Origin of the sequence: Mesorhizobium sp. IMUNJ 23033 (assembly GCF_044778005.1) — a bacterium.
GTDB lineage: Bacteria > Pseudomonadota > Alphaproteobacteria > Rhizobiales > Rhizobiaceae > Mesorhizobium > Mesorhizobium amorphae_A.
This window is the reverse complement of record NZ_JBJACT010000042.1, coordinates 1-43,793: the sequence shown is the minus strand read 5'-3', so window position 1 is coordinate 43,793 and position 43,793 is coordinate 1. Positions and strand designations below refer to the sequence as shown.

Here is a 43,793-nt window from a genome sequence, read left to right as displayed (position 1 = left end):
GTCCGCCACGCAGATCCGAACTCACCGCCTCAATGCCATGGCAGAATGGAAGGCCGCGGCGTTGCAGATTGCCTGAAAACAGCTGTGGGCTTCCGCGCGTCCACGCTTCAAACAATGTGACAGCGCCTGATGCGGGGTCTGGAACCGCATACGCAGCAGGACTACGTTCGTCATTGCCTTGTGTGTCCATATTGCGGCCGCGGAGCCGCGCGGGATCAATAGCAGCCTGGAGCGATACACAGTTACGCATGGACCGAAGTCTCTGCAGCAGGTCTCTCGACGAAAGTAGCCTTAACTCGTTGCCCAAAACTGCTCCGGACGCCGAGCTCAACCTGTAGCGGGTCTCGAGCAGCGTCATCCGACACTTTCTGTCGCCTTTGTCGCGTCCGCTACACGGGCTTGTTCCGACAATCACTTGTTTGTCATCAAGCTAAATAGCTGAAAAGCAATAACAAAATCTTTCTTCTGTCCCGATCAAGCCAATTGGCACGAGTCTTGAAACCCTTTGGTGCGAGGCGGCGAGAGCTGCCGACCGGCATTCATGTCGCGGGCAGCCGCGATGGATTGAACGAAGGAAGGAAAGCTACATGTCAGGTCTGCGTCAGATCGCCTTTTACGGCAAGGGCGGCATCGGCAAGTCCACCACCTCCCAAAATACGCTCGCCGCCCTTGTCGACCTCGGGCAGAGGATCCTCATCGTCGGCTGCGATCCCAAAGCCGACTCCACCCGCCTGATCCTGAACTCGAAAGCGCAGGATACGGTCCTGCACCTCGCGGCACAGGAAGGTTCGGTCGAAGACCTCGAACTCCAGGACGTGCTCAAGGTCGGCTATAAAGGCATCAAGTGCGTGGAATCCGGCGGCCCCGAGCCGGGTGTCGGCTGCGCCGGCCGCGGCGTCATCACCTCGATCAACTTCCTCGAGGAGAACGGCGCCTATGACGATGTCGACTATGTCTCCTACGATGTCCTCGGGGACGTGGTGTGCGGCGGCTTCGCGATGCCGATCCGCGAGGGCAAGGCCCAGGAAATCTACATTGTCATGTCCGGCGAGATGATGGCGCTCTATGCCGCCAACAACATCGCCAAGGGCATCCTGAAATATGCCCATTCGGGCGGCGTGCGGCTCGGCGGCCTGATTTGCAACGAGCGTCAAACCGACCGCGAGCTCGACCTCGCCGAAGCACTGGCTTCCAGGCTCAATTCCAAGCTCATCCATTTCGTGCCTCGCGACAACATCGTCCAGCACGCCGAACTCAGGAAGATGTCTGTGATCCAGTATGCGCCGGACTCCAAGCAGGCGGGGGAATACCGGGCGCTGGCCGAGAAGATCCATGCCAATTCGGGCCAGGGCACCATCCCGACCCCGATCACCATGGAGGAGCTTGAGGACATGCTGCTCGACTTCGGCATCATGAAGACCGACGAGCAGATGCTTGCCGAGCTTCAGGCCAAGGAAGCGGCGAAGGCGGCCGCACAGTAACGAGCGCTGCCGACATGAGGCGCGGCCTTGACCTGGCCCGCCTTTCAAAAAACGGCGCCTCGTCGGTGAGGCGTCACCCGAACCTTGAAAGGGGTCCCATGAGCCTGGATTACGAGAATGACGGTGCTCTCCATGCGAAGCTTATCGAGGAGGTGCTGTCGCAATATCCCGACAAAGCGGCGAAGCGCCGCAAAAAGCACCTCAGCGTCGCAAAGAGCGAGGACGAGGCTGGCGAGGAAGGCGAGGTCCTTTCCGAATGCGACGTCAAATCGAACATCAAGTCCATTCCGGGCGTGATGACGATTCGCGGCTGCGCCTATGCCGGCTCAAAGGGCGTGGTGTGGGGTCCGGTCAAGGATATGGTCCATATCTCGCACGGCCCGGTCGGCTGCGGACAATATTCCTGGTCGCAACGCCGCAACTACTACGTCGGCACGACGGGCATCGACACGTTCGGGACAATGCAGTTCACCTCCGATTTCCAGGAGAAGGACATTGTTTTCGGCGGCGACAAGAAGCTGGAACAGATCATCGACGAGATTGAGGGACTGTTTCCCCTCAACAATGGCATCACCGTGCAATCCGAATGCCCGATCGGCCTGATTGGCGACGACACCGAAGCCGTATCCCGTAACAAGGCCAAGGAGCACGGAAAGACGATCGTGCCGGTGCGCTGCGAGGGCTTCCGCGGCGTCTCGCAATCGCTCGGCCATCACATCGCCAACGACTCGATCCGCGACTGGGTCTTCGAGAAGAAGGACGTCGAGTTCGAGGCCGGCCCGTACGACGTCAACGTGATCGGTGACTACAATATCGGCGGCGACGCCTGGGCCTCGCGCATCCTGCTCGAGGAGATAGGGCTGCGCGTGGTCGGCAACTGGTCGGGCGACGCGACACTCGCCGAGATAGAGCGCGCGCCGAAGGCCAAGCTCAATCTCATCCATTGCTATAGGTCGATGAACTACATCTGCCGGCACATGGAGGAAAAGTATGGCGTCGCCTGGATGGAGTACAATTTCTTCGGCCCCTCCCAGATCGAAGCCTCTCTGCGCAAGATAGCCAAGCATTTTGGGCCCGAAATCGAGGAGAAGACTGAGAAGGTCATCGCCAAGTACAGACCGCTCGTTGATGCGGTCATTGCCAAATACCGGCCGCGCCTCGAAGGCAATACCGTGATGCTCTATGTCGGCGGCCTACGCCCCCGTCACGTCATCACCGCCTACGAGGACCTCGGTATGGTGATCGTCGGCACCGGCTATGAGTTCGCCCACAACGACGACTATCAGAGAACCGGCCACTACGTGAAGAACGGCACGCTGATCTATGATGACGTGACCGGTTACGAGTTGGAGAAGTTCATCGAGGGGGTTCGCCCTAATCTCGTCGGCTCGGGCATCAAGGAAAAATACCCGGTGCAGAAGATGGGCATACCGTTCCGTCAGATGCACTCCTGGGATTATTCAGGACCGTATCACGGCTATGACGGCTTTGCCATTTTCGCCCGCGACGTGGACCTTGCCATCAACAACCCGGTCTGGGGCCTATACCAGGCCCCCTGGAAAACAAGCCCGAGCCGTGGGCGAGCGATGGCTGCCGAGTAAACACCTGACCTTAGCCTAGTCTCCCCAGGGAGACGACGAACGCCCGCGGCCGCGTGATCCGCGGGAGACCTGAAACGTCTCGACGTCCCTGAGCTGCCGTATGGCGCGCCCAGATGAAAGAGGTAACCACCCATGCCGCAGTCGGCTGACAAAGTTCTCGACCACGCCCCCCTGTTCCGTGAGCCGGAATACAGGCAGATGCTTTCCGAGAAGAAGCTGAATTTCGAATGTCCGCACCCGGATCAGATCGTTACCGATCAACGCGAATTCACCAAGACGTGGCAATACCGCGAAAAGAACCTCGCCCGCGAAGCGCTTGTCGTGAACCCCGCCAAGGCCTGCCAGCCGCTCGGCGCGGTATTCGCGGCCGCGGGCTTCGAGCGAACCATGTCCTTCGTCCACGGCAGCCAGGGCTGCGTGGCCTATTACCGCTCGCACCTGTCGCGCCATTTCAAGGAGCCTGCTTCGGCGGTTTCCTCCTCGATGACCGAGGATGCGGCGGTATTTGGTGGCCTGAAGAACATGGTCGATGGGCTCGCCAACACCTACCAACTCTACGACCCGAAGATGATCGCTGTGTCGACCACTTGTATGGCGGAGGTCATTGGCGACGACCTGCACAGCTTCATCGAGAACGCCAAGGACGAAAATTCCGTCCCGCGCGACTTCGACGTGCCCTTTGCTCACACGCCGGCCTTCGTCGGCAGCCATGTCGATGGCTATGACGGCATGGTCAAAGGCATTTTGGAGCACTTCTGGAAAGGCCAGGAGCGCACGGAGGCCGAGGGAACCATCAACATAATTCCGGGCTTCGACGGCTTCTGCGTTGGCAACAACCGGGAACTCAAACGCCTGCTCGATCTGATGGGCGTATCCTACACCTTCATCCAGGACGCCTCTGACCAGTTCGACACGCCGTCGGACGGGGAATACCGCATGTACGATGGCGGCACGAAGATCGAAGACGTGAAGGAGGCGCTCAACGCCGAGGCGACACTTTCGCTGCAGTATTACAACACCCGAAAAACGCTGGAATATTGCGAGCAAGTCGGTCAGGCGACCGCCTCGTTCCATTACCCGCTGGGCGTCCGGGCGACCGACGAGTTCCTGATGGAGCTCTCGGCAATCTCCGGCAAGGAAATCCCCGAGACAATCCGCCTGGAGCGCGGCCGACTGATTGACGCCATGGCCGACAGCCAGTCCTGGCTGCATGGCAAGAAATACGCGATCTACGGCGATCCGGACTTCGTCTACGCCATGGCCCGCTTCGTCTTGGAGACCGGCGGCGAGCCGACCCATTGCCTCGCAACCAACGGCACCTCGGCGTGGGAAGCCGAGTTGAAGGAACTGCTTGCATCCTCGCCCTTCGGCAAGGACGCTCAAGTCTGGGCGGGCAAGGACCTCTGGGCGATGCGCTCGCTGCTCTTCACCGAGCCGGTGGACCTGCTGATCGGCAATTCCTATGGCAAGTATCTGGAGCGCGACACCGGCACGCCGCTGATCCGGCTGATGTTTCCGATCTTCGACCGGCACCATCACCATCGCTTTGCGCTCATGGGCTACCAAGGCGGGCTGCGCGTGCTGACGACGATCCTCGACAAGATCTTCGACAAGCTCGATCGCGAGACAAGCGAGACGGGCGTGACGGACTATTCTTATGACCTCACCCGCTAACAGCGGCGGCCGGCTTTTCGCCGACGCCATCCGTCCCCCAATGGTCTTTGGAGACCGACGTAATGTCCTCGCTCAGTGCCAAAATCCAGGATGTCTTCAACGAGCCCGCCTGCGATAAGAACCGCGGCAAGGATGCCAAGGCGCGCAAAGAGGGCTGTTCGAAGCCGCTGACGCCGGGGGCGGCGGCCGGCGGCTGCGCCTTTGATGGCGCCAAGATCGTGCTGCAGCCGATCACCGACGTCGCGCACCTGGTCCATGCGCCGCTCGCCTGCGAGGGCAATTCCTGGGACAACCGGGGCGCCGCTTCGTCCGGGGCAACGCTGTGGCGCACAAGCTTCACGACCGATCTCACCGAACTCGACGTGGTGATGGGGCAGGGCGAGCGGAAGCTTTTCAAGGCGATCCGCGAGATCAAGGAAGCATATGCGCCGCCAGCGATCTTCGTCTATTCGACCTGCGTGACGGCGCTGATCGGCGACGACATCGAAGCCGTCTGCAAGCGCGCGGGGGAAAAATTCGGCTTGGCCGTGGTGCCGGTCAATGCGCCGGGCTTGGCCGGCTCCAAGAACCTCGGCAACAAGCTCGCCGGCGAGGCGTTGCTCGATCATGTCATCGGCACGGTGGAACCCGACGACGCCGGGCCGTACGACATCAACATCCTTGGCGAATTCAATCTTTCCGGCGAGTTCTGGCTGGTGAAGCCGCTCCTTGATCGGCTCGGGATCCGGGTGCGCGCCTGCATTCCGGGCGATGCGCGCTACCTCGACGTTGCCTCTGCGCACCGCGCCCGGGCGGCTATGATGGTGTGCTCGACCGCGCTCATCAATCTGGCTCGCAAGATGGAGGAGCGCTGGGACATCCCGTTCTTCGAAGGCTCCTTCTACGGCATCACCGACACCTCGGAAGCACTGCGCAACATTGCAGAGCTGCTCGTGAGGAAGGGCGCCGATCCGGAGATCCTCGCCCGCACACAGACGCTGATCATAGAGGAAGAGGCGATTGCGTGGAGGAAGCTCGAGTCCTACCGGCGGCGGCTTGAAGGCAAGCGCGTGCTTCTCAATACAGGCGGTGTGAAGTCCTGGTCGGTCCTCCATGCGCTGATGGAGATCGGCATGGAGATCGTCGGCACCTCGGTCAAGAAATCCACAGTCGAAGACAAGGAGCGCATCAAGCAGCTCCTCAAGGACGACAACCACATGTTCGAGCAGATGGGAGCGCGCGACCTTTACGCCATGCTCTCAGAACACAAGGCCGACATCATGCTGTCGGGCGGGCGCACGCAATTCATCGCGCTGAAGGCCAAGACACCCTGGCTCGACATCAACCAGGAGCGCCAGCACCCCTATGCCGGCTATGACGGCATGGTGGAACTCGTACGCCAAATCGACCTTGCCATTCACAACCCGATCTGGCGCCAGGTGCGGGAGCCCGCACCGTGGGATTGCCAGCCTGACATGAAGGACGAACTGCCGAGCACAATGAGCGAGACGGCGACCGTGCACGCTTTGAAGAAATTCGCCGGAACGACGGCCGACGAATTCGGCGAGTGTTGAGAAAAGCCGATGGTCCGCATCCTTTCCCAGACCAAATCAGCGGCGGTCAATCCGCTGAAATCCTCGCAGCCGCTGGGTGCGGCCTTGGCCTTTCTTGGGGTCGAGGGTGCGATGCCTCTGTTCCACGGCAGCCAGGGCTGCACCAGCTTCGCGCTCGTGCTCTTCGTGCGGCATTTCAAGGAAGCGATCCCCCTGCAGACCACCGCGATGGACGAAGTGACGACGATCCTCGGCGGGGCGGACAATCTGGAAGAGGCGATCCTCAACCTCAAGGTCCGCACAAAGCCAAAGCTGATCGGGGTCTGCACGACCGCACTGGTGGAAACCCGTGGCGAAGATTGCGCAAGAGACATCGCCGACATCAAACTGAAGCGCGCGGAAGAAATCGCGGGTACGGAGGTCGTGCTGGCCAACACGCCGGATTTCGACGGCGCGATCGAAGAGGGCTGGGCCAAGGCTGTCACCGCGATGATCGAAGGCATTACACGGCCCGGCGAGCGGGTGCGGCAGTCGAAGAAGATCGCGATCCTGCCCGGCTGGAACCTCACTGTGGCTGACATCGAGCATTTGCGTGAGATGGTTGAAAGCTTTGGGCTCGAGCCGGTGATACTGCCGGACGTCTCCGGCTCGCTGGACGGTACGGTGCCTGACCGCTGGGTTACGACCACCTATGGCGGCACTAGCGTCGAGGATATCCGCGAGCTTGGCACGGCCGAACGATGCATCGTCATCGGCGAGCATATGCGCCGTCCGGCCGAGGTGCTGTGGAGGTTGACCGGCGTGCCTTACGTGCTTTTCCGGTCGCTGACCGGATTGAAGAGCGCCGATAGGTTCGTCTCGCTGCTGTCCGAGATTTCGGGTGCGTCGGTGCCGGCCGGGGTGCGCCGTCGCCGGGCGCAATTGCAGGATGCGTTGCTCGACGGACATTTTCATTTCGGAGGCAAGAAAATTGCGATTGCTGCTGAACCAGACCAACTCTACCAATTCGCGACGTTCTTCACCGGCATGGGCTCCGAAATCGCGGCGGCCGTCACCACGACCGATATGTCGAAAATTCTGGAAAAAGTACCGGCGGAGTCGGTTCAGATCGGTGATCTCGGCGATCTGGAAGCTCTTGCGGCGAGCGCCGATCTTCTCGTCACTCATTCCCACGGCCGCCAGGCGGCTGAGCGCCTTGGCATTCCGCTCATGCGCGTCGGCTTCCCGATCTTCGACCGGCTTGGCAGCCAGCACAAGCTCACAATCCTCTATCAGGGCACCCGCGACCTGGTCTTCGAGGTTGCCAACATTTTTCAGGCTTACCGGCAGGCGCCGACACCTGAAGAACTTGATCCCCTCCGCAAGCGAGAAACGCCAGATGGGCCCCGTTCGTCGCCTCTCACTCGTCACTGACGAGGTTCACGCACCGATGCCGGAAAGACGAGCAGGCGTATTGCGCGTAGCCATCGCCACGCAGGACATGAAGGACCTCAATGCCCATTTCGGCTCGGCCAGACGCTTTGCTGTCTACGACGTGACGCGCGAGGAGTGGCATCTCGTGGAAGCCTTGGCCTTCGATGACGTTTCCGATGAGAACGGGAAGCATCGGATCGAGGGCGATGACCGCATCACGCCGAAGGTGGAGGCGCTAAAGGGCTGCCATCTCCTGTTTTGTCTGGCGATCGGCGGACCCTCGGCGGCCAAGGTTGTTTCGGCAAAAATCCACCCGATCAAGGTGCCGCAGCCCCAAACCATCCAGGAGGTGCTGTTGCGTACGCAGATGATGCTCAGGACGTGTCCTCCGCCCTGGCTGCGCAAAGTGCTGGCAGAGGCAGGCGTCGCCGAAAAGAAACCGTCCTTCGACGACGAGGACTGAAATTGAGGAGACGGCTAAATGTCAGATGCCGCAGCTAGCCCTGCTATCGCCGAGGACGAGGCGGCCCTTGCCACCCCGTTCGTCAAATGCCTCGTGCGGCTGATCCGTGCTCAGGATTCCTACGGGTCCTGGGAAGGCAAAGCTGACGCCGAGCTGCTGGCCGACTTCATCATCACCAAAGAACAGCGCCGTGCGATCCCGATCATCGGCGATCCCGATCCGGACGTGCTGTGGAGGCTCGATATGTATTACACCGCCGTCGGGCTTGCGATCGAGGAGCGCTCCGGCCTCATGGCATCGCCGATGATGGAGATGAGCCATGAGGGCTTCGGGCGGGTGCTGTTCACGTCCGGGCGGTTGGTGGTTCTGTCGAAGACCCTGCGCGATGTCCACCGGTTCGGCTTCGAGACGTACCGGAAACTCGCGGAGGCCGGTACGAAACTGGTCGCCGATGCGCTCGCGGCCATCGAAGCCTACCCCGACATGGCACGGGCGCAATGAAACCGATTTTCGAGCAAGGGGATCATGTCAGGCCTTGAGGAGCTGCAAGGGCCAGCCCACGCAGCCGACCCGGTCCAGGCGGATGCGGTTCTTGGGGTAGCGCTGATGAAGCCACTCGTCCTCATCTGTTCGCAAGATGTCGAGTTCTATCTGTTCCTCAGCCACATACTGGAGGTGGACGGCTTCGCCAGTGAGCCGGCAGGCGGCGCGAAGGAAGCGCTTTCATTGACCGACGAACGGGAATTCCAGGCCGTGGTGCTGGACTGTGGGCCAGCAAGGATAACCGGGTCCGCAATCTGCGCCCGGCTCAAGCGGGAGCCGCGGACCGGTGGCCTGCCCGTTATCGCCCTGATCGCGCCCGGCGCCGAGAACCAGCACCTCGATCTTTTGAAGGCAGGCATCGACGAGAGCTTTGTGCGGCCGATCGCGCCGGCCAAGCTGCTTGACTGCCTAAGGACGAAGCTGGCGCTGCCGAAGCCGGGTTCAAACGGGATCGCAGACGGCGGCTGGCTCCGCTGCGGCAGCCTTGAAATGAGGCTCGATGCACACCGGGTTCGCGGCAATGGCCACGACATCCATCTGGGACCGATCGAGTTCAACATGCTGCGGCATTTTCTTGAGGCTCCCGGCAAGGTCTTCAGCCGAGACGAGCTGATCGCCGCGGCCTGGCCGGACAATATCCATATCGGACCACGTACCGTCGACGTCCATATCAGCCGGATCAGAAAGGCACTGAAGACGGCCTCGCCCGGCAGCGTCATTCGCACCGTCAGGTCGGCCGGCTACTCGCTCGATAAGCCGGACGGCTAAATAGCGAACCGGTGGCCCTGAGCACGACGGAGATGAGGAGTGGCACAACTCTTGCGGCTTCGAAACGCGCCTACAGGTGCGACATACTTAGAAAGAAGCAGTCAGATGGGTTTTAAAAGCATACTCTGTGTCACGGGTTCTCACCACTCCGATAAGGACGTCAAAACAGTTGCCGGCTTGTGTGCCGAGATCGGCGCGTATCTTTCCGTATTGATTATGTCGCCTCCGCCGCTCGTTATGCCGTCTCCGTCGCTAGGCGATGGCATCCCCCAGTGGCCTGGACAACGCGCGCAGGCTATTGCCGGGCTGGACAAACGGTTTAGGCAGATCGAGAGATTTTCGGAGGACATTGCCCGTCTGGAAAAAACATCCAGGGAAATTCAGACACTGCTGAGAGGCATGTGGCTTTGCTCTGACGTCGATACAGACTACTGCGATGAGGCAGACGTCGGCGACGCGGTGCGACAGCGGGCGCACTGCAACGACCTGACAATCGTCGGCCCCGCACTTCTCAACGACAATAATCTCGGACCTCTTGTTATCAACGGCAGCTTGTTCGACACGGGAAAGCCGGTGCTTGTCGTACCAAAGGGCGCTGAGGCGACACTGTCGCCGCGGCGCGTGCTGGTCGGCTGGGATTCGCGAGTCGAGGCGTCCCGCGCGGTTCGGGAAGCGCTGGATCTGCTATGCGATGCTGAGGAAGTTCGTGTCACACTGGTCGATCCGAAGGCGACCTGCAACGGAAACGGCGCCGAGCCGGGAGCTGACATCGCTGCCTATCTTACTCGGCACGGTGCTCAGGTGTCGGTTGATCGGCTGCCGAGCGCCGGTAAACCGGTGGCAACGGTGCTCGCGCAGCACGCAATCGACACGTCCGCAGACATGATCGTCATGGGCGCGTATGGCAGCCGCCGGCTGCGTGAGCGGCTCTTCGGCGGTGTCACGAGATGGATAGTTGGGAAACCGCCATTGCCGCTGTTTTTGGCTCGCTGACTGGTTCTAGGGGAGCACCGAGCTGTTCGAAGCGCTACTCTCCTGGGTCACCTATCCTGATACCAATTGGGAGAAAGGTCGCAGCAAACGCGCGAAATTTCGCGAAGCTCCTCGCAGCCAATCGGCGCGCGCCCTCGCCGAGATCATCCCGGACCTCTCTAGCGCGCTGTCGGGGGTTCCGCTCGGCCCGAGATGATCCGCAACGCGGAGGCCGGCCGCGCAGAGGTACAGCGCACCTCAATGCACTCAATGCCACGGCTTCGCAGGTCGGCGTCAGATCGAGAAGGAGAGTCGTTTCAGCCCGGCAGGTCGAGTTCGGACCCGTAGCGACATTCGCATGCGCGCGACCAGATCTCTTGCTCACTGCAGCTGGGTGGTGAACAACGCGATGACCCGTGGCGTGGCCGGGGCCCGCAACGTCGAGTCGGGACGGTCGTGCTCTTGGCCGTAGTGGGCGTGAATCGATGGGGTCAATCAGGTTGCCATTTCCTGGGTCTGTAGGCGGTTAGCGGCAAAGGACGGCCGCATCCTCAGCGTGTTCAGTCGGTCCGGCCCGAGCCGCGTGGCGACCGGGCGGGCGGTCTTTGGCTGGTCAATCCGACAACGCTCACATTCGCACCAGGCGGTCCCGTAGCGCCTGAGTCCAGGGGACACAGAAAGATAACGACACAAAGCAGGAAGCGCGGAGAGTTCCCCGGGCGGCAGATGCCGGCACTCTTCCTGGCCTTTGCGTCATCATCGTCAATCTGACGATGGCGGCATTCGCGAGCCGCAGCTGACCCGGGTTCGTCGAAGAACTCCTATGTCGCCACCAAAATTCAATCGCAGGGCGGAAGAGGGCAGGGCACAGGCCTCGGATGGAGCGGCCCCTCGCAATCGCAAATGGTGAGATCCTCTACCGCCTGACGGACCAGAACGGCAAGAAGCTCAAGCCAGGTGGCGAGAAGCGGACGATGGTGACGAGCCAGGCGGTATTGCAGTCATAATGTCTATCTGCTCGTCCCTCAGCCCGAATACATGTTCAGGCGTCCGTGGCCAGGCTTTTTTTGGCGATGGGAGGCGCGTGATGCATGTCCAGAACCTGACAGAGAGAGAAAACATGTCGGGTTCAATACAACCGGCCCAACTTGGCAGGTGGAGGTTTTTCAAAGTCCAATCATGCGCTTACCACGCGTAGAGCGCGCTGGCACGGCCTTTGCGAATTGAGATGCGGCAACACGGACTGAGGGCTGACTGCATGCAGACGCGCGAGACGAGCGATGCTCTCCTTTCCTTGAACCCGTGTGCCCCTCTCTAAGGGGCAAACAAGCTCGCGCATAAGGTCGCGCAACCTTTGGCAATAGCTTTGGAGTGCAACATGGTATTGCGGATGGAGTCCCCGGCTCCTTCGATCAAAGTGGAGGACTGGCTGCTTGGCGAGCCCCTCACGAATTTCCAGCCCGGCAAAGTGTACATCGTCGAATTTTGGGCAACCTGGTGCGGACCATGTTTGGCGGCGATGCCCCATCTGGTGCAGTTGCAGGAGCAATACAAGGACAGCGGACTTGAGGTCATCGGCGTCGCGGCTGATGAACAGGCTCCGACGGCCGATGAGGCCCGAACCAAGTTGGATGCATGGTTGAGCGAAAAGTGCTCGAATCTGAACTATCGGATCGCGTTCGACCACACAGGCGAAATGAACAAGCTTTGGATGGAACCCAGCTTTTCTGTCGGGATTCCGACCTCATTCGTGGTCGACCGAGACGGCCACATCGCCTTTATCGGTCATCCGACGGAGCTCGATGAGGTTTTGCCGAAAGTGCTTAACGGCAGCTGGCGCACCAGCGATGAAGGGAAAACCGCCGATACGCGGCGGATCGCCGAAAGCGAATCCATAGCGCGCGAACAAGCGTTGAAGAAGCCGATCAATGACAGATTTAGGGCGGCGGTGGAGAAAGAGGATTGGAAGACGGCGCTCTCGGCGATCGAAGAGGGCATCGCCTTGATGCCGGACCACCTTAATTTCCGCCAGGCTCATGCGCATCTGGTGCTTCACAGAATGCACGACATGTGGACCGGCTTGCCTACCATGCGCCAATTCGCGCGCGACGCGATCGACAGAAACTCCGAGTATTGGATGATTGCGGCGCTAGACCTACTCTTCCATCCGAACCTTGACCATTCGCGCTTTCCGTCTGCTGAGCGCTTCGCGATAGGCAAAGAGCTGTCCGACCACATGCTGGCACTGAATCCTCCGCAAGGCGACAGCCCTAAGTTCTGGTCTTATCCGGCGGTCGCTCGGTACTATCATGAGAGCGGCAACAAAGATCGCGCGATCGAGTTGATCGAGCTGGCCCTGAAGTCGCTGGACGGTCGGGAGCCTGTCGCGGACGAACTGAAACAGCACCTTCTGCCGGAATTGCTGCAGGCGCTGGCCAATTACAAGGGTGAGAAGGTTTGTGTCGGCGCTCTCTGTGCGGCTCCGCAAAACAATTTCCCGAAGGTGCCAGAGCGCGGCCGGACGAGGAAAAACACAAACCCGAGGAGAAAACAGAAAAAGGAGTGATGGTTGGAATGTCTACTGGCCAATTCGTCCATTTCTCTGGCGTGGCCGCTGCAAGCAGGGTCCATGCAGAACAGGGTGGATGTTTTGCAGCGGGTTCGAGACTCGAATCTTGCGATAACCTGCAGCCGCATCGCGGCAGAAGTGATGTTCGACGCGAATTCGCACCGCAGTGGAAGACCTCGCAGTCGAGGACCTCTTCAAGGTCGGCCACAGGGACAGCGTGGAATCGGCCGCCCCGAGCCGGACATCGGCTGCGCAAATGTGCCCGAAGCAGGCGTCCCCGAAAACAGAAATCGTCCATCGAGGAAGAGGACTGATGAGGAAAAGGCCAAATGTCTGACGCCCCGGCTGGCCCTGCTGTCGCCGAGGACGAGGCGGCCCTTGCCACCCCGTTCGTCAAATGCCTCGTGCGGCTGATCCGTGCTCAGGACTCCTACGGCTCATGGGAAGGCAGATCCGACGCCGAGCTGCTGGCCGACTTCATCATCACCAAGGAACAGCGCCGTGCGGTCCCGATCAACGGCGATCCCGATCCGGACGTGCTGTGGAGGCTCGATATGTTTTACACCGCCGTGGGGCTTGCGATCGGGGAGCGCTCCGGCCTGATGACATCGCCAGTGAAACCCATGAGGGCTTCGGGCGCAGGCTTTTCGCGGTCCGGCGGTTGGTCGTTCTGTCGAGACGTCCACCGGTTCGGCTTCGAGACGTTCCGGAAACTCGCGGAGGCCGGTACGAAACTGGTCGATGATGCGACTGCAGGCTTGCGGCCTATCCCGACGTGGCGCCGGCGTGATGAAACCAGTTCGAGGAAGGGGATCATGTCTGGCCTTGAGGAGTTGCAGAAGAAGGTCCGCAAGCTCCAGTCGCGTGCGGGAACCGCGAAGATGGAATTGCACGACCTTGCCGAGGATCTCCCGGTCAACTGGACTGAGATCAAAGCGGTCGCCGAGAAAACGTTCGACGTGTTTGCCGAGTGGGACGCTGCCAAGAGAGAGCTCGCTGCGTCGGAGAATTCACGATGAGCACTTTCATCACCCGCGACGGCTCGAATTGGATGCCGGAGTATCTGACCGCTATCGACGGCAAGACCTGCATCGGCTGCGGCCGCTGTTTCAAGGTCTGCTCGCGGGAGGTCATGCACCTTTACGGCGTCGATGACGCGGGTGAAATCCTCGGTATCTGCGACGGCGAAGACGATGACTTCGACGGCGAGCTCAATCGCATGATCATGGTCGTCGACCATGCCGGCCGCTGCATTGGCTGCGGAGCCTGCGCCCGCGTCTGCCCGAAGAACTGCCAGACGCATGTTGCGGCCGACAAGGTCGCTGCATGATCTGGCGGACAAACCAGGAGAACGGCGTTGCCCTTCAAAATCTTCTGTCGCGTCCTGGGGGCGGTCCTGTGCAGCAACGCTCTGACCGTCTACTTCGCTTCTCATTCCATCCGCCTAGCAGTCGTCACGACGCTGGCCTGTTCGCTGCTCCTCCAGTTGGCCTATTTCGCAAGCGTGCTCTTTCTGATCTGGCGGTCTGGCTTCGCTAACAGAGCTGGCGAAATGGCTGAGCATTTCGGCAGTTGCAAGGAAGTTGGATCCCAGGCACCAGACCATGGTGAGGTGACGAATGAATCCGCAGATGTGCTCCAGCGCGATCAAATGCTGGCCATATCGCTGCTGCTGCCTTGAGGCGCCATGACAAGCTCAGTTCTCAGGTTAACACCACTTTGGATCAACCATGAACATTGAGCGGAACTTAGAAGGAATACTGTGCTTGATATGGTCGGTGGACGACCGCATTCCGGTCGTTCTAATCCGGCAGATACAATTTTCGGTTCCATGCGCATTGGTAGTCTATGCAGCACGCCGACTGCGGGTTGCTTGGTCTCGATGACAAGGCGCTGGAACTAATGCGTGGGCCTCTTCTGGAACGTCGGAGGATGCAGCTAGACCTCAAATCAAACACGCCTTTTAGAATGACCCGTGCAAGCTATTTCAGCTCAACCACGTGTTGCAGGAGAGAACATGCTGGAAAAATTCGAACGCTATCCGCTCACCTTTGGACCCACGCCCATCGAGAAGCTCGACCGCCTCGGCACACATCTAGGAGGCAAGGTGGAAATCTATGCCAAACGCGAGGACTGCAACTCCGGTCTCGCGTTCGGCGGAAACAAGCTCCGCAAGCTCGAATACATCATCCCCGACGCGATCGCGTCAAATGCCGATACGCTTGTCTCTATCGGCGGCGTGCAGTCCAACCACACGCGGATGGTCGCCGCGGTCGCCGCCAAGATCGGCATGAAATGTCTCCTGGTTCAGGAGAGCTGGGTTCCACATGAGGATGCCGTCTACGACCGGGTCGGCAACATTCTTTTGAGCCGCATCATGGGAGCAGAGGTGCGCCTGGTCGACGAGGGCTTTGACATCGGAATCCGCCGCAGTTGGGAACAAGCGCTCGATGAGGTCAAATCAAGGGGCGGCAGGCCCTATGCGATACCAGCCGGAGCGTCTGTTCACCCGAACGGCGGCCTCGGCTATGTGGGGTTCGCTGAGGAGGTCCGCGCCCAGGAGAAACAGATTGGGCTTGCCTTCGACTACATTGTCGTTTGCACGGTCACGGGCTCCACGCATGCCGGCATGCTCGTGGGATTCGCCAAGGACGGTCGACAGCGCAACGTGATCGGTATCGATGCCTCTGCCACTCCGGCCAAAACCAAGGCGCAGGTGCTAAACATTGCCCAACATACAGCGAAGCTCGTCGATCTCGGAACCGAACTCGTCGAGGATGACGTGGTGCTGCTCGAGGAGTACGCATACCCGTGTTATGGCATTCCGTCCGAGGAAACCAAGGATGCCATCCGTCTGTGCGCGCGGCTCGAGGGGATGATTACCGACCCCGTCTACGAGGGCAAATCGATGCAAGGGATGATCGACCTCGTCCAGAAAGGCTTGTTTCCGGAGGGGTCGAGGATCCTCTACGCGCATCTCGGCGGCGCGCCGGCTATCAACGGGTATGGTTACACCTTCCGCAAAGGCTAACGCTCGACAGAATACGATCTCGCCGTCCTGCCGTGCCGGCGATGCGCTGGCGTTTCAGCAACGAGGCTTGTCGGGTCCTCATCGTATTTGCGACCGTCATTCAAATGTTGCAGCAGCATCGCGAACAGGGCGGCTCAACGCTTTCGTTTTCACGTTGGCTCCTCGGACCGACCGGATCTCCTCGTTGCTATCTTCATCTCGCCTGCCGGCTTGTTCGCTTACATGTTGTCGGCGTCGAAACTGACTTCGCTCGCCGCTTTGCTAATCTTCTTGGGCGCCTGTTATTTCATGACGGTGGCATGGATTGGAGGCTATCTTGCCCTGGTCTGACACGCTGGTCCCCTATGGACGTGCTGTCTCGTTTGGCGGCTACGCGCTCGCCGCGGTTCTGGCCGTGTCCGAAGTCGTCATCCTTGCGCTGGCTCTCAATCCGAATATCAACGCCGACTATCGTGCCTATTACATCGATCGGACGACAACGTGCCTCAACCGCGATGCCGTTGGCACTTACACCCTTGGCCAGACAGTATCCTTCCGGTCCGACGGCGCCAAACAGGCAGCCGGCACGATAGTTTGTGGCTGGTCGGGACCGGTAGCCGACGGCACCCATTCGCTGGGCGAGACCTCGCGGCTTCGCTTGGAGATACCGCCGCTTCGCAACGGCCTTAAGGCAACGCTACAAATGGCCGCCGTCATTCGTCCGCCACAGATCACGCAGAGGGTAGTGATGTCGGTGCACGGCGTTCCGGTGCATAAGGTCACACTGTCGGGCAACGATAGTCTCGTTCGTCATTCCACACGCGGTCTTTGCGAACGCGGAGGCACTCGAAATTGCCTTCGACTATCTCGACGGGATTCCGCCCAGCCCGGCCGCCGGCAACATCTACAAACGCTCCATTAATTTGGTGTCGTTCCGGCTGGACGCCCTTAGAACATCGTTCTCTCTGGCGCATTACGCGGAGCGATCGCCGGGCTGATCACGACTTCGCTCGGCAAAAACCCATCGGTCGAGCACGAAGAAATTGATCGCCGGGACAAGCAAGCAGGTAACCAGAATGGGAACGATGGGCGGCAGGCCCAGCTTCACCGTCAACAGCGCCGGCGCCCCATAGGCGACGGCCAAGCCTGTCGCCGCCAAGAGAAGAAAACGCGGAGCTTCAGATCGATGCGATCCGCCCGACACGAAGGTCACTGATTTGTGAGCGAGATAGGAAAACACGGCGGCCGCGGCGTAAGCCGCAAGCGAGGCCTGGACGGGCGTGAAGCCGATCCGTTTGACCAAGGCGATGGCCAGGACAGCATAAAGGATCGTCGCGGCGATGCCGACCAACCCGAAGCGCGTCAGCAGCCTCAGCCCTGTGCCCGCGGTCGAACGGCGCTCAGACATGCGCGCTGCACGCATACTGGGCGCCAAGCGGCAGAGGAGCGAGCAGGCGCTCGATCTTCCTGGCGAAGGGCCTGGCCGACGGCAGCAGCAGGAAGTGCTCGGATCGGATATCGCTGAAGCCCGCCTCCCGAAAGAGGGACGCTGCCTTGGCGGCGTTGAGCAGGACGGCGTCCCGGTCGAACGGACAACGCAACACCGCAAGACGCGTCAGCGGATTATAAGGGTTGTGCTCGATGATGCAGGCGACGCCGCCCGGCCGCACGACGCGCCGCATTTCCCGGAAGAAATCGAGCCAGGAGACGGGCGGAACGTGATGGACGACGCAACTGGCAAAAGCCAGATCGAACGCGTCATCCTCATAAGGCAGGCTCGGCGTGGTGCAGGCCCTGTAGGTCACACATGGATTGTCCTGGCCGGCGCGCAGGATCGATTCTTCCGAGACGTCGCAACCATCCAGGGTCTCGAACGCGCCTTCGAGATAAGGGTGGAGCGATCCGACGCCGCAGCCGACATCCAGCGCCCGCACACTCGCACCGCCCTGCCGAAGTCCTCGTTCGACGACGAGACGCCGCAGCAGGTCGGCCTTGGCGATCAGAAAGAAATCGTGCCTGAGTCCGGAAAACCGGATCGACCCTTCGACCACCTCGCCATAACTGGATCTATAACGGTCGAAGAGTTCGGACATTGGCCGGGTCTCCATTCCTGGGTTTGCGATACGATCCGCCGCTCTTGCCGGAGACGGCACTCATCGCCTCGTCGAAGCCGGAGAGGCGATCGATCACGTAGAGGGGGCGGCGTTTCACCTCGGCGTGGATGCTGCCGACATAAAGTCCGACCACGCCGGTCATGAAGAGATTGATGCCACACAGGAGCGACACGATCACCACGGTGGATGTCCAGCCGGCAATGACGCCGGATTCAAAAATCCAGGCGAAGACGGCGTAATCACCAAAGACTACCGCAAGCGCGGAAATGGCCAATCCGCCCCAAAGCCCCAGGCGCAGCGGTTTCTCCGAGAAGCTGATGATGCCGTGAACGGCAAGGTGCATCATCTTCCAGAATGGGTATTTGGTCTGGCCAAGGGTCCGCGCCGGGCGTTCGAAAGGCACTGCCGTCTGCTTGAACCCCATCCAGGCGAACATGCCCCTGACGAAGCAGTCATGTTCGGGCATGTGCCTGAAGGTTTCCAGCGCCTTGCGCCCGACCAGGCGAAAATCGCCGACGTCGCGCGGGATGTCGACCGACGTCATCCTCTCCAGCAGACGGTAGAAGAGACTCGCCGTAATGCGCTTGAACCAGGATTCGCCCTCACGCTTGACACGGCGGGCGTAGACGATCTCGAAACCTTCCTTCCACTTCGCCACTAGATCGAGAACAACCTCCGGCGGGTCCTGCAGGTCGGTATCCATGACGATGACGGCATCACCCTCAGCCGCGTCCATGCCGGCCGTGATCGCGACCTGGTGGCCGAAATTGCGGGAGAGCTCGATCAGCCGGAAGCGCGGCTCGGCAGCGACCACCTTCCGAAGGTATTCGACGCTTCCATCGAGGCTTCCGTCATCGACGAAGATGGCTTCCGTATCTCCGTCCAACCGGCAGATCAGCGTGCTGATCCGTTCGATCAGCTGAGGCAGGACTTGTTCTTCATTGTATATCGGGAGGACCAGCGAGTAGCGCGGCAACACGTTAACTCCCGTCCTGCTGCTTTGGATCACAGAGTCTCGCATGCGAATGAAAATGAAACGCCCGCCCATGCTCCCGCACATAGGCGAGCGCGCCCGACGCAGCATTTTCCGGCGCGGGCTCCAAGATCATTCTTGATGGCGAGGAAGCAAGCCGCCAAGAGGAGCATCCCGCCGCTGATGGCGGGTAGGATCGTCCCAGCACGTTTCGAGAGCGCCTGCTCGTTCCCGGGGTGGAAGCTCGTAAGGGCTGGCCGCGCAGCCAGCTCTCCACTTTGATCGGAGGAGCGTCGAGGGACTCTACACGCAGCGCCATGTTGCTCTCCAATGCTATCACCAAATGCTGAACGACTACGTGCGCGAGCTCGCTTCTCTCTCAGAAACGGCGGCGCACCGTTTTCATGGGAAGGAGAGCATCACTCGTTTTGCGCGTGCACTCAGCCCTCACTCAGTGTTGCTGCATCTCAATAGCAACGGTCGTGCCAGGGCTGTTCGCGCGCGTTAAGCTTCTGATACGCTTTGAAAAAGTTTGTACGCCGCAGACAGCGGCCCGTGTTTTGAACCGGACAGCGTTGTACCGTTGTCAGAAACCGGACAAGGATCAGCCGTGGTTTGGTCGATCCCGCCTCGTCAGTCTCTATGAGAGATTGGCTACGCGTCTGTCGAGCAGGTCACTCACCAGTTTCTTCAGCTTACCGTTCTCCTCTTTCCTCCTCGAACCGCTTCAACCGACGCATCTCCGTCGGCAGCAATCCGTCGTAATTCTTCTTTCTATTGAAATAGGTCGCCTGACTGGTCCCGGCCTTCCAGCAGATGTCCGCAACCGACTCCATCATGGCCTTACTTCGAAATAGGCCCTTTTGGGCGTCCGAGAGTTTGAGGCCTTCGTCCACGAGCGGTCCAAACATTGGGATCGGACCACGAGGTGAGCGAGCCTACCAATTCTTGTAGGCGATGGCGGGGTTCAGGTCGGTTAAAAGCCCTTGACGCTGACATCCATTGGAATGGGCCTCGTCTAGGAGGCTGGCAGGAAGGCCTATGCCAAGAGAGAACCACTTTGCCAACGGAAGGACGTTGTCGGTCTTGCTGGATCGGACCTTGCTGGCTCTGTCCGCCGTAACCACAGCAATCCTTTTCGCTTGGCTGTTATCCTACAGCAGTTACGGTCTCAGTCTCGAAGACGAAGGTTTCTACCTCAACTTCATCGCGAACCCATTCCCCTACGCAATCAATATTCCGCCGTCCCTTTTCGGCTTCGTCTATCACTGGCCGTATCAGTGGGTGGGGGGCGATATTGCAGTGCTTCGCATGGCGAACGTCACGCTCACCATGGCGCTGGGGTGGATTCTTAGCTTCCTTGCGATCCGGCGCCTCTGGACAGTGGGCTGGCTGCAGGCGGCGGTGCTATCGGCAGGGATCGCCAGCATGGCATCACTCGTCCTTCGCCCCGGGATGCTCACCCCCAGCTACTACAAGCTGGCCTTTCAATCGCTCTTGATCATAATGATCGGCTTGCTACTAGCCGACCGGCCAGGGCGCATGCGCCAAGTCTTGGGGTGGATCCTGGTCGGCATTGGCGGCTGGTGCTGTTTCATGGCCAAGCCGACCACCGCTGCGGCCATTGCCCTCGTCGTTATACTCTATGTCGTCATTTTGCGCCGAAAGTCGCTGCTGCCCATGCTCGGCGCGGCGCTGGTCGCTCTCGCTCTACTGATTATGACCGCCTACTTGATCGACGGCGGCATCGCCGGGCTGGTGACCCGTATGGTTAGCAGCGCTGAGATGGAAATCCTGCTGGGTGACGGCCATGAGGTGTTTCGCAGCTTTCGGATCGACTGGCTCGCCGCCAGTTGCTCGCAAGTCGCCATCGCTGTGTTACTGGCGATAGCTCTTCTGCTCAGCATTCTCATGGGGTCTACGGACAAGTTGCTCCCATCGCTGGCTCTCGCTGCGGTGTTGATCGTAACAATAGCGATTGCGCTGCTGGGGATCGATCCAATCAGCATCCAGCCCTCAACCCTATTCCTGGTGCCGGCCTTCACATGCCTGGGCGCGATGCCCTATCGTAAGGGATTGGTTCTGCGCACCCGGCCTGCCACCAGCATCGCTCTAGCGCTAACCTTTTTGGTCCTGCCGCACGTGTTCGCACTGGGCTCCAACCTCAATTACTGGTCCCTTGGTGAGTTCGTCGCCTTGTTCTGGATGCTCGCGGTCGTTGCTTTCCTGAGCCCTCTTGCGCAACAGGGACGCAGCCTCGCCACCCTACTGCCCCTGACGGTGGTGGCACAGTTGCTCACTGCATCAGTCATCAATGATAGCATCCTCAACCCGTTCCGTCAGGTGAAAGATCTGCGCTCTTATACCGCTGTCATGCCCATGCCGGGCGGTGGAAAATTGGTGATCGCGGAATCCCTCCACCACTATCTGGCCACGGCCAGAGCCAAGGCTCGTGCGGCCGGCCTTGAAATTGGTACCCCGGTGGTCGATCTCACTGGCGGCTCGCCGAGCCTGCTGTATGTGCTCGAGACGCGAGCGCTAGGTCTTCCATGGCTGAGCGGATGGTTTCCCGGCGGTAGTGCGGTGGCGGTGGAAACCCTCGGACTTGAGAACTGCGCCGATCTGGCCAAGGCATGGGTACTGATCGAGCCAGAGGGCCGGTATCATCTTGACCAGGCCAGTGTTATGGCCTCCTTTGGAGCTGGGCAGGCGGACTACGCAACCGCCGCTACGTTCGACCCCTTCGTCGTTGACGGGGATTATCGGTATGGTCGGCAATTTCTGTTCAAGCCCGTACGCTCCGCCGCGCTGGCGGAGCAATCCTGCCGCGAAGCCAGGCGACAACGGCCGGAGAACCAGAAATGGCGCCAATAATGAAAGCTGTAATCCTCGCCTTGAAACCCGAATCTCCGAGGAACCCCACCTTCGGCCCAAGCCCATGATCGAGATCGGCGGCAAGACGATTCTGTGGCACATCCTCAAAATCTACTCGCACTAGACTTAGACTAGATGTGCGGAAAGTTAGCTGACGAGAACTTTTGACCGACCAGCTCACCAGATCATAACGAGGGATGTTGAACAGCAATGGTGCTTCCGTAGATCATCATCTGACGGAGACCGTCGCGTAATTCAATCCGCGGCCGCCGACCAAGTGCTGTCAGGCGGCTCGAATCCATGAGCTTCCGCGGCGTGCCGTCGGGCTTGGAGCGATCCAAGTCAAATTCTCCTTGCCATCTGGACAGTTCCGCCACCAACTGGTGGAGGCCGAGAACCGATATCTCCTGGCCGCTGCCGACATTGATCGGCTTCATCATAGCGGTTCATCAGAAAAACGAGCGCGTCGGCAAGGTCGTCGACATGCATCAATTCGCGCAACGGCGACCCGCTACCATGATTCCTCCCGGCGTTCCGTGCGTCAACGATCTTTTGAATCGTAGCAGCACCACATGGCTCGCAAGCGGGTCGAAATTGTCATTCGGCCCGTACAGGTTTGTCGGCATGGTCGAGATGAAGCTGCGCCCGAACTGCTGACTGTAATCGTCGCACAGCATCACTCCGGCGATCTTGGCGATCGCGTACCACTGATTCGTCGGCTCGAGCGGCGCGGTCGTCAGCGAGCTTTCCTGGATCGGTTGTGCCGCAAATTTGGGGTAAATGCGGGAGGAGCCGAGCAGCATGAATTTCTCGACGCCCGCCTCGAATGCGGCCGCGATCGTAGGGAACTCGTTCGCGAGATTGTCCTGGAGGAAGTCGACCGGACGTTCGTTGTTGCCAAGGATTCCCCGACCCTGGTGGCAGCCATGAAAACCAGGTCGGGACGTTGTGCCCGGATCCAGGCGGTCGTCGCTGCACGATCGGTCAGGTCGAGATCACGATTGTCCGCCGTGAGGATCTTTACCTCGGGCAAACCGGACAGCCAGCGCACCACTGCGGACCCCAACCATGCCGCGGTGGCCGGCGACCAGACGCGTTAGCCCTCCAGCGAAATCATTATCTTCACGTTAATCGAGCGTGATTCCGTAGGCGCGGCAATCGGCCTCGACCATTTCCGAGACGAGCTCATCGAAAGTGGTCTTTGGCTTCCAACCAAGCTTGGTGGCCGCCTTAGCGGCGTCGCCGATCAGCAGGTCAACCTCGGTCGGGCGGAAATAGCGCTTGTCTATACGGATCAGTGCCTGGTTGCTCCTGCGTTCGCGGCCCACCTCGTCAACGCCTTCGCCCTCCCAGACGATCTCCTTCCCGACTCGCCTGAAGGCAGCCTCGACAAAGCTGCGGACCGAATGCGTCTCGCCAGTTGCGAGCACGAAATCGTCAGGCTCGTGGTTCTGCAGGATGCGCCACATGCCTTCGACATAGTCGCGCGCCGAGCCCCAGTCGCGCTGTGCCTCCAGGTTTCCGAGATAAAGGCAGTCCTGCTTGCCGGCCATAATCGCAGCTACTGCACGCGTCACCTTGCGCGTGATGAATGTCTCGCCGCGCGTCGGTCCTTCGTGATTGAACAGAATCCCGTTGCTCGCGTAGAGTCCGTATGCCTCACGGTAGTTCACCGTGATCCAGTAGGCGTAGAGCTTCGCCACCGCGTATGGCGAGCGTGGATAAAACGGGGTAGTCTCCTTCTGCGGGGTATCCTGGACTAAACCGTAGAGTTCGGATGTGGAGGCCTGATAAAACCGCGTTTTGTCTTCGAGGCGAAGGATGCGGATCGCTTCCAGCAGGCGCAGCGTGCCGAGCGCGTCGGCATTGGCCGTATATTCGGGGGTCTCGAAAGAGACTTGCACGTGGCTTTGCGCAGCGAGATTGTAGATTTCGTCGGGCTGCGTGTCCTGCAGGAGACGGATCAGGTTTGTCGCATCCGTCATGTCTCCGTAATGCAGGACCATGTCGGGATGGTCCTCATGAGGATCTTGATAGAGATGGTCGATGCGCTTGGTATTCCCGATCAGCGAGGCACGCCGCTTCAGGCCATGCACCATGTAGCCCTTCGAAAGCAGCAGTTCGGCAAGCAACGCGCCGTCCTGGCCGGTGATGCCTGTAATGAATGCTGTACGCCGAGGTGAACTCATTTCTAATATTTCCGTGGATGAAACGTCTGGACAGGAATAGTCAGCGGCGCACGCGAGCGACTTACTGCGCGCTGCAATCGCGGTGCAATCAGCGCTGTATGACCACCTTAGCTGGAATCTGGGCCTCGAGTGATGTTAAGAAGGCATGCGGATTACATCGGGTGTCGTGTGCCGTCGGCATCAGATCCAGGAGGACTTCGCCTCCATCTTCGGCACGACGGGAGAAACCTCCTTGTGGGCGTCGCCCTTCCGCAGCGGCGTCTTTTCATGTCCGCTATTGTTCGTAAAATCGATTGTTTCGATACAATGCATCCACAGGATGGATGAACTCTTATCGATAAGATGAAGAGTTCAGAGCGTTTGAAGGCAGATCAGCTCAGCAGATCCGCGCCGCAAGGAGATTGCAAGAGCCGTTTTCCGCGCCACAGTCCGTAAACCATAGGGTTGCTGGCCCTCCTAAGAGAAGTTTCCGGTGCGGAGCTGCACTATTAGCCTACCGGCAAAAGGACAACGACGTGCAAGCCGGCCGCCGGCGCAAGGTTTTCCCCCCTCAATGTCGGATACCCGACAGGAACACAAATCTTTTAACCCATTGCTTTAATGATAATTTCCTTTCTGGCCCGTTCCATGCGGGGGACCTTTCGAACGCATCAGCGAGACGTCGTCCTATGATCAGGCTCCCCGAAAATGCCGTCGCGTCATTTAAGACCGCTCTCGCTGGCCGCCAAGCCGGCCGAAGGCCGGCGCATGATGGTCGAGGCGGGCGCCTGCGTCGGATTATGCCTAATGGACTGGAAAGCGTCTTGCTGACGGCGACGCGTTCCTCGGGGTTGGCAGAATCAGGGCATAAGTCGATCCCGCCAACGAACCCACATGTCGCCCTCATGACCGTCGATTTCGTCATCGGTCAGGAATCCTCGGGCTTCACATTCGACAACCCGAACGCGAGGATAGACTCTCGCAAATCCGGCCGGGACCGCGGCTCGAGAATGCCCGCGGGGAGCGTAAGCCCAATGGCAATGGCCGATATTCGCCGCGAACATGCCGCCTAGTTGGGAAACACCAATAGGAGCAAGACAAGTGGAGTTCTCTTGCGTTGGGGTCGGTGCTGGGCCGTCTAATTTGAGTCTTGCGTGTCAGATACACGAAGAAATTGGGCTAGGGGCGCTGTTCCATCGGCAGGTCGACTTCCGCTGGCATCCAGGCATCGCATTCGATTCCTCGGAGCTCCAGGTCAGCCACTTCAAGGATCTGGTCACGCTGGTGAATCCGCGATCAGCCTACACTTTCATAAACTACCTGCACGAGAACGGGCGTCTGTACCACTTCCTGAACGCACAGTTCGAGGCCGTGCTCCTAGCTGAGTTCGAGCAATACCTGAACTGGGCCTTGCAAAAGAACCCACTTGTCCGCGGCGGCGAGACGGTGCGCGAAATTCGCTATGACGGCGAGTTTCGGGTGCGGACGGATAACGCGGTTCTCGGCGCCAGAAACGTTGTGGTCGGCATCGGCAAGCGGGCGCATATTCCGCCTCAGTTTCAGGGCTGGACTGGCCGCAACCTGTTCCACTCATCTATTTTACTGCACATCCATCCTGAGGTGCGGAAAAAGCATGTCTGCGTGGTTGGCGCAGGCCAGTCGGGAGCCGAGGTGCTGTTGCACCTTGTCGGCCTGCCGAAAGAACGGCGACCTGCCTCGATCACTTGGGTCTCGCAGCGCGAAAACTACCTTCCCATCGACAATAGCCCGTTCACAAACGAGTTGTTCATGCCCTGCTTTTCGGATCGTTTCGCGGCGATGAGCGAGTCGCAGCGCAAGCTGCTCCTGCGGCGTTTCGTGCTTGCCTCGGACGGCATTTCGGAAACCACGTTGCGCGCGATCTATCAGGCGCTATACCGCCACGCATTTCTCGAGCCAAACCGATGCGACATCACACTGCGGCCGGGCTGCAACGTCTCGCACTGCATCAACGCCGGCGCGGGTCACAGGCTGACCCTGCAGCACGGCATCGAGGTTGAACAAGTCACGGCCGACATCGTCATCCTGGCCACCGGTTACGAGAACGCGGTGCCAGGCTTCTTGGAACCGATCGCGGACCGGCTGGAACAGATCGACAACGAGTTGGCTGTTCGCGAGGATTTTTCGGTGTGCTGGGACGGACCGCGTGAAAGACGCATCTTCGTACAGAACGCGAACCTTGGGCAGCGCGGGCTCGCCGATCCGAATCTTAGCCTGCTGGCCTGGCGCGCGCGCCGCGTCCTCGACAGCCTTCTACGGCGCGCGCCATGCGCGAACCCCGAGCATCCTGGCTTCATCAGCCGTACCTCCATCGAGAGCTGGCCCGACCCCGTGGCCGAAGAAATGGGCAGCGGGATATGACTCGTCGACTACTGATCATCGGCGGTGGCATCCAAGGAATGATGTCCGCCTCCGCTGCGGCGAAGGCCCGAACCTTCTCCGAAATCATCGTGACTGAACAAGCCCTTGGACCCATCGGCGCATCGCATTGTTCTGTGGGCGTGCATTTCCCCTAGCCGTCGTGTGGAACCATGATCATACGGGCGTGATCAACCGGTTCGGTCAGTCTTGTCCGGAGCACCATGACCGCGAGACGGTCGAAAGCGTGGTGGCGGCACTGCAAGAGGGCGGCCACGAGACGCTGCTGTACGAAGGCGATAAAGAACTGCTCACTACACTCGAGCGGTTTATGCCACCCGATCGGCAAGCCCGTCCCTCGGGAATCGTGTTCAACATGGCATACGGAATTCAGGGCGAGGGCCGTTTGAGCTACGTTCCGGAGCTTGAGATGGCCGGCGTTCCGGTACACCGGATCGAGCCCACTCGGGCATGGGCTGGCGTTCGACAAGGTCATCACCAAGTGGCTCATCCGGCATGCCGGCGTGCCGACGCCAAACTTTCGCGTCATGCGTTGCGGCACCGAGAGCACCGGCGACCTGCGATTCCCAGTGGTAGTAAAGCCGCGTCACGAATCCAGCAGCTTTGGATTGCAGCTCGTGCATGAGCTCACTCGTTTGCGGGAGGCCGTAGACGTGATCGTCACGTGATATGCGCAGGATGCGCTTGTGGAAGAATATATCGAGGGGCGGGAAATCTGGGCCGCGCTGCTGGGACATAGAGAGCTCGAGGTGTTGCCTCTGGTGGAGCAGGACTTCGGCGACCGCGAAACGCGTCTCATGACTTGGGAAACGAAGCACATGGCGGGCGCAGCGCCGCAGACAATTTGCCCGCCGCAAATCGAGGGCAAGCTTGCGACGGTGCTGCGGGATATTTCGGTTGCGACCTTCCGGGCCTGCCAGTGCCGGGATTACGCCCGCGTCGACCTCCGGATCGACCGCACTGGCCAGCCCTTTGTCCTGGAGATCAACGCCATGCCGGGATCGGTATGCCCAGCACTTATGTCCTGGCCGCGACGACCGCCGGACAACAGCTTCTCGAGCGTGGTCAATCGCATCCTCGATATCGCCCACACGCGGCATTTTGGAATCGGCATCTCCAAGGCCGAACACACATCGAGCCGACGCTCTACCTAAGGTGCCTTAGCAGTAGCAGCCGAGCGCGGACGTCGCCGCCTAAAGGAGAACAAGGCACAACCCAATTGGCGGCCCCGGTAGCAGGGGTCTGCCGATGACGATCCGAGGTGGCGGCAACCCGAAGCTACACATGGTCCTTCGGACCGCCGGGTAGAATGGGGGCCCGCCGCCCCGGAGCTTCGCCACCGATGCGCATGCTGCATCAGGGGGCAGATCCACTCGCGATCTACCGCATACAAGTCTGCCGCGCGACCTCCGCGCCCGGCTCGGCGAGCTCGCCTTGGGTATTTGTCGTCGGCATTTGGCCCCGCCGGAAGCGGCTCACCCGACCCGGCAAAGCCTGCCGCCAGTGCTCGTGACCGTCAAGGACAAGTCGCTTCGCGATGGCCTGCAGCCACCCTTGACCGTCACTGCGCGCGGCGGCCAGTTCGAAACCAGGTCGGGACGAGGAGATGGTCGCCAACTGGCCGAACAAAGAGATGAGGAAGCGAACCAGGATCGACCCATACAGGTGTAGCTCGGCGGTGACGAAGACGCTCGCGAGCGCGCCCTCAACAGCGCTGTAGCGGGTGAGCGGCGTGTCGGTAGTCATCGGCGCTTTCCGGCAGGGTTGACGCCAACCCATTCCGGAAGGACCACCGATGACCGACGACATGATGACCCTGCGCACGCTCATGGAGAAGACCCCAGATGCCGATCTCCTGCGGGAGATGATCGGCTTTGCCGCCGAGCGGGTGATGGAAATGGAGGTGGGCGCGGCCACTGGCGCCGCCTATGGCGAGAAAAACCCGCTGCGGCTTGCCCAGCGCAATGGCTACCGCGACCGGGACTGGGAGACGCGGGCCGGGCACGGTCGAGCTGCGCATCCCGAAGCTCCGGAAGGGAAGCTACTTCCCGAGCTTCCTCGAACCGCGCCGCACGGCCGAGAAGGCGCTGACCGCCGTCATCCAGGAAGCTTATGTGCGAGGCATCTCGACCCGGTCCGTTGACGATTTGGTCAGGGATGAGCGGCACCTCCAAGGCCTAAAACCATTCGTGTTGCTACCGAAGGGACCTGCAACGCCCAACATGCTGTGCTGTCTGTGGAAGCGACTGTCACATGTGAACCGCCGTTGGTGCTAGATGTTTGGTCCCGGCATTTGCTGGAGCGGATTGAGTTTGAAGCGTTCCGGTTGTGACGCCCACGCCTTGCAGATGAACTCGTAGGGTGTGAGACCCTTGAGGGTCTTGAGCCTGCGGGCGAAGTTGTAGGCGGCGACGAAGTCGGCGAGATGGGTGCGGAGTTGTGGCTGCCGAGATTGATGGGGTGGACGCCCCCTCACGGCATCGCTGTGCCAAAGTGGTGTCGTCGATCATCACTGAACGGAGGCGTCCATGTTGGAAGTTAACATAATCGGATTGGATCTGGCGAAGAACGTGTTCCAAGCCCACGGTTCGGATGCGTCGGGAGCTGTGTTGTTCAGGAAGAAGCTTCGCCGCGATCACGTCCTTCGGTTTCTTGCTGCTCAGCCGGCCTGCACGGTTGCCATGGAAGCGTGCGCCGGCGGCCATTACTGGGCGCGGGAGATTGCGAAGCTGGGGCACGATGTTCGGCTAATCGCTCCGGGGTACGTGAAGCCTTTCGTGAAGCGGCAGAAGAACGATGCCGCTGACGCCGAAGCGATCTGCGAAGCTGCGCAACGGCCGACCATGCGATTCGTAGCGGTGAAGAGCGAAGATCAGCAAGCTACGGCTATGGTGTTTCGCGTTCGCGACCTGATGGTTCGCCAGCGGACGCAAACCATCAATGCGATACGGGGCCATCTTGCCGAGTTTGGGCTGAGTGGCTGCGCAGGGCCTCTTCCACGTAGCCAAGCTTATCGCAGAGATAGAGGACAAGGATTCTACCATCCCCGAAGCCGCCCGCCAGATCCTGTCTCTGGTCGTCGAACAGCTCCGCTCCCTGGATGAGAAGGTGGCAATGCTCGACCGCGAGATTGCCCGGCGCGCCAGGAATGATGCGGAAGCCAAGCGATTGATGACCATCCCCGGCATAGGACCGATTAGCGCGACGGCTGTTGCCGCGTTGGCGCCTTCTGCCAAGACCTTCAAGAGAGGGCGCGACTTCGCGGCATGGCTCGGCCTCACGCCGCTGCAACGTTCCTCAGGGGGAAAACAGAAGCTCGGTGAGACATCCCGAATGGGCGAGCGAACACTGCGCCGGCTGCTAATCATTGGAGCCAGCGCCACCGTGCGCTGGGCTATGCGTAAGGGTGCGGCGGTAGATCCTTGGCTCTCGCGCATGCTGAATCGCAAGCCGCCCATGCTGGTGATCATTGCTCTGGCCAACAAGACGGCACGTATTGTGTGGGCACTGATGGCCAAGGGCGGGACCTACCGGGCACCGGCCTTGGCGGGATAGTCCGCTCCTCGAGCGGGCTGCCAAAGTGTAAGAAGGTCGAACGGAGAGTATGGCGCTACGGTCAATGAGACGGGATCGGGAAAACCAGATCATGGATACGCGCCTTGAGCGCGCCAGATTGAATTGGACCCGTTCCGCGAACTCCCATACGGGCCCGCGGCATGTCGAACGCCGCATCAGAGGCCGGACACATGTCAGCACCCGACCACAGGCCGATCTCTTCGAAAGATTCTTCTTGCACCAACGGGGGCGTCCACACATGTCCATGACGACGATGTCGCCGGGCCGCAGGACCGGAACGAGTTCCTGCTGGACATAGGCGCGGAAGCATTCGCCGTTGATTGGCCCGTCGAAGACGCATGGTGCTGTGAGTTCGTTGCAGCGTAGCGCGCCGAGGAAGGTCAGCGTGCGCCAATGGCCGTACGGGGCGAAGCCGCGCAGGCGCTGTCCCCTCGGTCCCCAGCCGCGCAACGGGGCCATGTTGGTCTAGCTGTGCGGGATCGAGGCGGCTCTGCCATGATCTCCAACGCCGGCGTCGGCGGGCGATGTCGGCCCGCGCCTGTTCAAGGGCGAACAGTGTTTTTTTTTGAAGCTGAGGCCCTCGCGCCTCAAGAACTGCCAGACCGCGTTGTGGGAAACCGCCACGCCGCGCGCCGCCAGTTCGTCCTTCAGCCGATGCAGCGTCAGATGCGGGCTTTGGCCGATCCGCTCGATGATGAAGGCCCGGTGCGGCTCCAGCACCCGGCGACGATGGCCGCCCATCTTGCCAGGCGCCACCGAACCGGTCGCGCGATAGCGCTGCGACCACTCCACAACCGACGAGACCGAAACGTCAAATCGCGCCGCAGCAGACCGGCAGCTCTCACCCGCGCCAACGGCCGCAACAACACGCTCACGAAGATCGTTCGAAAGGGCTCGCGTCATCAGATGCTGGCCTCCATCCAGCCAGCATCTTGAATCACAAACCGGCGCGGAGGGGAATTCCGCCCGATTCAATCAATCAATGAATTGCTCTAAACTATTGATTTTATTTCTGGCTGGCGCTTCTTGGGCGATGAGCAGATGCGTCAACTACCAGATGCCGTAGTTTCGGTGTTTGCCCGACAACTCTAGAAAAGGTTTTGTTTCAGCGCATTCACCGAGAGGTATCGGCATGCAGAGCAACGTGACGACGCTAGAGCTCTCGAAGTGCATCTGTGCAGCAGATGAGCCAGCGCGCAGGGCCGGTCTGAAGTACATCTGTGCAGCAGACGAAACGCAGCGCCTGGATCCGACTCAACCAAACGTCCGCCCGGACTGTTCTGATCTTCCATGAAACTGAAGAACAACCGCCCGCCAAAGGCATTTAATCGCTCTCTCGCTCGACACGAAGCCTACGTACAGAGGACCCAAAAAAATGAATCCCGACGCTTTCACGGCCTATGAATCTAATGTTCGTCGCTATGGGCGGTCGTTTCCCACTGTCTTTACGAAGGCCCTTGGTGCGACAATCTGGGACGAAACCGGTAAGCCTCATATCGATTTCCTTGTAGGGTCCGGCGCGCTCAACTACGGACACAACAACCCGAATATTATTGAGCCAGGAATTGAATATCTCATCGGTGAGAACATCCTTCTGTCGCTTGATATGTATACGGCGGCGAAGCGTGAGTTCATTGAAGCGTTTGTCGATTCGATTCTGAAGCCCAGGGGCCTTTCGTACAAGATACAGTTTCCTGGGCCGACCGGCACAAACGCTAACGAAGCGGCACTGGCGCTGGCGCGAAAATATACCGGCCGTTCGAGCGTCATGGCCTTCACAAATGCGTTCCACGGCATGTCGCTCGGCTCTCTGGCGGTGTCGGGTTCAGCTTCAACCAGGGAGCTCGGCGGCGTTGCTCGCCACGATGTGGTCCGTGTCCCCTATGACGGATATCCGAGCCAAGCTTTCGATTCCGCCAGTTACATCGACTGGGTTTTGGGCGACCCAGGGAGCGGCATTGAAAAGCCCGCCGCAATCATTCTGGAGACCATCCAGGCAGAAGGCGGCATGAACGCCGCATCCGCAGCTTGGCTCGCAGAAATTCAGCGCATTTGCCGTAAGCACGGCGTTGTTCTGATCGTCGACGACATTCAGGCAGGTGCAGGCCGAACGGGCGATTTCTTCTCCTTCGAGTTCGCGAAAATCGAACCGGACATCGTGTGCCTTTCCAAATCCCTAAGCGGTTCAGGTAGTCCATTCTCCATTGTTCTTATTCGCCCCGACATGGACATATGGAATCCCGGAGAACATAGCGGGACCTTCAGAGGCAACAATTTTGCCTTCGTGACTGCGGGGGCCATGTGCAAAATGTGGTCGGACAGGCAGTTTACTGCAGGCGTCGAGCGGACAGCCGTCAACCTGCAACGGCACCTTGACCGCCTCGTCGCGAAATTTCCCAAGTGCATTGAACAAAAGCGTGGCCGCGGTCTGATGGCCGGCCTCAAGTGCCGTTCACCGACCGTTGTCGGCCGTGTGCACGATGTCGCGTTCGAAAATGGCCTGCTTATCGAATCCTCAGGGCCAAATCGCGACGTCATCAAAGTGCTACCGCCGATAACTATCACCGATGTCGAACTCGATCATGGCATCGCCATCCTTGATCACGCACTACAGGAGCAAGCCAATGCCTAACCAACTATCTCAAGTGCCAGCCATCTCGCCTGTTGCCATCAGAGAGCGAACCGGCTCGATCAGCACTACGGAGATCATCTCGGTCCTGAAAGGTGAGATCACCGCTCTGCACATCAAGCAAGCTTTCAGCACCGAAATAGCCAAGGAGATCACCGCGAACTTCAGTGGCAGTCCCGGTCTCAAGGAGCGTAAGGATGGCGTCCCCGGACAATATGTCGGCGCATCCCACTACAGGAAGGATGCAGCCACCTATTTCGCAGAGGCGGAAACTGCGCGACCGTACGTCGACGCCCTTTTTGAGAATCTGGTTGATCCGGTCCGAGCATTGTTCGATGCGTTGAAGCGCGAGCTTCACAACCAGGGCATTGAATTGCGGCTGGCCCGTTCAGAGCACGGTCAGGCTAATGTTTGTCGCGCTCTCAGTTGGTCTGGCAGCGGCACATTTTCCTTGGACCCCCACGACGATGTCGCTCAAGTCTTATGTGCTGGGAACGATTACGAGATTTCTGCGGTGGCACACAACACCGTCGCAGCACTCAACTTCTATCCCAGCATGCCCGAGGAAGGTGGCAATCTGCGGCTCTGGAGCCACAAGCCGACAGTCACCGACCGAAAGTCGCACGGTGTGGAGACCACGGGATATCCCTATTCGGCAGCTTATCTTGAGGCCGTACCTTGTCGCGACTTCCAGCTCAAGGCCGGGGATATCGCCCTAATTGATGGCGGTTTCGTTCACGGGGTCACCGGTCAATCAGGCAACGGAAGGCGTCGCGTGCTGCTGAACAGCTTTTTCGGGTTTGCGCGACCGGATCTTGTTCTCTGGTGGACTTGAAGTTGGATTTCGCAGCGACTGACCGGCTTCCGCCGAAGGTCAAGGCGTCAACGTCCTTGCTAACGGGTGACCTGCCGCGGGTAATTTCCTCCAGTTGGGATTAGAGTCCGGCCTGGGCTGATGAAGAGAAAGCGGTTTTCGGAATAGCGGGTCATCGCGGTTTTGCGCGAGCACGCGCCAAGCGCGAAGCTGTGGCGAATCTGCGGCTCGCTGTGGGTTGGAACGGCGGGCCTGTTCGATCATCACCGCTGACGGCAAGATGCTCCGCTTCCGGGTCCCGTCGGCCTCCGGAGACGGAACTGCGTGACCGGCTGCTCGACCTGCCCAGCGAGCGCCGGCGCTTCAGCTGTCGTCGGCTGTTCATCCTGCTCATCCGCGAGGGCGAACGGTCGGGATCAAGCTGGCGGCGCGCAAGCGATCACGGCGACGGGCAGTCGGCACACGGGCACCGATCCTGGTCAAGACGCGGCCGAACGCACGTTGTTCGCTGGATTTCGTGCACAACCAGTTCGCCTGCGTCCGGCGGTGCCGCGTGCTCAACATCGTCAACGATGTGACACGCGAGTGCCTGGCCGCGATACCCCTCATTCACAGGCGCCTACGGGTCGCGCGCGAACGGACGGAGTTGATCGCCGGCCGTGGCAAGCCGGGCATGATCGTCCCCGACCATGGCACCGAGTTCACCTCGAACGCTATCCTCGCCTGGTCGAAGGATCGTCGCGTGGGATGGGCATTACATAGCACCAGGCAAGCCGATGCAGAACGCCCTACATCGAGAGCTTCAACGGCCCGATGCGCCACGAGTTCCTCGAACGAGAGGCTCTTCTTCGGCCTCGTCCATGCCCGCTGCGCCATCTCAGACTGGGCGGAGGATCACAATATCAGCCTATGCCGGAATCATGACCGCAACCGGCTCCGACGCTACACGGATTGAAGGCTCGGCGCCTTCGCCGGTTGCTCAACGCGCGCTCTACGGGTAACAGAAAGGGCCGAGACTCTGATCGCCGCCGGAGGAAAGTTCAGTGGTATGTTAGCCGATTCTTACAATTCGATAATTCCGAAGTTTACGGCTTTTATAGCAGCGACTGTTCTGCTCGCAGTATCCATTTTTCGCATTACGTTTTTTATATGGAAATTGACGGTGTTTACGGAAATTCCCAAAATTTTTCCTATTTCCCACGACGATTTCCCTCTCGCTGTCCACAGAATACACTCCCTTTCTCTTAAAGAAAGGTCAGGAGCTTCCTCGCTGCCCCTCGAATTCGCGAACTTCGCAACTCTCAGATGGAAATGAAACGCGGCAAGCTCCAAGTATGTGACTGTTCTATTCTGGAATTCGCGGTCCCGGGGTTGAGCAAAGCTTATGATCGCAAAGTTGCCATCGGGGCCGTGCAATGGAACGCTGATTCCTGACCTTAAGCCGAACGTCGCTGCCTCATCGAAAACGCGCCGTTCGTCTTCAGTCGTGCTTGTATCGTTGTACACCTCACTCCATCGAAAGGCGCCCGCGCGTTTTCGACTCGTCTTGATGATGGGGTCAATTCTATCATAGCTCATTTCGAAATAGCGCTCCTGCCATCCATCAGGATAATTCACCATGACCTCTGGATCGCGTGGGACCGGCTTTGAAATTCTTTGGTCAGGTGTAAGAGAGCCATATGAGATCCACGGGCAATCAAAATTCAGGGCAAATGCAGATAACAGGTCGAACAACTGCTCGGATTGAGCAACGCCATCAGTCTGGTCGAGAAATCGGGCGAATTCGACCGCAAACGCCTCCCCGGCTACCGCCGGGAAATGCATCGACGGGACCACATAAAACTGGTCTGACACTCTGGTTGCCAGCCCTCGAGGCTGAGGGACCGCAGTCATCGGCAGACGTTCCATAGTCTCGGCTCCGCAGGCATCTTGCGCCGGATGTTGTCACTGGTGGACAAAGCTACCGGCTGTAAGGCTGCAGCTCTGCGCGCCGTTCTCGGCCGGCATCGCCAAAGCTGTAACACGTCCCCGAGGCGCGTAAGATTATCATTGAGTTAAATGTGGGTTACGAAAGATTTTCTGAAGGTATAACTTCATAAATAAACTTTTTCACAAATTGATCTCGGATATCATGTCAATGTCTGCACGCGTTCTCCAGACTACGTCAGTTGGCCGGCGTGCCGCCGTAGAGGTGGACGGCCTCCGCTCCCGGCATCGAAGTGCCATGGTGTGTCAATGTCACATGAGGGAGAGCCGTCCATGGAAGAGATTGCCACAATCGGTTCGGATATCGCCAAGGAGGTTTTTCAGGTTCATGGCATCGATGCTGCCGGAGCAGTCGTCGTTCGTCGAAAGCTTCGGCGCGATGACGTTGTTGGATTTCGCGGTTGCGTCATGAAACCTGCAGCGCTGGCCACCGCTGCGAACTCCGCCGTACTCTGATCCATTTCGTCGTTTCCGCGAACAGCTTTCGTCACGTCCACACGGGGGGGCTCAGCCCGCCTCTTTTTTAAGAGGAATTATTACCATGCAGCCATGATTATTAAATTCCCAATCGAGAAGTATTAATAACAATTCACACAATAATTGCTATGTATGGTGGTATTCCTGGGAAAATCTGGTGGGTATCACCACTTTTGATAATGCAACGAAACCTGGAAGCCAAGTCTCATCAAAGCCTTACTTGTGAAAGGACGTCCTGATGTCTGCAGTAGAACCCGCAGCAAGCGTTGTGAGCGCCAGTCGTTTCCGCAACACCGCTTCGGTCATTGATCGGACGCGAATGCATTTCGAACAGGCTCACCAACGTGGTCTCATGGCCGTTTACGGACGGTCGATGGAGGGGAGGACGGTCAGGCTCACGAGAGGCGAGCGACAAGGCGATACCGTTGCCGACTATGTACGTTGTTGCTACCTCGGCCTGGACAATCATCCGGCAATCGTTGCCGGCGCGGTTGCCGCAATAGAGGAATACGGATCACTCCACTGGTCATGTGCACGCACGCGGCTGAATTTCGGGCTCATTGGTAATCTTGAGGGCATACTTTCCCAACTCTTTGGGGCGCACGTTATTGCTTATTCGACAGTCATGATTGCCAATATGGGCGCATTGCCAATCATCGCCTCCGGACATCTAACGGAAGGTCAAAGACCTGTCATGGTGTTCGACCATCTGGCCCACGCCTCCCTCGCCTTTCATAAGCCAGTTGTGGCCGAGGAGACCCAAGTCGAGACAATTCCTCACAATGACCTCGATGCTTTGGAGCAGATTTGCCGCAAGCATCCAATCGTCGCCTATGTGTGCGATGGCGTCTATTCGATGGGCGGCCTCGCGCCGATCGAAGGGCTTCTCCAGTTGCAGGAGAAGTATGGCCTTTTTCTTTACATCGACGACGCGCACGGAATTTCCCTCTTTGGCGAAAATGGTGAAGGCTTTGCGCGCTCGCAATTGCCCCCTGAGCTAGGTGAGCGCACGATCGTCGCGGCGTCCCTCGCCAAGGGCTTCGGCGCGTCGGGCGGCATGCTCATGCTTGGAACAGCGTATCAGGAAGAGCTATTTCGTTGCTACTCCATTCCGCATGCCTTCTCGGCTTCGCCCAACGTCGCAGCTGTCGGTGCCGCTATAGCCTCGGCGGAAATTCACCGGACGAGCGAGCTCAAGGTTCGCCGAGGTCAATTGGTCGAGCGCATCGCCCTTTTCGACGAGCTCATCGAGACAGATCAGCGAGGCGCTCCTCTGCCAATTCGCATGATCAACGTGGGCGACGAATTTGCGGCCATTGATTTCGCAGCGCGCCTGTTAGATGATGGCTTTTACACATCCGTCACGTTCTTTCCGACGGTCGCCCGCGGCCATGCGGGCATACGCATCTGCCTTACCGCAAGTCACGATCTGTCAGACTTGGCGCGGCTCTGCAACAAGATTCAGATCTACGGACAATCCGTGTTTACCGCACCAGAGCAGCCTCACAGAAATACCAAGGATTGTCGGAGTTTCGGATCATAATCAGCCATGATCACCTCAGCATCTCCCGCCTTCCGCACGAGCGCACAAAAAAAGTCATGCCCTGGGACAATACGGGTTACAGTGTCTATGAGGCGCCCCTTCCACTTGTCTGAAATCCGGAAAGGCAGCCTATGTAACAGGGGTCGACGACAAGTTCAATTTGGATTTCCAGAACAATTTCACTGCCCCGATACATTGTTATGGCCACCCCGATATAAATGGGCTCCCATGAGGCGAATCGGCCTCGAACTCAGCTTAGCCAATCTGGCCGAGTGCGAGATCGAATTCGCCGAAAGGGTGCCCTTCTTCTTCGAGCAGGTACGCTTCACCAATTACAGGTTCGGAGGTGGTGATGATGGCCATCACGGTCGCGCGCGCTATCACAAGACGTCCGAAAATGGCGAAGTGCGAAGGCGCTTATCACGGGCAATTACGATGGGAGTGGCTTCGATCTCGTTCGGCTGGCGTTCTTCCCCGACGTGCCGCAAGGCCCGTTGGAAGAATTCCTGACAGTCCCCGCCACCGGCCGCCCGGTCGCTATGATCCTGCGCCCCGGCAAGACCCCGACGGGCAAAGAGATGCGCGGCCATCTGCGCCGCCTCTTGCGACGCATCCGCACCTGCTGGCCGACCCCCCATATCGTGGTGCGCGGCGACGGCCATTACGGCCGGTGCAAGTCATTGCATGGTGCGAAGCGCGCTCAAGCGCAAGTCTGTTCTGCGCGTCCATGCCGAGACCCGCTACAAGACGCAATCCTGAAAGGCAAACGCCGCCCCTGCGCCGCATCGAGGCGACTGCGATCGGCCTCGACATCCGCTTCGTCCCCCAATCTCGACAGCGGCTCGGCCGGGCACATCTACGACGGGATCTACTGCGCCCGTGGCCACCTTCAAGATGCGCAAGAACCAACTCGCCTCCGACCGCACCTCCTGCGCTCACCAATCGCAACCAGGTCCACCTCGTACTGCACACCGCCGCATATTGGCTCCTGCTCACCCTGCGCGACGCCGTGCCAAGGTCCCATTAAGTGAGCAGGGCCGAGTTCGCCACGCTGCGGCTCAGGCTGCTCAAGCTCGGCGCCCGGGACATCGAAACTGTCTCGCGCGTCCGCCTGGCCTTCGCCGCCGTCTGTCCCCAGGCCAGCCTGTTCCAGGCGTTCGCCAGCAATCTGCCATGACTGCCAGTGCAGCAGGCCCGGTGAACCAATTTGCACCTCTTTGCACATGCGCAGCCTGTGCGGAGTGGGCTGCGACGCGGGTCCCTCGTCATAGACGGCTGTGCCGCCGGCCGACAGGTTAGGAGGGGGCGAACTCCCCGCCGTTGACGTCGATGATGGCGCCGTTGATGAAGTCGGAATCCGGGCGGACGAGGAACTCAATCACGCGGCTGATGTCTTCGGGCCCGCCGAGCCGTCCGATCGGGATCCGCGCGAGTGCAGCGCGGTTCCCGGGCGTCTCGGGCGGTCCCGTCATTTTGCTTAGGATACGGCCAGGGCAGATCGTGTTCACGGTGATGCCGAGCCCTGCGTATTCGCTCACGATCGAGCGGGCGAGCCCCGCGAGCGCGCTCTTCGAGGCGACGTAGCTCGCACCCGCGATCTTCGGCTGCGTACGCGCCGCGAGCGAGCCGATCAGGACGATACGGCCTTGCCGGGCTTCCGCCATACCGAGCAGCACCTCGCGGCAACAGAGGAAGGCGCCCGTGAGGTTCACCCGGATAACGTCATCCCATTTAGCAAGCGGCATCTTGCCGAGAGCGAGTCGCTGATCGTCTGGACCTTTCGGCGAGTAGCCAGCATTGCAGACGAGCGCGGACACTGTTCCCCAGCGCTCGCGGACATTGGCGAAGAAGCGGCAGAGGCCGCCTTCGTCACGTAGGTCGACCGTGTCGGCGTGGATATTCCAAGCTGGAAAATGGGCGCGTAGATCGACAGCGGCAGCCTCGACCCGCTCTCTCGTCTGGCTGAAGAAAGCGACGCGCCAGCCAGCCTCGATTAGGTGCGCGACGGTCGCAAACCCGATCCCGGTTGCCCCGCCGGTGACGACCGCAACGCCCATTGATTTGCTGTTTTCTTCCGTCATCCGACGGACTCCACGTCGCGAACGGCGTTCTGGTCAACCGTGCCGTCGAAAAGGGAAAGAGCAGGATGGGCGTCGGGATCGGCGACGACCTCGACGAGCCAGGGCCTTCCAGAGGCGAGCGCCTCGTCGAGAGCAGGCCCTATGTCGCCCGGTGCCCTGACCACGGTCGCGCCGCAACCGCATGCCCGGGCGATCGCGGCGTGGTCGACTGGAGCGAAATGGCAGGCGCTCGTATAGGCCCCGAACTTTATCGTCTCGGCATACTTTTGGAAGCCGAGCACGCCATTGTTTAGGACGATCACGACGACGGACACGCAGCTGCGTACCATCGTCTCGAGTTCCGCCCAGCTGTGCGCGAAGCCGCCATCGCCAGCGACCGCGACGACTGGTGCGTCCGGTCGCGCTACCTTCGCACCGATAGCCAGAGGCAGCCCCCAGCCGAGTCCCGCGAGCCCGCGCGGCGTGAGGAAGCGGTGGCCGGCGCGCTGCGCACGTAACTGACCGACGATCCACATCGACGGATAGCTAGCATCCGCCACGACGATCGTCTTGGGCGTCAGGCGCGTCTGCAGTTCCCTCATCACGCGCTCGGGCCGTATGGGCCTATTGTTGCTGCCCGCTAGCGATGCACGGTCCGCTTCGAAGGCGGCCCAGGCGGCCGCTATGCGCTTTTCAGCCTGCGCTCGCGCGGTGCGGCGGCGCGACAGGTCGAGGCGTTCGAGGGTTTCGCAAAGGGCATTGAGCGTCACCGCAGCATCGCCCACGAGGCGCAGCGCCTCGTAGTTGCGACCGACCTCGGTTGGGTCGACGTCGATATGGATGATACGCGCGCCAGGTGTGATCTGGCGCCAACTGTCCGTTCCGTTCTGGTTGGTGCGCGTGCCGACGAGGAGGACGAGGTCGGCCTCGCCAAGGATCGGCTTCGTCCGTCGGCCGAGCGAGCGCGCGCCCGTGAGCGAGCCGAGCACGCCGCACGAAAGGGGATGGCATTCGTCGACAGCGCCCTTGCCCATATTGGTCGTGAAGACAGGCAGGTGAGCCGTCTCCTGCAGGCGAGAGATTGCCGCGGAAGCCGCAGGCGAGGTCGTGCCTCCGCCGGCCACCGCCACGGGTGCGCCGGCTGCAGCGATGAAGTCAGCCGCCTCGCGCAGGACGCTGTCTTCCGGCCGCGATCGGTCGATCGGCCAGCGATCTAAGCTCACTCTGCGGGTATGCCTCGGTGTGATCGCTCTTTCGCGCAGAAGGTCTGCCGGGAGCAGGAGCACCGCCGGACCCGGCCGGCCGCTGCCGGCCGCGACGAAGGCCTGATCAACATAGTCATCTGCTCGGTCGGCGGTGATGATACGACGCACCCATTTGGCGCAGGACGAAAAGAGGGCGAAGTGGTCGAGTTCCTGGAAGGCGTTGCGGTCGATCTGCGGCCGTTCGACCTCCTGCACGAGAGCGACGATGGGCACGCTCGCCTTGAAGGCCTCGGCAAGTGGTGGCACAAGGAGTGTCGCGGCCGGCCCGTTTTGTGCAGCAACCACTGCAATCCTGCTCGAGACGCGGGCAAAGCCGTCTGCCATGGCGCCACCCATGTTCTCCTGCCGGTAGGCGAGTTGGCGGATGCCGATCGTCTCGCAGGCGAGGAGGACGGCGGACGGCAGGCTCTGGCCAAAGACCACTTGGACGCCGTGGCGCTTCAACGCACGCGCGATCGCCTGTGCGACGGTCTCTCCCATGATCTAACCCTTTATCGTGTCGAGGAGCGACGCGCGCTGATTGAGGAAACGGTCGAAGACGTTTGCGACGAGGGCGATGTCATCCTCGTCCATGGGTGTCGAGAGGCAAGCGGCGGCCGCATTGGGCAGAACAATGCCTTCCGTGGCGAAGAAACGAGTGAGTTCCGTCATCACGGCCACCTCCCGTGGGGTAAGGAAAGTTTCGCGGAACTCTCGCGGCGGCTTGCGCCGCGGGTGGAGGCGAAAGAGGGAGGCGGCGCCTGTGACGCTCAGGGGGGCGCCGTGCCGCGCGATGATGCGTTCGAGCCCGATTCGCAGTTTGTCCCCCAGCCGCTCGAGGTGATCGAAGGCAGCGCGGTCGAGGGCCTCCATCGCGGCGAGTCCTGCCGCCATCGAGAGCGGATTGGCTGAAAAGGTGCCGCCCTGCGGCAGAGCAGGGCGGCCTGATGCGGCGTCGAAGACTGCCATCACCTCGCTGCGGCCGCCGATCGCGCCGATGGGGAGCCCGCCGCCAATGATCTTGCCGAGCGCGAAGAGATCGGGGGCGAGCCCATAGAGCGCAGAGGCGCCTTCATAACCCTGTCGGAGGTTGAGAACCTCGTCGCTGATAACAAGGATACCGTGACGACGGGCCGTCTCTTGGATGGCGGATACGAAATCCGGCGTGGGCGAAATGAGCCCACCGCGGCTCGGCATGGGATCGACAAGGACGGCTGCGAGACGCGCTGCATGTTCCGTGATCAGCCGGCGCGCACCCTCGGCGTTGTTGAAGCGCAAAATCACGACGTCATCGAGCACGGCTCGCGGCATGCCGCGATAATGAAGAGTGGGCGCGGGATGTTCGGGATCGCCCCACGTTTGAGGCGTTGCAGCCTGGCTTACCTCCACCCAGTCGTAGGCGCCGTGATAGGCCCCCTCGATCTTGGCAATCGCGGGACGCCCCGTGAACGCCCGCGCCGCCTTAATCGCGAACATGACCGCCTCGGTACCGGTATTGACGAAGCGGATGCGGTCAAGATGCGGAATGCGGGCGCAGAGAAGCTCGGCGAGCGCGATTTCGATCTCGGTCGGGTTGGCGAAGCAGCATCCGCTTCTGAGCTGATGCGTCACGGCCTTGATCACGGGCGGGAAGGCGTGGCCGTGGATGAGGGTCGTGAAGTTGCCGTTAAGGTCGAGGAGGCGGCGGCCATCGACGTCGACAAGAAACGCACTCTCTCCGTGATGCATGTAGCGGGGAATGGGATCGCGCTCGATCGTGACCCGCGTGGTGCCGTCCGGGAAAACCCTGCGCGCCCGGCCGAAAGTCTCGGCCGAACGGGGCCCGATGAGCGGAGGGGGGGAAAGGGCTGCTTGCTCTAACACCGCGGCTCTCCTCTTGCTGAAGGCCTGGGAATTGCTCGGACGACGTAGACGTCGCGATAAAGTAGAAGACAATTGTCCTGCGCAGATAAGTATTACGCCTTACTGTCTTCTATTTCATAGAGGTTCCCAGAAACCAAATTAACTGTATCATTCACTTTGCGACCCTCCCGCTCTCGATTTGCACCAATGTTGAGCAAGTTGCTTCTCCGTAGCCCCCCCCCCGCTGGTGCGGGATGGTGATTGGCTGCTGATTGTCCTTGTTCACCAGGTCGGAAATGGAGAGATCGACCAACTGATTAAGTCGACCGCACGCTGGAGTATCGCCTCGGTCCGGGCACGGTCGGGTGAAGCGGCGATGACATGTCCCATGCGATCTCGATAGTCGCCTTTCCTGACGATCGGCATGTTGGGCTCGACACACAATTTCACCTCGGCGACACCTGGTACAGCGGCCGCCCGACTGTCGCCATCGATCCAATCGAGGATGCCATCGCGATCAGGAACTAGGACCCGCACGGCCACAATGTGCGAATGCCTTTCGCGCAAATCCCATTCGTCGCCGACGACAAGCTTGATGTGTTCGGTGATGAGATCGACTCCGTAAGCCAGCTGAACCAATTGAGGACCCGTCCCACCCAAAAGTCGCGGATTGACTTCAATGACGACTGGGCCAAGCTTCGTCCACCGGAGTTCAATGTTCGTGGGGCCCCAGCCAAGGCCGAGAACTCGCAAACAGCTCAACGAAACATCGGCGATACGTTTATACTCGTCATCTGTCAGCGGGGCTGGCTGGATGCCGCTATGGAAGACGAAATGCGGTGGGGGGCCGTAGTCAGCTGCGGCAATCGCAATGACCTCATTTCCCATTATCTGAGCGATATAATGGGGGCCTTGTACGAATTCTTCGACCAGTATCCTCGGCGAGGACCGCCATGTGTGCTTCTCGCTCAACAGATAGGTGGTATGTTCGGCTACCTCTTCGACGGTGCTGCATAATCGGACACCGATGCTGCCACTGCCTACTGCTG

31 protein-coding genes and 13 pseudogenes are annotated in these 43,793 nt (G+C 60.0%); 29 read left to right on the top strand and 15 right to left on the bottom strand.

Features of this window, described 5'->3' with window-relative positions:
- Positions 1 to 358, bottom strand: a 358-nt coding sequence (locus ACFX5Q_RS31350; RefSeq protein ID WP_404284074.1) for a hypothetical protein, incomplete at its 3' end; no start/stop codon positions are given.
- Between the two features lie 229 nt (positions 359 to 587).
- On the opposite strand from ACFX5Q_RS31350, the gene nifH reads away from it, so the two are divergent.
- The 16 genes and pseudogenes from nifH to ACFX5Q_RS31270 all read left to right on the top strand — a co-directional run bounded on the left by nifH (position 588) and on the right by ACFX5Q_RS31270 (position 16,948).
- Complete coding sequence (nifH, locus tag ACFX5Q_RS31345) at positions 588 to 1,481, top strand: nitrogenase iron protein (protein WP_095494267.1); 894 nt, start codon at positions 588 to 590, stop codon at positions 1,479 to 1,481.
- Positions 1,482 to 1,579: 98 nt separating this feature from the next.
- The gene (nifD, locus tag ACFX5Q_RS31340; RefSeq protein ID WP_404284073.1) at positions 1,580 to 3,082 is read left to right on the top strand and encodes a nitrogenase molybdenum-iron protein alpha chain; all 1,503 of its coding nucleotides are present in this window, start codon (positions 1,580 to 1,582) and stop codon (positions 3,080 to 3,082) included.
- Between the two features lie 132 nt (positions 3,083 to 3,214).
- The gene (nifK, locus tag ACFX5Q_RS31335) at positions 3,215 to 4,756 is read left to right on the top strand and encodes a nitrogenase molybdenum-iron protein subunit beta (protein WP_404284072.1); all 1,542 of its coding nucleotides are present in this window, start codon (positions 3,215 to 3,217) and stop codon (positions 4,754 to 4,756) included.
- A gap of 62 nt (positions 4,757 to 4,818) precedes the next feature.
- Entirely contained in the window at positions 4,819 to 6,309 is a 1,491-nt protein-coding gene (gene nifE / locus ACFX5Q_RS31330; protein WP_404284071.1) for a nitrogenase iron-molybdenum cofactor biosynthesis protein NifE, read from the top strand.
- 9 nt (positions 6,310 to 6,318) lie between these two features.
- Positions 6,319 to 7,701 carry a nitrogenase iron-molybdenum cofactor biosynthesis protein NifN gene (gene nifN / locus ACFX5Q_RS31325; RefSeq protein ID WP_404284069.1) on the top strand — a complete coding sequence of 461 codons (1,383 nt, stop codon included), beginning with the start codon at positions 6,319 to 6,321 and terminating at the stop codon, positions 7,699 to 7,701.
- Positions 7,667 to 8,164, top strand: a complete 498-nt coding sequence (gene nifX / locus ACFX5Q_RS31320; protein WP_192178666.1) for a nitrogen fixation protein NifX — start codon at positions 7,667 to 7,669, stop codon at positions 8,162 to 8,164. Before nifN ends, nifX begins: the two co-directional genes overlap by 35 nt.
- An 18-nt stretch (positions 8,165 to 8,182) precedes the next feature.
- On the top strand, positions 8,183 to 8,665 hold the full coding sequence (locus ACFX5Q_RS31315; protein ID WP_404284067.1) for a NifX-associated nitrogen fixation protein: 483 nt from the start codon (positions 8,183 to 8,185) through the stop codon (positions 8,663 to 8,665).
- A gap of 24 nt (positions 8,666 to 8,689) precedes the next feature.
- The gene (locus ACFX5Q_RS31310) at positions 8,690 to 9,475 is read left to right on the top strand and encodes a response regulator transcription factor (protein WP_404284066.1); all 786 of its coding nucleotides are present in this window, start codon (positions 8,690 to 8,692) and stop codon (positions 9,473 to 9,475) included.
- Positions 9,476 to 9,580: 105 nt separating this feature from the next.
- Positions 9,581 to 10,468 (top strand): universal stress protein, encoded by an 888-nt coding sequence (locus tag ACFX5Q_RS31305; protein ID WP_404284064.1) that lies wholly within the window; start codon positions 9,581 to 9,583, stop codon positions 10,466 to 10,468.
- Between the two features lie 1,357 nt (positions 10,469 to 11,825).
- Positions 11,826 to 13,013: a TlpA disulfide reductase family protein gene (locus tag ACFX5Q_RS31300; RefSeq protein ID WP_404284062.1), complete on the top strand. Its 1,188-nt coding sequence runs from the start codon at positions 11,826 to 11,828 to the stop codon at positions 13,011 to 13,013.
- 332 nt (positions 13,014 to 13,345) lie between these two features.
- Positions 13,346 to 13,720: pseudogene (locus ACFX5Q_RS31295) on the top strand (DUF269 domain-containing protein); the annotation flags it as partial.
- A gap of 111 nt (positions 13,721 to 13,831) precedes the next feature.
- Complete coding sequence (locus tag ACFX5Q_RS31290) at positions 13,832 to 14,035, top strand: CCE_0567 family metalloprotein (protein ID WP_404284076.1); 204 nt, start codon at positions 13,832 to 13,834, stop codon at positions 14,033 to 14,035.
- Complete coding sequence (gene fdxB, locus ACFX5Q_RS31285) at positions 14,032 to 14,346, top strand: ferredoxin III, nif-specific (protein WP_404284060.1); 315 nt, start codon at positions 14,032 to 14,034, stop codon at positions 14,344 to 14,346. Before ACFX5Q_RS31290 ends, fdxB begins: the two co-directional genes overlap by 4 nt.
- Positions 14,347 to 14,373: 27 nt before the next feature.
- On the top strand, positions 14,374 to 14,697 hold the full coding sequence (locus ACFX5Q_RS31280) for an exopolysaccharide production repressor protein (protein ID WP_404284058.1): 324 nt from the start codon (positions 14,374 to 14,376) through the stop codon (positions 14,695 to 14,697).
- A 336-nt stretch (positions 14,698 to 15,033) separates the two neighbouring features.
- Entirely contained in the window at positions 15,034 to 16,047 is a 1,014-nt protein-coding gene (locus ACFX5Q_RS31275; protein ID WP_404284056.1) for a 1-aminocyclopropane-1-carboxylate deaminase, read from the top strand.
- A gap of 316 nt (positions 16,048 to 16,363) precedes the next feature.
- A complete protein-coding gene (locus tag ACFX5Q_RS31270) occupies positions 16,364 to 16,948 on the top strand; it encodes a hypothetical protein (RefSeq protein WP_404284055.1) in 585 nt (194 codons plus the stop codon).
- A gap of 51 nt (positions 16,949 to 16,999) precedes the next feature.
- Here the strand turns inward: ACFX5Q_RS31270 and ACFX5Q_RS31265 are convergent, their stop codons facing one another.
- From ACFX5Q_RS31265 to ACFX5Q_RS31250, 4 genes and pseudogenes are all read right to left on the bottom strand, one after another.
- The gene (locus ACFX5Q_RS31265) at positions 17,000 to 17,377 is read right to left on the bottom strand and encodes a GtrA family protein (protein ID WP_404284053.1); all 378 of its coding nucleotides are present in this window, start codon (positions 17,375 to 17,377) and stop codon (positions 17,000 to 17,002) included.
- A gap of 49 nt (positions 17,378 to 17,426) precedes the next feature.
- Positions 17,427 to 18,119, bottom strand: a complete 693-nt coding sequence (locus ACFX5Q_RS31260) for a class I SAM-dependent methyltransferase (protein ID WP_404284051.1) — start codon at positions 18,117 to 18,119, stop codon at positions 17,427 to 17,429.
- Positions 18,094 to 19,161 carry a glycosyltransferase family 2 protein gene (locus tag ACFX5Q_RS31255; protein ID WP_404284075.1) on the bottom strand — a complete coding sequence of 356 codons (1,068 nt, stop codon included), beginning with the start codon at positions 19,159 to 19,161 and terminating at the stop codon, positions 18,094 to 18,096. The genes ACFX5Q_RS31260 and ACFX5Q_RS31255 overlap by 26 nt, the downstream gene beginning before the upstream one ends.
- A gap of 607 nt (positions 19,162 to 19,768) precedes the next feature.
- A pseudogene (locus tag ACFX5Q_RS31250) lies at positions 19,769 to 20,024 on the bottom strand (hypothetical protein); the annotation flags it as partial.
- A gap of 175 nt (positions 20,025 to 20,199) precedes the next feature.
- Between ACFX5Q_RS31250 and ACFX5Q_RS31245 the strand changes: the two are divergent.
- Both ACFX5Q_RS31245 and ACFX5Q_RS31240 read left to right on the top strand, forming a co-directional pair.
- Entirely contained in the window at positions 20,200 to 21,987 is a 1,788-nt protein-coding gene (locus ACFX5Q_RS31245) for a hypothetical protein (protein WP_404284049.1), read from the top strand.
- A gap of 31 nt (positions 21,988 to 22,018) precedes the next feature.
- Positions 22,019 to 22,108 (top strand): annotated as a pseudogene (locus tag ACFX5Q_RS31240) (glucose-1-phosphate cytidylyltransferase); the annotation flags it as partial.
- Positions 22,109 to 22,172: 64 nt separating this feature from the next.
- Here ACFX5Q_RS31240 and ACFX5Q_RS31235 read toward each other — a convergent pair.
- Together ACFX5Q_RS31235 and gmd are read right to left on the bottom strand one after the other, a co-directional pair.
- Positions 22,173 to 23,057 (bottom strand): annotated as a pseudogene (locus tag ACFX5Q_RS31235) (NAD-dependent epimerase/dehydratase family protein).
- Positions 23,058 to 23,114: 57 nt separating this feature from the next.
- On the bottom strand, positions 23,115 to 24,176 hold the full coding sequence (gmd, locus tag ACFX5Q_RS31230; protein ID WP_404284048.1) for a GDP-mannose 4,6-dehydratase: 1,062 nt from the start codon (positions 24,174 to 24,176) through the stop codon (positions 23,115 to 23,117).
- 668 nt (positions 24,177 to 24,844) lie between these two features.
- On the opposite strand from gmd, the pseudogene ACFX5Q_RS31225 reads away from it, so the two are divergent.
- The 3 genes and pseudogenes from ACFX5Q_RS31225 to ACFX5Q_RS31215 all read left to right on the top strand — a co-directional run.
- Positions 24,845 to 25,126, top strand: a pseudogene (locus ACFX5Q_RS31225) (iron-sulfur cluster assembly accessory protein); the annotation flags it as partial.
- A gap of 172 nt (positions 25,127 to 25,298) precedes the next feature.
- On the top strand, positions 25,299 to 26,555 hold the full coding sequence (locus tag ACFX5Q_RS31220; RefSeq protein ID WP_404284047.1) for a lysine N(6)-hydroxylase/L-ornithine N(5)-oxygenase family protein: 1,257 nt from the start codon (positions 25,299 to 25,301) through the stop codon (positions 26,553 to 26,555).
- A gap of 127 nt (positions 26,556 to 26,682) precedes the next feature.
- Positions 26,683 to 27,727, top strand: a pseudogene (locus ACFX5Q_RS31215) (ATP-grasp domain-containing protein).
- 226 nt (positions 27,728 to 27,953) lie between these two features.
- On the opposite strand, the gene ACFX5Q_RS31210 reads toward ACFX5Q_RS31215, so the two are convergent.
- On the bottom strand, positions 27,954 to 28,319 hold the full coding sequence (locus ACFX5Q_RS31210) for a hypothetical protein (protein WP_404284046.1): 366 nt from the start codon (positions 28,317 to 28,319) through the stop codon (positions 27,954 to 27,956).
- Between the two features lie 49 nt (positions 28,320 to 28,368).
- Between ACFX5Q_RS31210 and ACFX5Q_RS31205 the strand changes: the two are divergent.
- Positions 28,369 to 28,729, top strand: a pseudogene (locus tag ACFX5Q_RS31205) (transposase); the annotation flags it as partial.
- Between the two features lie 116 nt (positions 28,730 to 28,845).
- Here the strand turns inward: ACFX5Q_RS31205 and ACFX5Q_RS31200 are convergent.
- Positions 28,846 to 29,013 (bottom strand): annotated as a pseudogene (locus ACFX5Q_RS31200) (IS481 family transposase); the annotation flags it as partial.
- Between the two features lie 88 nt (positions 29,014 to 29,101).
- On the opposite strand from ACFX5Q_RS31200, the pseudogene ACFX5Q_RS31195 reads away from it, so the two are divergent.
- A pseudogene (locus ACFX5Q_RS31195) lies at positions 29,102 to 30,128 on the top strand (IS110 family transposase).
- Positions 30,129 to 30,380: 252 nt separating this feature from the next.
- On the opposite strand, the pseudogene ACFX5Q_RS31190 reads toward ACFX5Q_RS31195, so the two are convergent.
- Positions 30,381 to 31,055, bottom strand: a pseudogene (locus tag ACFX5Q_RS31190) (IS630 family transposase); the annotation flags it as partial.
- A gap of 469 nt (positions 31,056 to 31,524) precedes the next feature.
- Between ACFX5Q_RS31190 and ectB the strand changes: the two are divergent.
- From ectB to ACFX5Q_RS31175, 3 genes and pseudogenes are all read left to right on the top strand, one after another.
- Positions 31,525 to 32,781: a diaminobutyrate--2-oxoglutarate transaminase gene (gene ectB, locus ACFX5Q_RS31185; RefSeq protein ID WP_404284045.1), complete on the top strand. Its 1,257-nt coding sequence runs from the start codon at positions 31,525 to 31,527 to the stop codon at positions 32,779 to 32,781.
- The gene (locus ACFX5Q_RS31180) at positions 32,774 to 33,613 is read left to right on the top strand and encodes a hypothetical protein (protein ID WP_404284043.1); all 840 of its coding nucleotides are present in this window, start codon (positions 32,774 to 32,776) and stop codon (positions 33,611 to 33,613) included. Before ectB ends, ACFX5Q_RS31180 begins: the two co-directional genes overlap by 8 nt.
- Positions 33,614 to 33,789: 176 nt before the next feature.
- Positions 33,790 to 34,493: pseudogene (locus tag ACFX5Q_RS31175) on the top strand (integrase core domain-containing protein); the annotation flags it as partial.
- A 161-nt stretch (positions 34,494 to 34,654) separates the two neighbouring features.
- Here ACFX5Q_RS31175 and ACFX5Q_RS31170 read toward each other — a convergent pair.
- Entirely contained in the window at positions 34,655 to 35,500 is an 846-nt protein-coding gene (locus tag ACFX5Q_RS31170) for a LuxR family transcriptional regulator (RefSeq protein WP_404284042.1), read from the bottom strand.
- Between the two features lie 351 nt (positions 35,501 to 35,851).
- Here ACFX5Q_RS31170 and ACFX5Q_RS31165 point away from each other — a divergent pair.
- The 3 genes and pseudogenes from ACFX5Q_RS31165 to ACFX5Q_RS31155 form a co-directional block, all read left to right on the top strand.
- Positions 35,852 to 35,974 (top strand): annotated as a pseudogene (locus ACFX5Q_RS31165) (IS110 family transposase); the annotation flags it as partial.
- A 319-nt stretch (positions 35,975 to 36,293) separates the two neighbouring features.
- Positions 36,294 to 37,598, top strand: a complete 1,305-nt coding sequence (locus tag ACFX5Q_RS31160; protein WP_404284040.1) for an aminotransferase class I/II-fold pyridoxal phosphate-dependent enzyme — start codon at positions 36,294 to 36,296, stop codon at positions 37,596 to 37,598.
- A 518-nt stretch (positions 37,599 to 38,116) separates the two neighbouring features.
- A pseudogene (locus ACFX5Q_RS31155) lies at positions 38,117 to 38,775 on the top strand (transposase); the annotation flags it as partial.
- Between the two features lie 118 nt (positions 38,776 to 38,893).
- Here the strand turns inward: ACFX5Q_RS31155 and ACFX5Q_RS31150 are convergent.
- The 4 genes from ACFX5Q_RS31150 to ACFX5Q_RS31135 form a co-directional block, all read right to left on the bottom strand.
- Positions 38,894 to 39,679 carry an SDR family NAD(P)-dependent oxidoreductase gene (locus tag ACFX5Q_RS31150; RefSeq protein WP_404284039.1) on the bottom strand — a complete coding sequence of 262 codons (786 nt, stop codon included), beginning with the start codon at positions 39,677 to 39,679 and terminating at the stop codon, positions 38,894 to 38,896.
- Positions 39,676 to 41,403 carry an acetolactate synthase catalytic subunit gene (locus ACFX5Q_RS31145; RefSeq protein WP_404284038.1) on the bottom strand — a complete coding sequence of 576 codons (1,728 nt, stop codon included), beginning with the start codon at positions 41,401 to 41,403 and terminating at the stop codon, positions 39,676 to 39,678. The genes ACFX5Q_RS31150 and ACFX5Q_RS31145 overlap by 4 nt, the downstream gene beginning before the upstream one ends.
- Positions 41,404 to 41,406: 3 nt before the next feature.
- Positions 41,407 to 42,765, bottom strand: a complete 1,359-nt coding sequence (locus ACFX5Q_RS31140; protein WP_404284036.1) for an aspartate aminotransferase family protein — start codon at positions 42,763 to 42,765, stop codon at positions 41,407 to 41,409.
- Positions 42,766 to 43,026: 261 nt separating this feature from the next.
- A partial coding sequence (locus ACFX5Q_RS31135; RefSeq protein WP_404284035.1) for an ATP-grasp domain-containing protein occupies positions 43,027 to 43,793 on the bottom strand: 767 nt, incomplete at its 5' end.

What these genes read in the sequence shown, in the direction of transcription:
- nifH (WP_095494267.1), top strand. Translation starts at nt 588, where the DNA reads ATGTCAGGTCTGCGTCAGATCGCCTTTTACGGCAAGGGCGGCATCGGC.
- ACFX5Q_RS31315 (WP_404284067.1), top strand. Translation starts at nt 8,183, where the DNA reads ATGTCAGATGCCGCAGCTAGCCCTGCTATCGCCGAGGACGAGGCGGCC.
- nifD (WP_404284073.1), top strand. Translation starts at nt 1,580, where the DNA reads ATGAGCCTGGATTACGAGAATGACGGTGCTCTCCATGCGAAGCTTATC.
- gmd (WP_404284048.1), bottom strand. Translation starts at nt 24,176, where the DNA reads ATGAGTTCACCTCGGCGTACAGCATTCATTACAGGCATCACCGGCCAG.
- ACFX5Q_RS31145 (WP_404284038.1), bottom strand. Translation starts at nt 41,403, where the DNA reads ATGGGAGAGACCGTCGCACAGGCGATCGCGCGTGCGTTGAAGCGCCAC.
- ACFX5Q_RS31210 (WP_404284046.1), bottom strand. Translation starts at nt 28,319, where the DNA reads ATGACTACCGACACGCCGCTCACCCGCTACAGCGCTGTTGAGGGCGCG.
- ACFX5Q_RS31310 (WP_404284066.1), top strand. Translation starts at nt 8,690, where the DNA reads ATGTCAGGCCTTGAGGAGCTGCAAGGGCCAGCCCACGCAGCCGACCCG.
- ectB (WP_404284045.1), top strand. Translation starts at nt 31,525, where the DNA reads ATGAATCCCGACGCTTTCACGGCCTATGAATCTAATGTTCGTCGCTAT.
- ACFX5Q_RS31260 (WP_404284051.1), bottom strand. Translation starts at nt 18,119, where the DNA reads ATGTCCGAACTCTTCGACCGTTATAGATCCAGTTATGGCGAGGTGGTC.
- ACFX5Q_RS31170 (WP_404284042.1), bottom strand. Translation starts at nt 35,500, where the DNA reads ATGGAACGTCTGCCGATGACTGCGGTCCCTCAGCCTCGAGGGCTGGCA.
- ACFX5Q_RS31255 (WP_404284075.1), bottom strand. Translation starts at nt 19,161, where the DNA reads ATGCGAGACTCTGTGATCCAAAGCAGCAGGACGGGAGTTAACGTGTTG.
- ACFX5Q_RS31305 (WP_404284064.1), top strand. Translation starts at nt 9,581, where the DNA reads ATGGGTTTTAAAAGCATACTCTGTGTCACGGGTTCTCACCACTCCGAT.
- nifX (WP_192178666.1), top strand. Translation starts at nt 7,667, where the DNA reads ATGGGCCCCGTTCGTCGCCTCTCACTCGTCACTGACGAGGTTCACGCA.
- ACFX5Q_RS31275 (WP_404284056.1), top strand. Translation starts at nt 15,034, where the DNA reads ATGCTGGAAAAATTCGAACGCTATCCGCTCACCTTTGGACCCACGCCC.
- ACFX5Q_RS31160 (WP_404284040.1), top strand. Translation starts at nt 36,294, where the DNA reads ATGTCTGCAGTAGAACCCGCAGCAAGCGTTGTGAGCGCCAGTCGTTTC.
- ACFX5Q_RS31300 (WP_404284062.1), top strand. Translation starts at nt 11,826, where the DNA reads ATGGTATTGCGGATGGAGTCCCCGGCTCCTTCGATCAAAGTGGAGGAC.
- fdxB (WP_404284060.1), top strand. Translation starts at nt 14,032, where the DNA reads ATGAGCACTTTCATCACCCGCGACGGCTCGAATTGGATGCCGGAGTAT.
- nifE (WP_404284071.1), top strand. Translation starts at nt 4,819, where the DNA reads ATGTCCTCGCTCAGTGCCAAAATCCAGGATGTCTTCAACGAGCCCGCC.
- nifK (WP_404284072.1), top strand. Translation starts at nt 3,215, where the DNA reads ATGCCGCAGTCGGCTGACAAAGTTCTCGACCACGCCCCCCTGTTCCGT.
- ACFX5Q_RS31290 (WP_404284076.1), top strand. Translation starts at nt 13,832, where the DNA reads ATGTCTGGCCTTGAGGAGTTGCAGAAGAAGGTCCGCAAGCTCCAGTCG.
- nifN (WP_404284069.1), top strand. Translation starts at nt 6,319, where the DNA reads ATGGTCCGCATCCTTTCCCAGACCAAATCAGCGGCGGTCAATCCGCTG.
- ACFX5Q_RS31150 (WP_404284039.1), bottom strand. Translation starts at nt 39,679, where the DNA reads ATGACGGAAGAAAACAGCAAATCAATGGGCGTTGCGGTCGTCACCGGC.
- ACFX5Q_RS31180 (WP_404284043.1), top strand. Translation starts at nt 32,774, where the DNA reads ATGCCTAACCAACTATCTCAAGTGCCAGCCATCTCGCCTGTTGCCATC.